At 61.5% G+C, this 57671-nt stretch carries 48 protein-coding genes; 12 read left to right on the forward strand and 36 right to left on the reverse strand.

The genetic code is table 11. The features are described 5' to 3' along the window. Positions 1-79 precede the first annotated feature (79 nt). The 5 genes from AD663_RS17985 to AD663_RS18005 form a co-directional block, all read right to left on the reverse strand. Positions 80-1240, reverse strand: a complete 1161-nt coding sequence (locus AD663_RS17985) for a putative zinc-binding metallopeptidase (RefSeq protein ID WP_053214274.1) — start codon at positions 1238-1240, stop codon at positions 80-82. Positions 1241-1363: 123 nt separating this feature from the next. After that, entirely contained in the window at positions 1364-3721 is a 2358-nt protein-coding gene (gene ligA / locus AD663_RS17990; RefSeq protein WP_003183519.1) for an NAD-dependent DNA ligase LigA, read from the reverse strand. Between the two features lie 132 nt (positions 3722-3853). Beyond that, the gene (gene zipA / locus AD663_RS17995; RefSeq protein WP_053214275.1) at positions 3854-4699 is read right to left on the reverse strand and encodes a cell division protein ZipA; all 846 of its coding nucleotides are present in this window, start codon (positions 4697-4699) and stop codon (positions 3854-3856) included. 258 nt (positions 4700-4957) lie between these two features. Next, positions 4958-8446 carry a chromosome segregation protein SMC gene (smc, locus tag AD663_RS18000; protein ID WP_003183522.1) on the reverse strand — a complete coding sequence of 1163 codons (3489 nt, stop codon included), beginning with the start codon at positions 8444-8446 and terminating at the stop codon, positions 4958-4960. 2 nt (positions 8447-8448) lie between these two features. Next, positions 8449-9108: a GntR family transcriptional regulator gene (locus AD663_RS18005; protein ID WP_003183524.1), complete on the reverse strand. Its 660-nt coding sequence runs from the start codon at positions 9106-9108 to the stop codon at positions 8449-8451. 392 nt (positions 9109-9500) lie between these two features. Here AD663_RS18005 and xdhA point away from each other — a divergent pair, with 392 nt between their 5' ends. From xdhA to guaD, 4 genes are all read left to right on the forward strand, one after another. Beyond that, positions 9501-10955 carry a xanthine dehydrogenase small subunit gene (xdhA, locus tag AD663_RS18010; protein ID WP_003183525.1) on the forward strand — a complete coding sequence of 485 codons (1455 nt, stop codon included), beginning with the start codon at positions 9501-9503 and terminating at the stop codon, positions 10953-10955. Then, positions 10948-13347, forward strand: a complete 2400-nt coding sequence (xdhB, locus tag AD663_RS18015; protein WP_003183526.1) for a xanthine dehydrogenase molybdopterin binding subunit — start codon at positions 10948-10950, stop codon at positions 13345-13347. Before xdhA ends, xdhB begins: the two co-directional genes overlap by 8 nt. A gap of 114 nt (positions 13348-13461) precedes the next feature. After that, the gene (gene xdhC, locus AD663_RS18020; RefSeq protein WP_003183528.1) at positions 13462-14304 is read left to right on the forward strand and encodes a xanthine dehydrogenase accessory protein XdhC; all 843 of its coding nucleotides are present in this window, start codon (positions 13462-13464) and stop codon (positions 14302-14304) included. A gap of 19 nt (positions 14305-14323) precedes the next feature. After that, positions 14324-15628, forward strand: a complete 1305-nt coding sequence (guaD, locus tag AD663_RS18025; protein WP_003183529.1) for a guanine deaminase — start codon at positions 14324-14326, stop codon at positions 15626-15628. Positions 15629-15766: 138 nt separating this feature from the next. Here the strand turns inward: guaD and AD663_RS18030 are convergent, their stop codons facing one another. Then, positions 15767-16531, reverse strand: coding sequence for a GntR family transcriptional regulator (locus AD663_RS18030; protein WP_003183531.1), 765 nt, complete (start codon positions 16529-16531; stop codon positions 15767-15769). Positions 16532-16772: 241 nt separating this feature from the next. Here AD663_RS18030 and AD663_RS18035 point away from each other — a divergent pair, with 241 nt between their 5' ends. Next, positions 16773-17963, forward strand: a complete 1191-nt coding sequence (locus tag AD663_RS18035) for a benzoate/H(+) symporter BenE family transporter (protein ID WP_003183533.1) — start codon at positions 16773-16775, stop codon at positions 17961-17963. A gap of 162 nt (positions 17964-18125) precedes the next feature. Here AD663_RS18035 and AD663_RS18040 read toward each other — a convergent pair whose 3' ends face one another. Further along, positions 18126-18470, reverse strand: a complete 345-nt coding sequence (locus AD663_RS18040) for a YggL family protein (protein ID WP_003183535.1) — start codon at positions 18468-18470, stop codon at positions 18126-18128. 232 nt (positions 18471-18702) lie between these two features. Between AD663_RS18040 and dacB the strand changes: the two genes are divergently transcribed. Continuing rightward, positions 18703-20169 carry a D-alanyl-D-alanine carboxypeptidase/D-alanyl-D-alanine-endopeptidase gene (gene dacB, locus AD663_RS18045; protein ID WP_003183536.1) on the forward strand — a complete coding sequence of 489 codons (1467 nt, stop codon included), beginning with the start codon at positions 18703-18705 and terminating at the stop codon, positions 20167-20169. A 131-nt stretch (positions 20170-20300) separates the two neighbouring features. Here the strand turns inward: dacB and AD663_RS18050 are convergent, their stop codons facing one another. Both AD663_RS18050 and rlmKL read right to left on the reverse strand, forming a co-directional pair. Further along, the gene (locus AD663_RS18050; protein WP_003183538.1) at positions 20301-22685 is read right to left on the reverse strand and encodes a GGDEF domain-containing protein; all 2385 of its coding nucleotides are present in this window, start codon (positions 22683-22685) and stop codon (positions 20301-20303) included. A 144-nt stretch (positions 22686-22829) separates the two neighbouring features. Beyond that, entirely contained in the window at positions 22830-25100 is a 2271-nt protein-coding gene (gene rlmKL, locus AD663_RS18055) for a bifunctional 23S rRNA (guanine(2069)-N(7))-methyltransferase RlmK/23S rRNA (guanine(2445)-N(2))-methyltransferase RlmL (protein WP_053214276.1), read from the reverse strand. Positions 25101-25632: 532 nt separating this feature from the next. Between rlmKL and rmf the strand changes: the two genes are divergently transcribed. Further along, the gene (gene rmf / locus AD663_RS28515) at positions 25633-25848 is read left to right on the forward strand and encodes a ribosome modulation factor (protein WP_003223300.1); all 216 of its coding nucleotides are present in this window, start codon (positions 25633-25635) and stop codon (positions 25846-25848) included. A 313-nt stretch (positions 25849-26161) separates the two neighbouring features. On the opposite strand, the gene AD663_RS18060 is transcribed toward rmf, so the two are convergent. Further along, the gene (locus AD663_RS18060; protein ID WP_053214277.1) at positions 26162-27181 is read right to left on the reverse strand and encodes a quinone-dependent dihydroorotate dehydrogenase; all 1020 of its coding nucleotides are present in this window, start codon (positions 27179-27181) and stop codon (positions 26162-26164) included. 222 nt (positions 27182-27403) lie between these two features. Between AD663_RS18060 and AD663_RS18065 the strand changes: the two genes are divergently transcribed. Beyond that, positions 27404-28888, forward strand: coding sequence for a hypothetical protein (locus AD663_RS18065; protein ID WP_256217227.1), 1485 nt, complete (start codon positions 27404-27406; stop codon positions 28886-28888). Between the two features lie 198 nt (positions 28889-29086). Here the strand turns inward: AD663_RS18065 and AD663_RS18070 are convergent, their stop codons facing one another. The 26 genes from AD663_RS18070 to AD663_RS18190 all read right to left on the reverse strand — a co-directional run bounded on the left by AD663_RS18070 (position 29087) and on the right by AD663_RS18190 (position 52217). Then, entirely contained in the window at positions 29087-29524 is a 438-nt protein-coding gene (locus tag AD663_RS18070; RefSeq protein WP_003183546.1) for a hypothetical protein, read from the reverse strand. Then, complete coding sequence (locus tag AD663_RS18075) at positions 29514-30224, reverse strand: hypothetical protein (RefSeq protein WP_003183548.1); 711 nt, start codon at positions 30222-30224, stop codon at positions 29514-29516. The genes AD663_RS18070 and AD663_RS18075 overlap by 11 nt, the downstream gene beginning before the upstream one ends. Then, complete coding sequence (locus tag AD663_RS18080) at positions 30196-30762, reverse strand: secretion system protein (RefSeq protein WP_033046163.1); 567 nt, start codon at positions 30760-30762, stop codon at positions 30196-30198. Before AD663_RS18080 ends, AD663_RS18075 begins: the two co-directional genes overlap by 29 nt. Beyond that, positions 30749-31471, reverse strand: a complete 723-nt coding sequence (locus AD663_RS18085; protein ID WP_003183552.1) for an EscJ/YscJ/HrcJ family type III secretion inner membrane ring protein — start codon at positions 31469-31471, stop codon at positions 30749-30751. The genes AD663_RS18080 and AD663_RS18085 overlap by 14 nt, the downstream gene beginning before the upstream one ends. Beyond that, the gene (gene sctI, locus AD663_RS18090; RefSeq protein WP_003183554.1) at positions 31468-31776 is read right to left on the reverse strand and encodes a type III secretion system inner rod subunit SctI; all 309 of its coding nucleotides are present in this window, start codon (positions 31774-31776) and stop codon (positions 31468-31470) included. The genes AD663_RS18085 and sctI overlap by 4 nt, the downstream gene beginning before the upstream one ends. A 59-nt stretch (positions 31777-31835) precedes the next feature. Beyond that, positions 31836-32081 carry a type III secretion system needle filament subunit SctF gene (gene sctF, locus AD663_RS18095; RefSeq protein ID WP_003183556.1) on the reverse strand — a complete coding sequence of 82 codons (246 nt, stop codon included), beginning with the start codon at positions 32079-32081 and terminating at the stop codon, positions 31836-31838. 21 nt (positions 32082-32102) lie between these two features. Then, the gene (locus tag AD663_RS18100) at positions 32103-33275 is read right to left on the reverse strand and encodes a PrgH/EprH family type III secretion apparatus protein (protein WP_053214279.1); all 1173 of its coding nucleotides are present in this window, start codon (positions 33273-33275) and stop codon (positions 32103-32105) included. A gap of 118 nt (positions 33276-33393) precedes the next feature. Then, on the reverse strand, positions 33394-33867 hold the full coding sequence (locus AD663_RS18105) for a transglycosylase SLT domain-containing protein (RefSeq protein ID WP_003183560.1): 474 nt from the start codon (positions 33865-33867) through the stop codon (positions 33394-33396). Further along, positions 33864-35123 (reverse strand): winged helix-turn-helix domain-containing protein, encoded by a 1260-nt coding sequence (locus tag AD663_RS18110; RefSeq protein ID WP_003183562.1) that lies wholly within the window; start codon positions 35121-35123, stop codon positions 33864-33866. The genes AD663_RS18105 and AD663_RS18110 overlap by 4 nt, the downstream gene beginning before the upstream one ends. A gap of 252 nt (positions 35124-35375) precedes the next feature. Continuing rightward, complete coding sequence (locus AD663_RS28520) at positions 35376-35633, reverse strand: acyl carrier protein (RefSeq protein ID WP_083455170.1); 258 nt, start codon at positions 35631-35633, stop codon at positions 35376-35378. 22 nt (positions 35634-35655) lie between these two features. Next, positions 35656-36759 (reverse strand): IpaD/SipD/SspD family type III secretion system needle tip protein, encoded by a 1104-nt coding sequence (locus tag AD663_RS18115; protein ID WP_053214280.1) that lies wholly within the window; start codon positions 36757-36759, stop codon positions 35656-35658. 13 nt (positions 36760-36772) lie between these two features. Then, positions 36773-37669, reverse strand: coding sequence for an IpaC/SipC family type III secretion system effector (locus AD663_RS18120; protein WP_371261203.1), 897 nt, complete (start codon positions 37667-37669; stop codon positions 36773-36775). 213 nt (positions 37670-37882) lie between these two features. Further along, positions 37883-39649: a type III secretion system translocon subunit SctE gene (gene sctE / locus AD663_RS18125; protein ID WP_053214282.1), complete on the reverse strand. Its 1767-nt coding sequence runs from the start codon at positions 39647-39649 to the stop codon at positions 37883-37885. 2 nt (positions 39650-39651) lie between these two features. Next, on the reverse strand, positions 39652-40134 hold the full coding sequence (gene sicA / locus AD663_RS18130) for a type III secretion system translocator chaperone SicA (protein ID WP_003183573.1): 483 nt from the start codon (positions 40132-40134) through the stop codon (positions 39652-39654). Between the two features lie 260 nt (positions 40135-40394). Next, a complete protein-coding gene (locus AD663_RS18135; protein WP_053214283.1) occupies positions 40395-41429 on the reverse strand; it encodes an EscU/YscU/HrcU family type III secretion system export apparatus switch protein in 1035 nt (344 codons plus the stop codon). Then, positions 41404-42207 (reverse strand): type III secretion system export apparatus subunit SctT, encoded by an 804-nt coding sequence (gene sctT / locus AD663_RS18140; RefSeq protein ID WP_003183577.1) that lies wholly within the window; start codon positions 42205-42207, stop codon positions 41404-41406. The genes AD663_RS18135 and sctT overlap by 26 nt, the downstream gene beginning before the upstream one ends. Before the next feature lie 4 nt (positions 42208-42211). After that, the gene (locus AD663_RS18145; RefSeq protein WP_003183579.1) at positions 42212-42466 is read right to left on the reverse strand and encodes an EscS/YscS/HrcS family type III secretion system export apparatus protein; all 255 of its coding nucleotides are present in this window, start codon (positions 42464-42466) and stop codon (positions 42212-42214) included. 8 nt (positions 42467-42474) lie between these two features. Beyond that, positions 42475-43128 carry an EscR/YscR/HrcR family type III secretion system export apparatus protein gene (locus AD663_RS18150; protein WP_003183580.1) on the reverse strand — a complete coding sequence of 218 codons (654 nt, stop codon included), beginning with the start codon at positions 43126-43128 and terminating at the stop codon, positions 42475-42477. Continuing rightward, complete coding sequence (locus tag AD663_RS18155) at positions 43121-44044, reverse strand: FliM/FliN family flagellar motor switch protein (protein WP_003183582.1); 924 nt, start codon at positions 44042-44044, stop codon at positions 43121-43123. The genes AD663_RS18150 and AD663_RS18155 overlap by 8 nt, the downstream gene beginning before the upstream one ends. After that, a complete protein-coding gene (locus tag AD663_RS18160) occupies positions 44041-44928 on the reverse strand; it encodes a hypothetical protein (RefSeq protein WP_053214284.1) in 888 nt (295 codons plus the stop codon). The genes AD663_RS18155 and AD663_RS18160 overlap by 4 nt, the downstream gene beginning before the upstream one ends. Further along, positions 44925-45380: a type III secretion protein gene (locus tag AD663_RS18165; RefSeq protein ID WP_053214285.1), complete on the reverse strand. Its 456-nt coding sequence runs from the start codon at positions 45378-45380 to the stop codon at positions 44925-44927. Before AD663_RS18165 ends, AD663_RS18160 begins: the two co-directional genes overlap by 4 nt. Continuing rightward, positions 45364-46650: a type III secretion system ATPase SctN gene (gene sctN / locus AD663_RS18170; RefSeq protein ID WP_053214286.1), complete on the reverse strand. Its 1287-nt coding sequence runs from the start codon at positions 46648-46650 to the stop codon at positions 45364-45366. Before sctN ends, AD663_RS18165 begins: the two co-directional genes overlap by 17 nt. Positions 46651-46688: 38 nt before the next feature. Further along, a complete protein-coding gene (locus AD663_RS18175) occupies positions 46689-48740 on the reverse strand; it encodes an EscV/YscV/HrcV family type III secretion system export apparatus protein (protein ID WP_305728865.1) in 2052 nt (683 codons plus the stop codon). A 2-nt stretch (positions 48741-48742) separates the two neighbouring features. Beyond that, entirely contained in the window at positions 48743-49849 is a 1107-nt protein-coding gene (gene sctW, locus AD663_RS18180) for a type III secretion system gatekeeper subunit SctW (protein WP_053214288.1), read from the reverse strand. Continuing rightward, positions 49846-51498, reverse strand: a complete 1653-nt coding sequence (gene sctC / locus AD663_RS18185) for a type III secretion system outer membrane ring subunit SctC (protein ID WP_003183592.1) — start codon at positions 51496-51498, stop codon at positions 49846-49848. Before sctC ends, sctW begins: the two co-directional genes overlap by 4 nt. Continuing rightward, positions 51495-52217, reverse strand: coding sequence for a helix-turn-helix domain-containing protein (locus tag AD663_RS18190; RefSeq protein ID WP_003183594.1), 723 nt, complete (start codon positions 52215-52217; stop codon positions 51495-51497). The genes sctC and AD663_RS18190 overlap by 4 nt, the downstream gene beginning before the upstream one ends. A 263-nt stretch (positions 52218-52480) precedes the next feature. Between AD663_RS18190 and AD663_RS18195 the strand changes: the two genes are divergently transcribed. The 4 genes from AD663_RS18195 (at position 52481) to AD663_RS18210 (ending at position 57514) form a co-directional block, all read left to right on the forward strand. Further along, positions 52481-53692, forward strand: a complete 1212-nt coding sequence (locus tag AD663_RS18195; protein ID WP_003183596.1) for a CmpA/NrtA family ABC transporter substrate-binding protein — start codon at positions 52481-52483, stop codon at positions 53690-53692. Between the two features lie 14 nt (positions 53693-53706). Then, positions 53707-54282 carry an ANTAR domain-containing response regulator gene (locus tag AD663_RS18200; protein ID WP_003183597.1) on the forward strand — a complete coding sequence of 192 codons (576 nt, stop codon included), beginning with the start codon at positions 53707-53709 and terminating at the stop codon, positions 54280-54282. A 340-nt stretch (positions 54283-54622) separates the two neighbouring features. After that, complete coding sequence (locus AD663_RS18205) at positions 54623-55834, forward strand: NarK/NasA family nitrate transporter (RefSeq protein ID WP_003183599.1); 1212 nt, start codon at positions 54623-54625, stop codon at positions 55832-55834. 9 nt (positions 55835-55843) lie between these two features. Then, complete coding sequence (locus tag AD663_RS18210) at positions 55844-57514, forward strand: bifunctional protein-serine/threonine kinase/phosphatase (protein ID WP_053214289.1); 1671 nt, start codon at positions 55844-55846, stop codon at positions 57512-57514. Positions 57515-57671: the final 157 nt, after the last annotated feature.

Here is a 57671-nt window from a genome sequence, read left to right on the forward strand (position 1 = left end):
GGCATCACTTTAACTTCGTCCAGCCTCTTATCGAGCGTCGACTCTTTATCTGGCGAGCAAAACTTCCTGCTTGAGCAAACTACAACAGCACCCCATCCGCCCGACCACCCTCCTCCTGGATCACCAGATGGATGAAGTGCAGCTTGGTAATCACCGCGGCCGGTACGACGAATGGGTAGAAATCCGGTTGACCCATGCTGCGAGACAGTTCGTTGAGCATGCCGGCCAATTCGATCCAGGCGTTAACGAACGAGAGGAAGGCCGCACCGCCAGCGTGCCCGGAATCGTATAGGGTTTCGGGCGGGAACGGCTGGTAGTCGAAGTCCATTTCGCGGGCGCTCATGCCGAATCCCAGCGCGGTGTCCACTGCGTCCATCATGTGCAGGTAATGCGCCCAGGTTTCCGCCCAATCTTCCCAGGGATGCATAGTGGCGTAGGCGCTGACGTAACGGGTTTGCCAGTCCAGCGGCGCGCCTTGCTGGTAGTGGCGCTCCAAGGCTTCGGCATAGCTGGCGCGCTCGTCACCAAACAGCTCGCGAAAGGCCTCGAGCCAGTGGCTGTTGGCAATCAACCGATCCCAATAATAGTGACCCACTTCATGACGAAAATGCCCAAGCAACGTGCGATATGGCTCGCGCATCTGCTGGCGCACGTGCTCGCGATGAGCATCATCCGCCTCCTTGATATCGAGGGTGATCAGGCCGCTGGCATGGCCGGTCGTCGGCGGCGTGCCGTCAGGGTCAACGCCAATGAAATCGAAGGCCAGGCCGGTGTTTTCATCGACGGTTTTCGGAATGACCGGCAAACCGAGAGTGATCAGTTGCGCCACCATCCGGCGCTTGGCGGTTTCCACCTTGCGCCAACGCTCAGGGTTCTCCGGGATCGACAGGTCTGGAATGGTCCGATTCAGGCTACAGGCGATACACAAGGTGTCGCGCCCGTTGTCCGGCAGCAGCCAGTTGCATGACGCCGCCGTGTCGAGATTGGCGCAGCGGCGAAACAGCCCGGCTTGCGGGTCGGCGTCCAGGGTCCACGTGTCGGATCGTTCGCCGGGTTGCAAGGACGACAGGCGACTCTGCTCAGGCTGATAGCCCAACGCCGCCAGGCAGGCCAGGCATTGGCTATTGCGGAAAAACAGCGACTGGCCGCAGCGACACGGCCATATCTTGCTGTTGCGTGAGCGGTCGCCCATGAAAGGCGCGGCGATGCGTGAGCTCAGTTGTTCGAAGAAGCGGTACATGGCGGTCTCTCCCTGGAGCCTGCAAGACTAGATCATCGCCACGTCCTGATCGTTCCGCGTCGCGTCAGACGGTTTTTACGACGGCTGCGCCGCCGAGCGGGAGCAAGCTCCCTCGCCACACGACTAAACCGTGATCCCGTGCTGACCCAGGAAACCGACAAACGCTTCCTCATCCAGCACCTTCACCCCCAACTCATTCGCCTTGGCCAACTTCGAGCCCGCGCCTGGCCCAGCCACCACGCAGTGGGTTTTCGCCGACACCGAGCCGGCCACCTTGGCCCCCAGGCTTTCCAGCTTGTCCTTGGCGATGTCGCGGCTCATCAGTTCCAGCGAGCCGGTCAACACCCAGGTATGCCCCGCCTCAGGCAGGCCTTCGACCACTTTTTTCTCGCTCTGCCAGTGCATGCCAAAGTCGCGCAGCTGTTGTTCCGCCGCCTCGGCCTGCTGGCGATTGGCGTCGATGGCGAAGAACTCGCGCACGGCGTTGGCCTGTTTTTCCGGCAATGCCTGGCGCATGTCCAGCCAATCGGCATTCATCACCGCTTCGAGGGAGCCGAACTTGTCCGCCAGTTTCTGCGCCCCACCCGGCCCGACCGACGGGATATGCAGCTTGTCGAGAAAGCCACCCAGCGTGGTGCTGGCAGAAAACTCGGCACCCAACTCGCCTTGGTCCTGGATATCCATGCCATGGCGCAACAGATCCTTGATCACCAGGCGGTTATGCGAATCTTCGAAGAAGCTGTGGATCTCGTGGGCCACTTCCAGGCCAACGTCCGGCAAGTATGTGAGCACCTGGGGCAAGGCCGCCTGCACGCGCTCCAGCGAGCCGAGGGAACGGGCAAGCACCTTGGCGGTCTCCTCGCCCACGTCAGGAATCCCGAGGGCATAGATGAAGCGCGCCAGGCTCGGCTTTTTGCTGTCGTCGATGGCTGCCAGCAGATTCTTGCTCGACAACTCGGCGAACCCTTCCAGGTCGACCACCTGTTCGAAAGTCAGGGCATACAAATCGGCGGGCGAGCCCACCAGGCCTTCATCCACCAATTGCTCGACGCTTTTCTCGCCCAGGCCCTCGATGTCCATCGCCCGGCGCGACACGAAATGAATGATCGCCTGCTTGAGCTGGGCCCCGCAGGCCAAGCGGCCGACGCAGCGGTACACCGCGCCTTCGCTGATGGTTTCGCGGCCCTTGCTGCGCTTGATCAACTGCGTGCGCTCGACGTGGGAGCCGCAGACCGGACATTGCTTGGGAACCTCCACCGGGCGGGCATCGTCCGGGCGGCGCTCGGTGATGACTTGCACCACTTGCGGGATCACATCACCGGCACGCCGGATAATCACGGTATCGCCGATCATCAAGCCAAGCCGCGCCACCTCGTCCATGTTGTGCAACGTCGCGTTGGCCACCGTCACACCGGCGACTTTCACCGGCTTGAGGCGCGCGACCGGCGTCACCGCACCAGTGCGTCCGACCTGGAACTCGACGTCCAGCAACTCGGTGAGCTCCTCGGTGGCCGGGAATTTGTGGGCAATGGCCCAGCGCGGCTCCCGGGCGCGAAAACCGAGTTCGCGCTGGGAGGCGATGCTGTTGACCTTGAACACCACACCGTCGATTTCATAAGGCAACGCGTTGCGCCGCTCGCCGATGTCACGATAGTAGTCCAGGCACTCGTCAATGCCGTGGGCCAGCTTCAGTTCACGGCTGATGGGCATGCCCCAAGCCTTGAGCTGCTTGAGATTGCCAATGTGCGTGTCGGCAATATCCGAGGTCACCTGGCCGATGCCATAGCAGCAGAATTCCAGGGGACGGTTGGCGGTGATGCGCGAGTCCAGCTGGCGCAGGCTGCCCGCCGCGGCGTTGCGCGGGTTGGCGAAGGTCTTGCCCCCCGCCTCCAGCTGCGTGGCGTTGAGGCGCTCGAAGCCGGCCTTGGACATGTACACCTCGCCGCGCACTTCCAACAGCGGCGGCCAGCCGTTGCCCTGCAACTTGAGGGGAATGTTGCGCACGGTGCGCACGTTGACGCTGATGTCTTCGCCGGTAGTGCCGTCACCACGGGTGGCTCCGCGCACCAGCATGCCGTCCTGATACAACAGGCTGACCGCCAAGCCATCGAGCTTGGGTTCGCAACTGTATTCCACCGCCGCACCGCCGCCCAATAGATCCCCCATGGGCAGGTCGAGGCCTTCGGTTACCCGGCGGTCGAATTCGCGCATGGTCGTTTCGTCGAAGGCGTTGCCCAGGCTGAGCATTGGGATTTCGTGACGCACCTGGCTGAACGCCGACAAGGCCACGCTGCCGACCCGCTGAGTCGGCGAATCACTGGTCACCAGATCCGGGTGCTGCTCTTCCAACGCCTTGAGTTCATGGAACAGGCGGTCGTATTCGGCGTCCGGAATGCTTGGCTCGTCGAGGACGTGGTAGCGGTAGTTGTGCTCATCCAACTCGGTGCGTAGCTGTTGGATACGGGTTTCGACGGCGTTCATGGGTGTTCTCTCATAAAGCAAAAGAGCAGCCTAGGCTGCTCGATTTTCTTGATTCATGGGGTGCTTTGCACCCCGGCGGGAGCAAGCTCCCTCGCCACATAAAGCTCTCTGGCCGCGAGAGCCGTGCATCGATCAGCGCTTCTGGGTCAGCGCCCGGCGCTCGAATTCGACGATGCGCTGGCGGTAATGCTCGATAGTCTGGGCAGTCAGCACGCTGCGCTGGTCGTCCTTCAGTTCGCCGTTGAGCTCCTGGGACAGCTTGCGCGCCGCGGCCACCATCACATCAAAAGCCTGCTTGGGATGACGCGGGCCTGGCAGGCCGAGGAAGAAGCTCACCGCCGGCGTGCTGAAATGATCGATGTCGTCCAGGTCGAACACACCAGGCTTCACGGCATTGGCCATGGAAAACAGCACCTCGCCATTGCCGGCCATGCTTTCGTGACGGTGGAAAATGTCCATTTCGCCGAAACGCAGGCCGCTTTCCAGGATGTTCTGCAGCAATGCCGGGCCCTTGAAGCCGGCCGGGTCGCGACAGATCACACTGATCACCAGGACTTCTTCGGCCTGGGCCTGGTCCTTGTCGGCGCTTGGAGCTTTGCTCTCGTCCGGGAAATCATTGTCACGGCTGCTGAAGCTTGGGCCGCCGTCCAGGTCCAGGTTGAGATTGAGGTCACCCTGGGACGGTTCGCTGTTGCGCTTGCCGCGCTTGGAACCCGATTCCCGTGGCTCGCGTGCCGGCGCGCTCATCGACGGCAGGTCGTGCTCGTCCAGCTGTGGTTCCTTGTGGGTGTCCAGCACCCGAGGTGGGCCCAGCAGTTCGGCGTTGCCATCGTCATCCGGCAGGTTCGACAGACTGCGATCAAGGCGAAACTTCAGCTTCCCCTTGCCGCCGCGCATGCGCCGCCAGCCGTCGAAAAGAATACCGGCAATGACAATGATGCCGATGACGATCAGCCACTCGCGCAGACCGATTTCCATGTAATCCCGTGCCTCTATAAAAATGCTGAAAAATAAGGGGCTTAGCTAATTGCAAACCGCTTTAAAACGTGGCGCCAACTCTATGTTCTGAATGGCGTTTTGCCCACGCATACGAAAAATTGACATTAAACTAGCACGACCAAAGATAACTTTACACCGTCTGTCGCATGGGCTTGTGTCCAATCTGTGATTTGAACAACAGGCCCAAGGGTAAAAAAGACCTACAACGTTACAGGTAGATGCCCTACAGCCCGGGTTTCAAGCATCCACCATTGCCATGGCCTCCTCCACATCCACCGCCACCAGCCGCGAACAGCCTGGCTCGTGCATGGTCACGCCCATCAATTGATCAGCCATCTCCATGGCGATCTTGTTGTGGGTGATGTAGATGAACTGCACCGTTTCGGACATTTCCTTCACCAGCCGTGCGTAACGGCCTACGTTGGCGTCGTCCAGTGGTGCATCGACTTCGTCGAGCATGCAGAACGGCGCCGGGTTCAATTTGAAAATGGCGAAAACCAAAGCCAGCGCGGTCAGCGCTTTTTCGCCACCGGAGAGCAAATGGATGGTGCTGTTCTTCTTGCCAGGAGGACGCGCCATGATTGTCACCCCTGTATCGAGTAAATCTTCGCCCGTCAGTTCCAAGTAGGCGCTGCCGCCACCGAAAACTTTTGGGAAAAGCGCCTGCAAACCACCGTTGATCTGATCAAAGGTATCCTTGAAGCGGTTACGGGTTTCCTTGTCGATCTTGCGAATAACGTTTTCCAGGGTATCCAGCGCCTCCACCAGATCATCGTTCTGGGCGTCCAGGTAGCGCTTGCGCTCGGACTGCTGCTGGTATTCGTCGATGGCCGCCAGGTTGATTGCCCCCAGGCGCTGGATGCGTTGGGCGATACGTTCCAGCTCTTCCTCGGCGTCCTTCTCGTTCGCCCCGGCAACGAGGGTGGCGAGGACGCCGTTCAGGTCGTAGCCGTCCTCCAGCAACTGGTCCTGCAACGCCTTGCGGCGCACGGTCAGGGCTTGCCACTCCATGCGCTGCTGTTCCATCTGGCCGCGGATCAATTGGGACTGTTGCTCGGCCTGGCTGCGGCGCTTCTCGGCGTCGCGCAGTTCGCGGTCGGCGTCCTCCAGGGCAATCTGTGCGGTCTTGAGTTCTTCATCGACACTCATGCGCTTGTCGAGCAGCTCTTCGAGCTTGAGGCGCAGCTCCTCCAGCGGTGCTTCGCCTTCCTCCAGATTGAGGCTCAACTGCTCGCGTTTTTCGGTCAGGCGTTCGGACTGCATTTCCAGTCGTTCCAATGCCTGACGCGTGGAATCGTACTGGGCCCGCAGCGAGCCCAGGCGCACCGCCAACTGATGGGCATGGTCCTTATGCTGGCGGGCTTCCTGGCGCACTCGGTCCAGGCGCTCGCGCAGGCTGTCGCGCTGGGCCAGCAACAGCTCGCGCTGCTCGGTGTCCAGCGCCATGGCATCGAGCGCGTCCTGCAATTGCAGGCGCGCCTCGCCAATCTGTTCATGCTCAAGCGCACGCTGCTCGCCAAGCTCGGCGATTTCTTCTTCGAGGCGGGTGCGACGCAGGGCCAGTTGTTCGACCTTGGCCTTGCCGGCCGACAACTGCGCCTTGAGCTCGCCTTGCTGGCGCGCTTCGTCCTGCAACAGCCGCCGCAGGTGTTCACGGCCGTTCTCTTGTTGACGCTGTTGCGCCCGCAGGTTTTGCAATTCGGTTTCCAAGGCTTCGACGCTGGCTTCACGTTCTTCGCGCTCGGCGCCCAGGCGCTGGATTTCCTGGCCCCGGGCGAGCATGCCGCTCTCGGCTTCGCTGGCCCGGCGCACCCGCAGGAAATGCCGGCCCACCCAGTAGCCGTCACGGCTGATCAGGCTTTCGCCCGCAGCCAATTGCCCGCGCAGGGCCAAGGCTTGCTCAAGACTCTCCACCGGCTTGACCTGTCCCAGCCAGGGCGACAGGTCGACTTGGGCCTCGACCTTGTCCAGCAGGCTGCTGGGCATGCGCACGCCATCGCCAGCCGGGCTGAGCAAGCGCAGGTCACCCTGGGTAAAACTTGAAAGATCGAAGCCGCCGAAATCATCAACCAGCACCGCTTGCAGATCCGCACCCAGTACGGTTTCCACCGCCAGCTCCCAGCCCGGATCGACTTTCAGCCCTTCGGCCAAGCGTGGGCGTTCGGCCAGGTGCTGGTCCCGCAGCCATTCGGCGGTGCCGGTGCCCGGGTCCAGCGCGGCCTGTTGCAAGGCTTCCAGCGAGGCCAGGCGACCGTTGAGCCGCTGCAGTTCACCTTGGGCCTGCTGCTGATTCTGCAGGGCCAGTTGCAAAGCCTGGCGCAGTTGCTCGAGCCGTTCGACCTGGGCGTCTTCGCTGGCCTGCAAGTCTTCGAGGGTGGCTTCGCTGGCCGCCAACTGCTCGCTCAGCTCGAGAATCGCCGCGTCTTCCGGGTCCGCCGCGAGCAAGGCGCGCTCTTCGGACAGGCGACGCTGGCGATCGGCCAAGCGCTCCATACTGGTTTCCAACTGCTGGATGCGCGACTGCTGCACCTCGGCCTGGCGCCGTGGCTCGGCCGAGGTCAGGTTGAAACTGTCCCACTGCTCTTGCCAGCCGTGCATGGTCAGCTCGGCTTCTTCCAGGGCAGCGGCCGCCTCCTCGGCGGCGGCGCTGGTGATTTCCTGCTCCGGCGTAAGCCTGTCCAGCTCTTCGCCGAGGGTCAGCAGCAATGTGCGGTCGTGGCCCAGGTGGGATTCGGTTTCCAGGCGCGCCCGTTCGGCTTCCTTCAAGTCGTCCTGCAACTGCCGCAGCCGCTGCTGGCCGTGTTGGATACTCTGTTCGACCCGGGCGATGTCGCCACCCACCGAATAGAAGCGCCCCTGCACCAGATTGAAGCGCTCGGACAGGTCGTGGTGGCCGTCGCGCAGGCGCTCGATGGCCGCATCGGCGTTGCGTTGCTCGGCCACCAGGGCCTCGAAACTGACCTCCTGGTTGCCAATGATCGCCTCGCGCTGGCCGACCTGCTCATCCAACGCCTGCCAGCGCAGGGCCGAAAGCTGGGCCTTGAGCTGGCGCTCCTCGCCTTTGTATTCCTGGTATTTCTTGGCGGCCTCGGCCTGACGGTGCAAGCGTTCGAGCTGACGCTCGAGCTCTTCACGCAGGTCGGTCAGGCGAGCGAGGTTTTCATGGGTGCGACGGATACGGTTTTCGGTTTCGCGGCGCCGCTCCTTGTACTTTGAAATGCCGGCGGCTTCTTCGATGAAGTTGCGCAGGTCCTCGGGCTTGGCCTCGATCAGCTTGGAGATCATGCCCTGCTCGATGATCGAATAGCTGCGCGGCCCCAGGCCAGTGCCGAGGAAAATATCGGTGATGTCGCGGCGTCGGCATTTGGTGCCGTTGAGGAAGTAACTGTTCTGGCTGTCGCGGGTCACTTTGCGGCGGATGGAAATTTCCGCATAGGCCGCGTATTCGCCGATCAGGGTGCCGTCGGAGTTATCGAACACCAGCTCGATGCTGGCTTGGCTGACCGGCTTGCGACTGGTGGAGCCGTTGAAGATGACGTCGGTCATCGACTCGCCGCGCAGATTTTTTGCCGAGCTCTCGCCCATCACCCAGCGCACGGCGTCGATGATGTTCGACTTGCCGCAACCGTTGGGCCCGACCACCGCCGCCATGTTACTGGGGAAGTTCACCGTGGTCGGGTCGACGAAAGATTTGAACCCCGCCAGTTTGATGCACTTGAGCCGCACGGTCAGGCCTTCGTCAGGGCAGAGACCACCAGGTCGCAACTGCGCTGGGCATAGGCCGTCAGCACAATGCGAATCTGCGGCAGATCACGGGCCAGCACGGCGACGAGCAGGCGCTGGAACAGGTCGAGGAATTCGCTCATCTCGGCCTTGCGCTGTTCCAGGGCGAGGAAATAGGCACGGCTCATGGCAGGTTGCAGGTTCTCGACGGTTTCCTGCAAGTACGGGTTGTTGGCGAACGGATACGCGGCGCGCATCACGCTGAAGCTTTCGTCGACGAACGTACGGATGTCCTGGCGTTCATAGGCGTCCTTGAGGCGCTGCTGGATTGCCATGAACGGCGCCATGTCGGCCTGCTCCTGCCAGCCATGGGCCACGGCGTTGCCCAACAGGATGTACAACTCGCTCATCAGCGTGCAGAGGCTGCGCACGTTATGTTCAGTGAGCTCGGTGACGTGCGCGCCACGACGCGGCAGGATCGCGATCAGGTGGCGCCGCTCCAGGATCAGCAAGGCCTCACGGACCGAGCCGCGGCTGACATTGAGCGCCAGCGTGACCTTCTGCTCCTGGATGCGCTCTCCCGGCTTCATTTCGCCACGAATGATGCGTTCAGCGAGGTGGTGGGCGATTTGCTCAGCGAGGCTGTCCGGGGCCTTGAACGTCATGGTTGTCCTTCAAACTCTTCGATCTGCATAAGCGGCGCAGTGTAGCGCACTCGATACGTCATGGCGCAGGGCCTGCACGGGGTTTTTGGCACGATATAAGCAATTTTTTCAGTGCTCCGCCCATGTGGGAGCGGGCTTGCTCGCGAAGAGGCCAGTTCGTCCGCAAGAAATCTTCCGACAGAAATGCCGCCTTCGCGGGCAAGCCCGCTCCCACAGGGATTTGCGCTTAACTGATGGATAGGACATCGCTAAAGAACCAATACCTTGAATCCGTTGTTCATCGACCAAACGAACTTTCCTGACCCTCAAGTCAGAAAATCATTGACCGAAAAGTCAGAACTGATAAATTCAGTCCACGTCGATAAAACAATAATGAGTCTGCGAGGCCTTCCGTGATCCAGTTTTTACTCAACCAGGAACTCCGTAGCGAGCATGCCCTGGACCCGAACCTGACCGTGCTCAACTATTTGCGCGAACACGTCGGTAAATCCGGTACCAAAGAAGGCTGCGCCAGCGGCGACTGTGGCGCGTGCACCGTGGTGGTGGGCGAACTGCATACGGACGAAGCCGGTGCAGAGCGTATGCGCTATCGCAGCCTCAATTCGTGCCTGACGTTTGTCTCGGCCTTGCACGGCAAGCAATTGATCAGCGTCGAAGACCTCAAGCACCAGGGCCAATTGCACAGCGTCCAGCAGGCGATGGTCGATTGTCATGGTTCGCAATGCGGCTTTTGCACGCCAGGTTTCGTCATGTCGCTGTTCGCCCTGCAAAAGAACAGCGAGCAACCCGACACTCACAAGGCCCACGAGGCCTTGGCCGGCAACCTCTGCCGCTGCACCGGCTACCGGCCGATCCTGGCCGCCGCCGACCAGGCCTGCTGCGGCAAGCAGCCGGACCAGTTCGACGCCCGGGAAGCCGAGACCATTGCCCGCCTCAAAGCCATCGCCCCGACCGAAACCGGCGAACTCAACAGCGGCGACAAACGCTGCCTGGTACCGCTGACCGTCGCCGACCTGGCCGACCTCTACGATGCTTACCCCCAGGCGCGCCTGTTGGCCGGTGGCACCGACCTGGCCCTGGAAGTCACTCAGTTCCACCGCACCCTGCCGGTGATGATCTACGTGGGCAACGTCGCCGAACTCAAGCGCATCGAGCGCTTCGACGACCGCCTGGAGATTGGCGCCGCCACCGCCCTTTCCGACTGCTACGAAGCCTTGAAGGCTGAATATCCGGACTTTGGCGAGCTGCTGCAGCGCTTCGCCTCGCTGCAGATTCGCAACCAGGGCACACTGGGCGGCAACATCGGCAATGCCTCGCCGATCGGCGACTCGCCGCCCCTGCTGATCGCCCTCGGCGCGCAGATCGTGCTGTGCAAGGGCCAGACCCGCCGCACCCTGGCGCTGGAAGACTATTTCATTGATTACCGGGTCACCGCCCGCCAGGAAAGCGAATTCATCGAAACGATCATCGTGCCCCGGGCCTGCGCCGAGCAATCGTTCCGCGCCTACAAGGTTTCCAAGCGCCTGGACGACGACATCTCTGCCGTGTGCGCGGCATTCAACCTACGGATCGACAACGGCATCGTCCATGACGCCCGCGTGGCCTTCGGCGGCATGGCGGCGACGCCCAAACGCGCCAAGCATTGCGAAGCCATCCTGATCGGTGCGCCGTGGAACGAGAGCACTGTCGAGCGCGCCTGCGCAGCCCTGGCCGAGGACTTCACGCCGCTCTCGGATTTCCGCGCCAGCAAGGAATACCGTCTGCTCAGCGCCCGCAACCTGTTGCGCAAATACTTCATCGAACTGCAAACACCGCACATCGAGACTCGGGTGACCGCTTATGTCTAACCATCACGCCGTAGAGAAGACTCAAGCCGAACTCGCCGAGCTGTTCGCCCGCGACCTGACCACTGGCGTAGGCCGCAGTGTCAAGCATGACAGCGCCGCCAAGCATGTGTCCGGCGAAGCCCAATACATCGACGACCGCCTCGAATTTCCCAACCAACTGCACGTTTACGCCCGGCTGTCGGACCGCGCCCATGCCCGCATCATCCGCATCGATACCGCGCCCTGCTATGCCTTCGAGGGCGTGCGCATCGCCATCACCCATGCAGACATCCCGGGGCTCAAGGACATAGGCCCACTGTTGCCCGGCGATCCGTTGCTGGCCATCGATGACGTGCAGTTCGTCGGCCAACCCGTGCTGGCCGTGGCCGCGAAAGACTTGGAAACCGCGCGCCAGGCCGCGATGGCGGCCATCGTCGAATACGAAGACCTGGAACCGGTGCTGGATGTAGTCGAAGCCCTGCGCAAGCGGCATTTCGTGCTCGACAGCCACACCCACCAGCGCGGTGATTCAGCCACGGCGCTGGCGAGCGCCGAGCATCGTATCCAGGGCTCACTGCACATCGGTGGCCAGGAACACTTTTATCTGGAAACCCAGATTTCCTCGGTGATGCCCACCGAGGACGGCGGCATGATCGTCTACTGCTCGACCCAGAACCCCACCGAAGTACAGAAATTGGTGGCCGAAGTGCTGGGCGTGTCGATGAACAAGGTCGTGGTAGACATGCGCCGCATGGGCGGCGGTTTTGGCGGCAAGGAAACCCAGGCCGCCAGCCCGGCGTGCCTGTGCGCAGTCATCGCCTACCTCACCGGCCAACCCACCAAGATGCGCCTGCCGCGAGTCGAAGACATGCTGATGACCGGCAAGCGCCACCCCTTCTACATCGAATACGACGTGGGCTTCGACGGCAGCGGACGCCTGCACGGCATCGCACTGGAACTGGCCGGCAACTGCGGCTGCTCGCCGGACCTGTCGGCGTCGATTGTCGACCGGGCGATGTTCCATGCCGATAACGCCTATTACCTGGGCGATGCGACCATCAACGGCCATCGCTGCAAGACCAACACCGCCTCGAACACTGCCTACCGGGGCTTCGGCGGGCCGCAAGGCATGGTCGCCATCGAAGAGGTGATGGATGCCATCGCCCGGCACCTGGGGCTCGATCCGCTGGCGGTGCGCAAGGCCAATTACTACGGCAAGACCGAGCGCAACGTCACCCACTACTATCAGACCGTCGAGCACAACATGCTCGAGGAAATGACCGCCGAGCTTGAGCACAGCAGCCAGTACGCCGAACGCCGCGAAGCGATCCGTCGCTACAACGCCAATAGCCCGATCCTGAAAAAAGGCCTGGCGCTGACCCCGGTGAAATTCGGTATTTCGTTCACGGCCAGTTTCCTCAACCAGGCCGGCGCGCTGATCCACGTCTACACCGACGGCAGCATCCACTTGAACCATGGCGGCACCGAAATGGGCCAGGGTTTGAATACCAAGGTTGCCCAAGTGGTGGCCGAGGTTTTCCAGGTAGAGATGGATCGCGTGCAGATCACTGCGACCAATACCGACAAGGTGCCGAACACCTCGCCCACCGCCGCCTCCAGCGGCGCCGACCTGAACGGCAAGGCGGCGCAGAACGCTGCCGAAATCATCAAGCAGCGCTTGGTGGAGTTCGCCGCGCGGCAATACAAGGTCAGCGAAGAAGACGTAGCTTTCCACAACGGTCACGTGCGAGTGCGCGACCACATCCTGACCTTCGAAGGGTTGATCCAGCAGGCGTACTTCGCCCAGGTCTCGCTGTCGAGCACCGGCTTCTACAAGACACCGAAAATCTACTACGACCGCAGCCAGGCCCGTGGCCGGCCGTTCTACTACTACGCCTATGGCGCGGCGTGCGCCGAGGTGATCGTCGACACCCTCACCGGCGAGTACAAGATGCTGCGCACCGATATCCTCCACGACGTCGGCGCGTCACTGAACCCGGCCATCGACATCGGCCAGGTGGAGGGCGGTTTCATCCAGGGCATGGGCTGGCTGACCATGGAAGAGCTGGTGTGGAACGACAAGGGCAAGCTGATGACCAACGGCCCGGCCAGCTACAAGATCCCGGCGGTGGCCGACATGCCGCTGGACCTGCGGGTCAAGCTGGTGGAAAACCGCAAGAACCCCGAAGACACGGTGTTCCATTCCAAAGCCGTGGGCGAACCGCCGTTCATGCTCGGCATCGCCGCGTGGTGCGCCATCAAGGACGCCGTGGCGAGCCTGGGGGATTACCGGCATCAACCGAACATCGATGCGCCGGCGACGCCGGAGCGGGTGCTGTGGGGGTGTGAGCAGATGCGGCAGTTGAAGGCCGCGAAGCCTGTGGAAGCCGAGGTCGAGTTGGCTCCGCTCTAAGACCGAGGCGTGGCCTTCGCGAGCAAGCCCGCTCCCACAGGAGACCGCGATCCACTGTGGGAGCGAGCCTGCTCGCGAAAGCGGCCGAACAGAAAAAGAGAGGTCGAGGTAATTATGTACAACTGGATCAGCGCCCTCGCCGACCTGCAAGACCGCGGCGAACCCTGCGTGCTGGTGACGATCATCGAAGAACTCGGCTCAACACCGCGCAACGCCGGCTCGAAAATGGTCATCAGTACCCGCCAGATCTTCGACACCATCGGTGGCGGGCACCTGGAATACAAGGCCATGGAGATCGCCCGGCAGATGCTCGCCAGCGGCCAGCAAACCACCCATCTGGAACGCTTCAGCCTGGGCGCCAGCCTTGGCCAGTGTTGCGGCGGCGTCACCGTATTGCTGTTCGAGCCCATGGGCCAGGTGCAGGCGCAGATCGCTGTGTTCGGCGCCGGCCATGTTGGTCGCGCCCTGGTGCCGTTGCTGGCGAGCCTGCCCTGCAAGGTGCGCTGGATCGACTCGCGGGAAGCTGAGTTTCCCGAGCACCTGCCCCACGGCGTGCGCAAAATCGTCAGCGAGGAGCCGCTGGATGAGGTCGACGAACTGCCCGCCGGCAGCTACTGCATCGTCATGACCCACAACCATCAGCTCGACCTGGAATTGAGCGCCGCGATTCTCAAGCGCAACGACTTCGCCTACTTCGGCCTGATCGGCTCGAAGACCAAACGGGTGAAGTTCGAGCATCGCCTGCGCGACCGCGGTTTCAACAGCAGCACTCTGCAGCGCATGCGTTGCCCGATGGGCATCGGCGAAGTCAAAGGCAAGTTGCCTGTGGAAATCGCCATCTCCATCGCCGGCGAAATCATCGCCACCTATAACGCCGATTTTGGCCAGCACACCACGCGCGCCGAACCGATTGCCAAGCTGCTGCCGGCCTCGCGTCGCAGCCAGGCGAACCGTTGAACAATCGTTGAGAATCCCCATGCCCCTGACACGCAAAGCCTACCGCGCCGCCCTGCTCCACAGCCTCGCCGACCCTGCCGAAGTCGGCATCGAGGCGTCCTACGAATATTTCGAAGACGGCTTGCTGGTGGTGGAAAACGGCCAGATCAGCGCCATCGGCCACGCCCGCGATTTGCTGCCGACCCTGCCAGCGGAGATCGAAATCAGCCACTACCCGGACGCGCTGATCACCCCCGGCTTCATCGACACGCACATTCATCTGCCACAGACTGGCATGGTCGGTGCGTATGGCGAGCAACTGCTCGACTGGCTCAACACTTACACCTTTCCTTGCGAAAGCCAGTTCGCCGACAAGGCCCATGCCGATGCCGTGGCCGATATTTTCGTCAAGGAACTGCTGCGCAATGGCACCACCACCGCGCTGGTTTTCGGCAGTGTGCACCCGCAGTCGGTGAACTCGTTTTTCGAAGTGGCCCAGCAATTGGATCTGCGGATGATCGCCGGCAAGGTGATGATGGACCGCAACGCCCCGGACTATCTGGTGGACACCGCCGAGTCGAGCTACACCGAAAGCAAGGCGCTGATCGAACGCTGGCACGGCAAGGGTCGTCTGCATTACGCCGTCACCCCGCGCTTCGCCCCCACCAGCACGCCGGAACAACTGGCCCTGGCCGGTCAGTTGCTGAGGGAATATCCCGACCTGTATATGCAAACCCACATCAGTGAAAACCTGCAGGAAGTGCAGTGGGTCAAGGAATTGTTCCCTGAGCGCAAAGGCTATCTGGACGTCTACGACCACTATCAGCTGCTCGGCGAGCGCTCAGTCTTCGCCCACGGTGTGCATTTGTGCGACGACGAATGCGCACGCCTGGCCGAGACCGGTTCGGCCATCGCGTTTTGCCCGACCTCGAACTTCTTCCTCGGCAGCGGCCTGTTCAATTTGCCGATGGCCGAAAAGCACAAAGTCAACGTTGGGCTGGGTACGGACGTGGGGGGCGGCACCAGTTTTTCGCTGCTGCAAACCCTGAACGAAGCCTACAAGGTCATGCAGCTACAGGGCGCACGGCTGAGCCCGTTCAAGTCGCTGTACCTGGCCACCCTTGGCGGTGCCCGGGCATTGCGCCTGGAAGACAGGATCGGGACTCTGCAAGCGGGCACCGATGCGGACTTCCTGGTGCTGGACTACAACGCCACACCGCTCTTGAGCTATCGCCTGAAGCAGGCACGGGACATTGCCGAGCGGCTGTTTGTGTTGATGACGCTGGGGGATGACCGGACGGTGGCGCAGACTTATGCGGCGGGTCGGCTGGTGCATCAGCGATAGAGTTTTTTCGCCTATCAGACCGCTTTCGCGAGCAAGCCCGCTCCCACATTTGATCGGCATATGTCATGACAACACGGTCGAATGTGGGAGCGGGCTTGCTCGCGAAGGGCGCGACTCGGTGCCGCTGACTTCACTCAATCAGAGCTTGGCCGTCGAACGCCCTGGCTTCTTGCTCTGCAGCAGGTGCGAGAACACCGCATGCAAATCGTCCGACGCGCTTTCTTCGTCGAGGTTGAGCTTGCTGTCGATGTGGTCCATGTGATGCATCATCAGGTCCACCGCCAGCGTGGCGTCGCGGGCTTCGATGGCATCGATCAGTTGGGTGTGTTCGTCGTAGGAACAGTGGGAACGATTGCCGCTTTCGTACTGGGCGATGATCAGCGACGTCTGGGACACGAGGCTGCGCTGGAAGCTGATCAGTGGCGCGTTCTTCGCCGCTTCGGCCAGCTTGAGGTGGAACTCGCCCGACAGGCGGATGCCGGCGCCGCGGTCACCGCGGGAGAAACTGTCGCGCTCGTCGCTGACCATCTGCCGCAGTTCGGCCAACTGCTCGGCGGTGGCGTGCTGTACCGCAAGCTCGGTAATCGCACGTTCTACCAGGCGCCGGGCCATGAACACCTGGCGCGCCTCTTCGACGCTCGGGCTGGCCACCACGGCGCCGCGATTGGGTCGTAGCAACACCACCCCTTCATGGGCCAGGCGTGACAGCGCCCGACGAATGATCGTGCGGCTGACTCCGAAAATCTCCCCCAGTGCCTCTTCGCTCAACTTTGTACCGGGCGCCAGGCGTTGTTCGAGGATGGCCTCGAAGATATGCGCGTAGACAATATCGTCCTGGGTTCCGCTGCGGCCGGCTTTACCAGCACGCGGTTGTTTCTTGAGGGGCTGCAACTGTTCGTTCATGGGCACTCGAGTCGGAAAAACTGCGGCGAATTGACCGTGACTGTAATACGGCACAGCGGGTCGCTGGCAAGTATCGCGTAAAAAACACGGCGATTGTACACAACCTCTGATGGCAACACGACTGTACGGCTGTTTGCGGGCATGGCTGTATTGCAATTGGCTACTGGGTTGAGTTTAGGCTTAAACCCAAATCCGTGGCTCCCGGAGCCCGGCTAATTTACAACAAGGACCACCGCCCACCATGACCGACGTCACGACCGCGCCACTTCGTCCTCTGGCCGACACATCGCCCTCAGCTATCGTGGCCGGATTCATCGCGATGATGACCGGCTACACCAGCTCCCTGGTGCTGATGTTCCAGGCCGGGCAGGCAGCGGGGCTGACCAGTGGGCAGATCTCTTCATGGATCTGGGCGATTTCCATTGGCATGGCGATCTGCTCCATCGGCCTGTCGCTGCGCTACCGCACCCCGATTACCATCGCTTGGTCCACCCCCGGCGCGGCACTGCTGATCACCAGCCTGGGCGGCGTGAGCTATGGCGAGGCCATCGGTGCCTATATCACCTGCGCGATACTGGTGACCATCTGCGGCCTCACCGGCAGCTTCGAACGGTTGGTCAAGCGCATCCCCGCGTCGCTGGCGGCAGCCTTGCTGGCGGGCATCCTGTTCAAGATCGGCAGCGAGATTTTCGTCGCCACCCAACACCGCACCGGCCTGGTGCTGGGGATGTTCTTTACCTATTTGATCGTCAAGCGCCTGTCGCCACGCTATGCCGTGCTGGCGGCGCTGTTGATCGGCACGGGGCTGTCCGGCCTGTTGGGGCTGCTGGATTTCAGTAGCTTTGCCCTGGAAGTGGCGACGCCGGTGTGGACCACACCGCACTTTTCCCTGGCGGCCACCATCAGCATCGGCATTCCGCTGTTCGTGGTGGCAATGACGTCGCAGAACATGCCCGGCATCGCCGTGCTGCGGGCCGACGGCTATACCGTGCCGGCCTCGCCATTGATCACCACCACCGGCATCGCCTCGCTGCTGCTGGCACCGTTCGGTTCCCACGGCATCAACCTGGCGGCCATCAGCGCGGCCATCTGCACCGGGCCGCACGCCCACGAGGACCGCAACAAGCGCTACACGGCAGCGGTCTGGTGCGGGATTTTCTATGGCATTGCCGGGGTGTTCGGCGCAACGCTGGCGGCACTGTTCGCGGCCTTGCCCAAGGAACTGGTGTTATCAATCGCCGCGCTGGCGCTGTTCGGGTCGATCATCAATGGCTTGACCATCGCCATGAGCCAGGCCAAGGAGCGGGAGGCGGCACTGATCACCTTCATGGTCACGGCATCGGGAATGACGCTGTTTTCCATCGGTTCGGCGTTCTGGGGGATTGTCGCGGGGGTGTTGACGTTGCTCATCCTGAACTGGCGCAACGCCTGATAGCTTAAAAGCTTCGCGAGCAAGCCCGCTCCCACAGAAGTGATGTGAACGACACATATCCACTGTGGGAGCGGGCTTGCTCGCGAAGGCGGCCTGGCAAGCAACGCATAAATGGCAGGCACAAAAAAACCGGCGCCCGGAAGGGCTGCCGGTTTCGGAACATCAGGCGACCGGATTGATCGGCTTCTCCGGGTACCAGACGTCCATCAGCGGGCTGACTTCAGCGCTGGTCAGCTCAGGACGCGCCTTGAGCCAGGCTTCAACGGCAGCACGCTGCTCTTCGGTCACACAGCCACGCTTCTGCAGGCAAACCAGACCGTAGTCGTCGCCGCCGACGTAGCCCAGGCCATTGGCTTCCATGGCTTCTTTGAGAAAAGCGTCGAGGAAAGCGTCAATAGCCTCATCGGCCAGATCTTCTTTGAAATCCAGGTTGAGTTCGAAACCCAGCTCTTGAAATTCATCCACGCACAATTTTTTGCGCAGACGCTGGGAACGGTTAGTCGCCATTGGAACAATCCTCATAAGTAATAACGGCCGGCACTTTACCAGTTTGGTGCACCGATTGCCCGACTGATCGGGCATCTTGGCCTACCGTCGGTAAAAAATAGCGCCTGGAAGGCTCAGGCGCGGCACAAGCCGTTGCAGCTTGGGGCATAATGCCGACACTTTCATGACCACTGAGGGCGTTCATTTCCATGCCCTCGTCTTTTTCCCCCTCGCCCGTAGGGTTTTATTTCAAATGATCAAATCTTTGCGTCCACTGCTTCTGGCCAGCTTTCTTCTTCCCCTGGCCCTTCCCGTTTCTACCAGCGCCGCCACTCTCAACACCGCCCTCTCGCCCAACGTGCAAAAGGCCCTCAAGGCCAGCAAGCTGCAAGACGATGCCCTGTCCCTGGTGATGGTGCCCCTCACCGGCCCCGGCACACCGACAGTGTTCAACGCCGACGTCTCGGTAAACCCGGCGTCTACCATGAAACTGGTCACCACCTATGCGGCCCTGGAAATGCTCGGCCCCAACCACCAGTGGAAAACCGAGTTCTACACCGACGGCACCCTCAGCGGCGGCATTCTCAACGGCAACCTGTACCTCAAGGGCGGCGGCGATCCCAAGCTGAACATGGAAAAGCTCTGGCTATTGATGCGTGACCTGCGCGCCAACGGTGTGCAGCAGATCACCGGCGACCTGGTGCTGGACCGAGGGTTCTTCATCCAACCGCAACTGCCCGAATTCAACGATGACGGCAACGACGAAAACAAGCCGTTTCTGGTCAAGCCCGATTCGCTGCTGGTCAACCTCAAGGCCCTGCGCTTCGTCGCCCGCAATGACGGCGGTCGAGTACTGGTGTCGGTGGAGCCGCCCATTGCCAGCATTCGCATCGAGAACCAGGTCAAGGCTGTCAACTCCAAGCAATGCACCGGCGGCGTGCGCTACAACCCGGTGCCCCAGGCTGACGGCAGCGTGACCGTGACGGTGGGCGGGCAGTTGGGTGACGGTTGCAGTTCCCAGACCTACCTGTCGCTGCTGGACCATCCCACCTACACCGCCGGTGCCGTGCGGGCGATCTGGAAGGAATTGGGCGGCAGCATCCAGGGCAAGGACCGCCTGGCCTCGACGCCGAGCAGCGCCAAGGTGCTGGCCCGGGCGTTCTCGCCGGATTTGGCGGAGATCATCCGCGACATCAACAAATACAGTAACAACACCATGGCCCAGCAATTATTCCTGAGCCTCGGCGCGCAGTTCCGCAACGAAGCCGACGGTGACGACGCCAAGGCCGCACAGCGGGTGGTGCGCCAGTGGCTGGCCAAGAAAGGCATCACCGCGCCGCACCTGGTGATGGAGAACGGTTCCGGCCTGTCCCGCGCCGAACGAGTCAGCGCCCGGGAAATGGCAGCGATGCTGCAAGCCGCCTGGCACAGCCCGTATTCGGCGGAGTTCATCAGTTCGATGCCGATCGCCGGCACCGACGGCACCATGCGCAAACGCCTCAAGACCACCGCCATGGCCGGCGAAGCCCACATCAAGACCGGTACCCTGAACACCGTCCGGGCCATCGCCGGCTTCAGCCGTGACGTCAACGGCAACACTTGGGTAGTGGTGGCGATCCTCAACGATCCGAAGCCATGGGGCGCGTCGTCGGTGCTGGACCAGGTGCTGCTGGACCTGTACCGCCAGCCGAAACTGCCGCAAACGGCTTCGGTGCTCTAAGCCCGCCAGGAACCGATGTGGGAGCGGGCTTGCCCCCGAAAGCGGATTGTCAGGTTAATCAATGCCCCTGACACACCGCCTTCGCGAACAAGCCCGCTCCCACAATTGACCGCGCGCATCCAGCAAAACAACTAGCTCAACTGCGCCTCAACCCGATCCCGCCCGGACTGCTTGGCCGCATACACCCCCGAGTCAGCCCTCAGCAGCAGCGCATCGGCGCCTTCTCCGAGGCGCCAAGTGGCGATACCGAAGCTGGCGGTGACGACGCCCACGTCATCAATGGGCGCAGCTCGCAAGCTTTCCCAAAGCTCCAGCGCCAGGGAATAGGCACTGTCACTGTCCGTGTCCGGGCATAGCACCACGAACTCTTCCCCCCCCAGCCGGCAGAACACGTCGGTGCGTCGCAACCGTTGCGATACACGCTGGCAGACGGCTTGCAGCACCCGGTCGCCCACCGCATGGCCGTGCCGGTCATTGATGCGCTTGAAGTTGTCGATGTCGAGCATGATGACCGCCAGGCCACCGGAGCCGCGTTCGACCCGGGCCATTTCCGACGTCAGGCGATCCTGGAAATATCGCCGGTTGCGAATGCCGGTCAGGGCGTCGGTGACCGACAAGGCCCGCAGCTCTTCTTCCACGCGCTTGAGGTCGGAGATATCCGAGACGTAGCCATGCCACAGCACTCCGCCTCCGGGCAGTTCCTCGGGCGTGGCCTCGCCGCGCACCCATCGCAAGCCGCGCGAGGGAAGCTGTACCCGATACTCTTCACGCCACGGACTTAAAGTCGCGGCCGATGCCCGAATCGAGGCGCGGACCCGCGTGCTGTCCAGCGGATGAATCCGGGAAAAGATCGCCTCGGCGTTCTGCACCAGCACATTGGGTTCCAGCTCGTAGATATCGCGAATGCCGTCGCTGGCGTAGATCACACTGAAACGGCCATTGAAATCCATCTTGAACTGATAGATCCCGCCAGGAACATGAGCGCTGAGCTTTTTCAACAACAGGTCGCGGGCCGCCAGTGCTTCGTGGACACGCTTGCGTTCGGTGATGTCGATGCAGATCGCCAGGTGCCCGACCCACAGGCCCTGATCGTCGAGCATCGGCGTCGCCAGCATGTTGACCGTGAGGTGACTGCCATCGCGGCGCACCAGGGTCCACTCTCGCGCCTGTTGCCCGCCTTGTTCGCCGCCCTCGAGCAGCATCGCGTGGCAGGTGGGAATCGGTTTGCCGAAACGAGCGCCGAGTTGCGCGGCGCGGGCCTGGAGCTCACGGGGAAGGTGGAGGCTTTCGAGGGTCATGCTCTGCAACACTTCACAGCTCTGATAGCCAAGCATTTGCTCGGCACCGGCGTTGAAGGTGGTGATGACGCCACGCAGGTCCGTGGCGATGATCGCCACCTGGGTCGCCGCATCCAGCACACCGCGCAGTTGGCCGTGAGTACCCCGCAGTTCCTGCTCTCGGGCACGCAGTTCATGGGTGCGTTGTTCTACCAGCTTCAAGGCCCGCTGCCGCTGGCTGACCAACACGTAGAGCAAGGCGCTGAGCAGCAGGCTGAGCAGACTCCCCAGCACCATCAGGCTCGTCACTGAAGAGTGATTGGTCGACAGGAACGCGCGACTGGGTCGCAAATCTACCCGGTAGTCGCGATCGGCCAGGCGCAACAGGCGGCTCGCCGAAAGATCGCTGTGGTCCGGTGGGTTGTTAGACTCGTATAGCGCTTCTTGCCGGTCGTCTGTCGACAGGTCCAGGATACGCATCGAGAGGTTGTCATGCCCCGCAGTCGGCAGGCCATCACCCGCCAACTGGTGCATGCTGATGGCTGCCACGACGTACCCGAACGGTTCGCTCGCCGCTTCCCGGGTGACCGGCGCCACCAGCAGAACCCCGCGGGCCAGCACCGGGTCGGCGCCCAGCAGGTCCAGGGGTTGGGACACGACCAGTCCGCCACGCTGATGAGCCCGTTCAAGGGTTGCGCGGCGCACGGGATCGCTAAGCAGATCCAGGCCCTGTGGCCCCCCGTAGGAAGCCTGGCTCTGGACATAGAGCACCGGCACGTATTCGTCCCGTTCGGCGACTTGGCGCAAACCGCCCTTGCCGTCCGCCTCGAGGATGGTAAAGCGGGGGGCGCCTTCGGCCCGCGCCTGCTGCTCGAACGACTGCCGTTCGTTTCCAGGCACTCGGGGCGCCCAGGCAAGTGCCCGGGTGCGCCTCAACAGAGCGTCGGCGTAACCACGGAACTCGCTGCTGGATACCCCTTCCGAATTGGCAAAGAAACGCCTCAGGCCATCGAGGCGCTGTTCCTGCTCCTGGAAACGCTCCTCAATGCGACTGAAACGCTCCTCGGCTTGTAGCTCGAAGCGCTGGCGCAATTGCTGATTGAACAGATTCATCGTCGCCCACGACAACAGACCGGTCAGGAACAGGCCGGCGAGCAAGACCAGCGAAGCCACCAGCCAGGCCGATACATCTTCGCTGATAAAGCCCAGGATCCTGGGACGCACCTGATGCAATGCCATAAACGCAACTCAGAAAGGGGCCAGGCATAGGATCAGCCCCGGCCGCTGGCTAAGTTATAGCTATTAGCCATCAGTTTGACCAGCCCTAAAATGAGCTGGAAGCCTTGAATTACAAGGCCTGCATGGATCCAATCAGAAAATTCATCAGCGCGCCATGATCTTCCATGCGCGATGGATTTTACCGTTGCGGGCGAAATCCGGATCAATGGTCTTGGCGGTGATCTCTTCCACCGCGTAGCGCTCGCCCAGGTTGTCCTCGAGCTGGAACTTGCGGAAGTTGTTCGAGAAGTACAACACACCGCCGGGCGCCAGGCGCGCCATGGCCAGGTCCAGCAACTGGACGTGGTCACGCTGCACATCGAACACCCCTTCCATGCGCTTGGAGTTGGAGAAGGTCGGCGGGTCGATGAAGATCAGGTCGTACTCGTCACGACTGGCTTCGAGCCAAGCCATCACATCGCCCTGCTCCAGGCGGTTCTTGTCCGAAAAACCATTGAGCGACAGGTTGCGCCGTGCCCAGTCCAGGTAGGTCTTCGACAAGTCGACGCTGGTGGTATTGCGCGCGCCCCCCTTGGCGGCGTGGACGCTGGCAGTCGCGGTGTAGCAGAACAGGTTGAGGAAGCGCCTGCCGGCCGCCTCTTTCTGGATCCGCAGGCGCATCGGCCGATGGTCGAGAAACAGTCCGGTGTCCAGGTAGTCGGTGAGGTTGACCAACAGCTTCACGCCGCCTTCGTTGACCTCGGTGAACTTGCCCTGGGCGCTCTGGCGCTCGTACTGCTTGGTGCCGCTCTGACGCTCGCGGCGCTTGATGACCACGCGGCTCTTGTCGACGTTAAGCGCCTGGGGAATCGCCGCCAGGGCATCGAACAGGCGGGCCGAGGCCTTTTCCGGGTCGATGGACTTGGGTGCGACATATTCCTGGACGTGTACCCAGTCGTGGTAAAGGTCGATGGCCATGGAGTATTCCGGCATGTCGGCATCGTAGACCCGGTAGCAGTCCACACCTTCGCGCTTGGCCCACTTGCTCAATAACTTGAGGTTTTTTTGCAGGCGATTGGCGAACATCTGCCCGCCTTCGCTCAACCGCGCCTGCTCCACGACAGGGGCCGGCGCCGGGGCCGGTTTGATCGGGTTGCCATTCTTGTTGTACTGGCGCTCTTGCGGGACCTCAGGTGCCTGGTCATAGGCAGCTTGCTCGCGCTCGGCCTGACGTTGTTCCGGGGTGCGACGCTCGCCAGTCACGAACTGATCCGGCAGCACCTTGATCAGCAACAGCTTGCACGGCAACGCACCGTTCCAAAATGAGTATTGCTTGTGGCTGCGAATGCCCATGCGCTTGCCCAGGTCCGGCGCGCCGGTGAACACCGCCGCTTCCCAGTTCAGGCACGCCTGGCGCAGACGCTCGCCGAGGTTCTGGTAGAGGTAAAGCAGGCTCGCTTCGTCGCCCAGGCGCTCGCCGTATGGTGGGTTGCAGATCACCAGGCCCTTCTGGTTCTGGTCCGGACGCGGCTCGAACGTGGCGACTTCGCCTTGATAGATCTTGATCCACTCGCTCAGGCCTGCACGTTCGACGTTGTTGCGGCCCGGCTGGATCAGCCGTGGGTCGGCCTCGTAGCCGCGAATCCACAGCGGTGGCTTGGCCAGCCCGGCGTCAGCGCGGGCGGTGGCCTCTTCATGGAGCTTCTTCCACAACGCCGGCACGTGGCCGAGCCAAGCGGTAAAGCCCCATTGCTGGCGACGCAGGTTCGGCGCCATGTCGGCGGCGATCATCCCGGCTTCCACCAGGAACGTGCCCACGCCGCACATCGGGTCAGCCAGTGCCCCGCCTTCGGCGGCAATACGCGGCCAACCGGCGCGGATCAGGATCGCGGCGGCAAGGTTTTCCTTCAGCGGCGCAGCACCTTGCTGCAAGCGGTAGCCGCGCTGGTGCAGGCTGTGGCCGGAAAGATCCAGGGAGAGGATCGCCTCACCACGGTCCAGGCGCAGGTGGATGCGCAGGTCCGGGTTGAGCTTGTCGATGGATGGCCGCTCGCCCGATGGGGTGCGCAACTTGTCGACGATGGCGTCCTTGACCTTCAAGGCGCCGAAATGAGTGTTGTCGATGCCCGAACCGTGTCCGCTGAACTCCACCGCCAAGGTGCCATCGGCCAGCATGTGGTCTTGCCAGTCGACGTCCAGTACGCCGTGGTACAGGTCTTCGGCGTCCTTCATCGGGAAGCGCTTGAGCACCAGCAATACGCGGTTGGCCAGGCGCGACCACAGGCACAGGCGATAAGCCGTTTCCATATCGGCCATGCCGCGTACCGCCGAGGTGTGCTCGCGCGCCTCTTCAAGGCCAAGCCCGACGGCTTCCTCGATGAGCAGGCCTTCGAGGCCCTTGGGGCAAGTGAGGAAGAGTTCGAAACGATCGGACATTGGGGTTCCAGAGCCTTTGGCTAAGTGGACCGGGCAACGCATTGCCGGGCCGGGTTCAATCAGGTGCTTTTCTCAAGAGCACCCGTATGGCACGAGGATGTGCCGCTTCCGCCCTCGCTGCTCAGGTTAAAAGAGCTTAGATGCGAGGGCAGATAAAAAATTCTGTGCAACAAATTATGAAAACTCGTCCCTTTCGTCGAATAGTACCCGAGTGCAACGGGGGGACATTCTCATCCGGGCACGGACGGCGCCCTTCAGCGCAGGGCCGATCATACAGGGGTCTGGCTCATTAGCGGGCATCGAACATCATGTTACTTATGGCGCTAACATCTTTATTGTTACGTGCTTATGACAAAACGATCATTCCATCCCTGTGACGCTTTGGTTAGAACTCAACACAGGTTGACGTCGCAACGGCGTCAACACCTCGGCTCGTCACGCCGGCAACGAGCCACCAACGGCAGAATGATTCTGCCCCGGCCTCGATAGAGGTCGACGCTAAGCAACAGTCAACAAGTGAGGGCAACACCCTATGAGAAGACTTAAGCGTGATCCGTTGGAAAGAGCTTTTTTACGCGGTTACCAATATGGCGTTGGTGGTAAATCCCGTGAGCTTTGCCCCTTTACTCTACCGTCGGTACGTCAAGCCTGGATCAATGGCTGGCGAGAAGGACGCGGCGACAACTGGGACGGTATGACCGGCACTGCGGGTATCCACAGACTCAACGAACTTCACGCCGTCGGCTGACACAGGGCTTAACACTCAAGAACTCGACAATTTGATATCCACATCGATTTAACCACGCGCGTCCCACCCGGACGGCGGGCTACGGCCCAGGGGGCTCCTTCGAGGAGCCCTTTTTAATGCCTGGGCTTTATATCATTGCCTGAGCTGCGAACACCTTTGTGGCGAGGGAGCTTGCTCCCGCTGGGCTGCGCAGCAGACCCAAAAAGCCATTGCACGGTGAGCCAGGCAAATGGCATCAGCCGGTTTCAGGACTGCTGCGCAGTCCAGCGGGAGCAAGCTCCCTCGCCACACAAGAGTTCCACCCAGCCTTAAGTCAACGCAACGCCGCGATAGCATCCACCGACTCACGGATCAGCGCCGGCCCTTTATAGATAAAGCCCGAATAGATCTGCACCAGACTCGCCCCGGCGGTGATTTTCTCGGCGGCATGCCGGCCTTCAGTAATCCCGCCCGCCGCGATGATCGGCAAGCGTCCCGCCAGTTCGGCTGCCAGCACCTTCACGGTGTGGGTGCTCTTGTCCCGCACCGGCGCGCCAGACAACCCACCCGCCTCGTCACCGTGCTCCAGCCCTTCGACCCCTTCGCGACCCAGGGTGGTGTTGGTGGCGATCACCGCGTCCATGCCCGTCTCGATCAGGGCCTGGGCGACCTGGGTGGTTTCTTCGTCGGTCATGTCCGGGGCGATCTTGATCGCCAGCGGCACGTGCCGGCCATGAATCAACGCCAGCTCGGCACGACGCCGGGCCAGGTCGGCCAGCAATTGCTTGAGGGAGTCGCCGAATTGCAGGCTGCGCAGCCCCGGGGTGTTCGGCGAGCTGACGTTCACGGTCACATAGCTGGCGTGGGCGTAGACCTTGTCCAGGCAGATCAGGTAATCGTCGACGGCGCGCTCCACCGGCGTGTCGAAGTTCTTGCCGATGTTGATGCCCAATATGCCCCGGTACTTCGCCGCTGCCACACGGGTCAGCAAGTGGTCGACGCCCAGGTTATTGAAGCCCATGCGGTTGATGATCGCCTCGGCTTGCGGCAGGCGGAAAAGCCGTGGCTTGGGATTGCCTGGCTGTGGGCGCGGCGTGACGGTGCCGATTTCCACGAACCCGAAACCCAGCTGGGCGAACCCGTCGATGGCTGCGCCATTTTTGTCCAGGCCTGCCGCCAGCCCCACCGGGTTAGGAAACTCCAGCCCCATGACCGTCACCGGCAATTTCGCCGGGGCCTTGCACAACAAGCCGTTAAGCCCCAGACGCCCACCCGCGCCGATCAGGTCCAGGGACAGATCGTGGGAGGTTTCCGGGGAAAGTTTGAACAACAGCTCACGGGCCAGGGTGTACATGGGTGGGTTTGACTCTCTGGGCGATAAAAAAGTGTCGGGATTATACCGGGCAGGAGGGCGACCGGCGAGAACCCTGGCTATCCGAAGGTTCATCTTTGCCTCAAGGCCCCTGGGCCATCACCTCGGAGCGTTATTTGATAGTTGGTACCGCAAAAAGCCTTCAAAAGATTCCTGCTGCTGCCATTGCAGCCCTACCAGACCTCCGCCACGCAGGATCAGGAAATGCTTATTCCCCCAGGTTCACCTGTCGCTCAAACCATTCTCAATGGATCCTTTCGTACTGATAAACCGGACACTGTCATCAATGTCGGTGAGGCCCCACCGCACATTGGCATAGACATGGACATACTCAATGAGCACATCCCTGCTGAGCAGCAAACTCAACTTCCACCAAGCACGGCCAACGTACTGGAAGAACTCGCCATCGAAATCGATGGGCTTATCGACGAAATAAATACTGCCGATGGTGGCAACGACATTCTTAAGTTCGTTAACAACATTACATCGCAGATACGCAACACCGAGCCGCTCGTCGATACCATTTTGGGCATACCCCATCTAGACATGTTAGAAGGCTCAAGTCATTCGCAACCGTCCGACACGTTCATGCAACGCGCCCAAACCAACATTAATCACCTTGGTGAACTGTTAGGCAAACTGACCCGCAACGAATTCGAAGGCGATCTTGGACGCTGGGCCAGCAACCTGACCATTTCCGGCCTACGCACCGGCCTGGTCACCGCCACCCTTACGGTGTTCAGGCAAATGATCGGATTCGCCCTGGAAAAAACCCTCCAATCCACTGCCACCACAGCGCTGACACGCAGCGTTATCGGCGCAGTCGTCCAGAGCATTGGCCCGTTGCTGAACGTCCTCGGAGCGATCAGGGACGAGTGCAATGATACGGCAACCAAAGAAACACGCATGGCACGCTCTGTCACATTAATCCTATCGCTCATAGCCATCACAGCCGCTGTCTCCGTGCCCACCGCGCTACCTGCATTGGCCTCCTTCGGCTCGCAAATGGCGTTCTATACGTTTGCCCAGGATTTGGTGAGCCTGTTTTGTCCCACCGGTGACAATGCCAAAGCCAGCCCCAGCGGTACAGCGGTCGCAGGCCTGCTGAACGGCATGCTCCAATTCCTGTCCTTCACGGGAATGAACTACACCGCGCCACACTCCGGTCCTGGGTATGTCATGGCGCAAGGTAGCCAGCCATTGCCGCCAGAGTCAGAAGGCTTGGCCTCTCAACTTGCGAATTGGTGCGAAAAACATAAAACCAACCCAAACCTGCCGCCTGAGGCCCAGGCCGAACAGATTCTCGACTCCCTGACTCTGGAACTGGGCCACGACATAACGCGAGGTGGGCTCAATGCCACGGCCGACATCCTTGGCCAAGTGTTCATGGGCGAAGCGGGGCACGCCTTACAAAAAAATCCTTCGGAAAAGGGGTTTCGAATCAACCCCATCTCTTTGCGAATACCCACCGCTGAACAAGCGGCCAATCAACTCCTGTCCACCAATGCGATACGCACCTCCGTAGGCCAGATCATCATGGGCGTCGTCATATCGGCCTCCCGCTACTTTTCAACCCTGCCGATTCCCAAAGAAGTGGTGGACCATATCGCCAACCTGTTGGTCGCTGCCGTGGTGATCGCTGCGCGTACCGGTACGGGCTATGTCAACGCGCGCAGCACGCCTGCATAGTTTTTTGCAAAGGGCGTGTTCCTTGCCTGACGCCGGTCGGTCAGGCGAGGCGAACCGTGGCGAGGGAGCTTGCTCCCGCTGGGCTGCGCAGCAGACCCAAGACGGGGGCCGCTTCGCGCCCCAGCGGGAGCAAGCTCCCTCGCCACGGGTTATCGTTTTGTCTTTATTTCTTCATGGACCTTAAGGGTATGGTCCCCTTCACCACTCACTCTTCTCCCAAGCGTCATCGCCCATGGGCTGAAACACATCCCGCATCACACTCTTGACGAAAACATCCATCGCAAACGCCAAGCCATTCGCGCCGCTGACTTCCTTGTAAAGCGGCGATTTCTCCAGGCCCTCTTCCTTCAAGCGAAACAGGACCTTCAGCGTGATCGCCATCAGCGCGCTGGCGGTGGGGTACGCAGCGGTTTCGCCATCCGCCCCGCGCAATGTACGAAGAAATGCATGAATGGCCTTCTCGCCCTGCCCTTCCATAGCCAGCAGTAATTGATACAAATGCTCGAACGCCGGGTCCGGGCGTTTGCTGGCGGACGTTTGCTCGCCGGCAGCCAACAGTCGCGATTCCAGCGTCTCGACTGACAGATTGGCGTCACGGTCCAGGGCGCTGGGACCGCTTATGGTTTCAATCTTCATGGTTAACCTCGGTTGCCGTGGAATTGATGGGACGCTCGACGAAGCTTGAGCACAAGTCCGTCAGGGCCTGTAACGCCACCTGGTCCAGGGAGCGAACCGACTCCGGCAGAGCCGCGATGCTCGCCAGCAACCTTGGCGCCAGACGTTCCCGGATCGTTTCAACATCGAATTCCAACAGTTGATCCGCCAATCGCAAGACGTAGCGCTCCTGCGAGTGATATTCCAAGACCAGCTCGCCGGCCCATTGCTGGCTCAAGCGTTCGCGTAATTCACGCCCCCGCAGACGGCAATGCAACGGCAACAGCACGTGCAACACCGCGCCGCAATTGTCCGCTTGCCCGGCCAACCAACGCTCCAGCATTTCATCCAGCCATTGGGGCTGACTCAAGGCTTGGGCAAGCAGCTCATGAGCGGCCCGAGCCAGCTCGTTGCGCAATTGCAGCCCCAGGGTCTGCGATTTCAGCAAACCATCGCCCAGGTGCCCGGCCATACGCAGGACGCCCTCGGCATAGCCCTGTTGAAACGCTCGGGCATGCACCGCTTCGGCATCGCGCTGGGCCTGTTCGACACACTCCCGCGCCCGGCGCCGGGCCTCACGCTGCAAGCGTTGGCGACTACGCGCCGCAGCGATGTCTTCGCGAGCCACATGCACATGCTCGCCAACCGAAAGGTCAGTCAAGGACCGGATGGAGTCGAGCATGCTGCACCGCCATGAAAAAAAGAGTGGGATCGGGTTTCGCGACCGGCCATTGCCGATGCAGGCGCACGACAGGCTCGGTAAATTGCAGGGCCAGGCGTTCGAGCAACGGAGGCGGAACGTGCCCATGCCAACTCCATAGCGCGTTGAGACCTGCCGCTTCGACCTGCGCTAAAGAAACAGGCGAGGGATCGATCGGCAGGCCACCCCGAACAGCCACGCTGCAATTGGCGAACCGGCGAACCGACACGGGCAGACGCAGTAGCGCCGCGCCTCGTGCCAACTCGGGCATCAAGCGGCAGGCGCCCATCAGCAAGGCGATATAGGGCAGTTGTCGCCAACCGCGCACCCACTTTACAGCCACGCTGCTCAGTGGCATCAACGGCAATGGCTCTTCTAGCCTCAATCCTTGGAGCACTATCTGGTTAAGAACACGTTGCGCCTCGGCCCCCTCGAATCCCGCCGGAACGACCAGCCGCTGGGGATGCAGATACACCAGTGGCTCCGCCAGGATTTGCTGCAAGCATTCAAAGTCCGACATCACGCCGCCCCGTGCTTGACTGGCGATAGGCCCAGGCACCGCCACCGGCCAAAAGCAATCCAATCACCACCGCTAACAACCACGGCCAGGGCGAAGCTCCCCGAGTTGCGTCCCTCAGCGGCGCGACGTGCTGGATCGGGGAGCGCTTGGACAGGACCACCGAAACATTCTCGTACTCCACCGCCGCAAAACTGTTCTTGAGGAAACGCTTGATGTCGGTGATCAACAACTGCGCTTCGACATCGCGCTCATGCAACACCACGGCCGAGAGATGAACCGGTGGCGACTTGCGCCCGCCTTCGCCGGCATCCAGGTCATAACTCACATGCACCCGGGCGGAAACCACACCTTCAAGCACCGCCAGCGACTGTTCGATGCGCTGCTCCAGTGCCGAATACAAGCGGGCTTTTTCAGCGCGGGGCGAGGCCACCAGGGAGTCGGAGGGAAACATCTCGGCGACTTGCAGGCGTGGCCGTGAAGGTAACGAATAGAGATTGAGCAAATCGACGGCGGCAGAAAAATCCAACTGATCGATTTTCACCGCATAACCGGCCTTGCCAACATCGACTTTCACCGCCGCGATGTTGTTGCGTTGCAGCACTGAAAGCACTTCGTTGGCCTGCTGCTGATCCAGCCCCTCCAACAGATTCGGCTGGCGACACCCCGCCAGCACCAGGCACAACAAAAGCCACAACACGCCCGGTTTCATGACGCGCGCAACAAGGTTTCTGCCGTGCCCACCGCCTTGCGTACCAGCACGTTGAGCAAATTGATGTCGACGTTGTATTGGCCGGTCAGCTCTTGCAACTGAGCCAATACTTCGGGGTCGCTGATGTCCGGACGCTGCAACAATTGATTGATCGCTGCGACGCCTTGCCGGCTGTCTACGGCGGAGCCGGCGAACGCTTCGATCAAGCGCGATTCAAGTGAAACGACCGCGCCTTCCTGCGGGCCGCGCAGATCAACGAAGGTCGAGCCGTGAACAAGCGAAGGGGAAACACTGGGAATGGACATACGATGCACTCATGAAATGGCCATCGTCACGCCCGATGGCCAGTCGAAAAAGGCCAGCGTCAGCGAGCCGCCTGGATGATTGCCATGTCGATATCCTTGAAACCCTTGATGGTATTGGTCTGGGCGTTGCGAAAGACCGTGTACGACGAAAACGCAGTCTGGTAGGCCGCGAGCTTTGAAGGGTCGGATGCATCGAGCTTGAGGTCCTCCAGCGCCTGGTCCAAGGCGTCCTTGAGGCCCTGGGCGCCACGCTCGAACGCTGCGGCTTGCTCGCCGAGAAAGTCGTCGGGAAATTCGGGAAACATGATTGGGATTCCAGGCATACGTCACCTACTTTGTTGGTTGGAAAAAAGCCAGGACGAAGCACTCGTCTTGACGTAGCCCTGTGGGCCGGTTTGGAACGACAGGCTCTTGAGCGAGTCATCCTTGAGCTCGACAGCGAAGTGCACGTAGCGCTCCCCCCACTGCCGGTAAAAATCCTCGACATATTGGCGAGCAGCGGACAACTCGGAATCCTGCAGATCGCCCTCTACCGCGAACGTGACGCTGTCCAAGTGCTCGACCCGATTGAACGCCAATGCAAGTCGCTGCAAACCTCCCTGCGCAAGGTCGGCGAGCAATTTGTCATCCTGCATTTGCACCACCACATCACGGGCATAAGGCGCCGCTGCGAGCAGCCTATCGATCAGCCTGGCCTGTTTTTCCGGGGTAAGCAGGTTGCGTTGCGCGCTGAGCACCAGGCGCGGCATGGACGGGTCCTTGAGGTCGAGAAAATGCCAGGCCAGTTGCGGATCGTGATCGGCCAACACCTGCTCCAGCCGACGGCGCTCCTGATTCACCATTATCACCTTGCCGTTCGGGGCGTTGTGGCGCGTCAGCACCTGCCGGCTCCAACCGGCATCACGTTCGGAAGACACAAACACGTAGACCGATTGATCGCGCCCCGACAGCACCTGGACCTGCGCACTGGCGCCAGTAATGAGCGCGCGGATATCGGTTTCGGGCGTCGCCCCCGGCATCGACCAGAGCCCCACCCCAGTGATCAACACAATCAATGCCAGAGCGCCGGCCCCCCATCGCATCCCATGAGCGCCCCTTCCCACGAAAGCATCGGACCGAACGCCGGGTGAATGACCGAGGCACTCGGCAGCCCAGGGTTGACCTTCAGGACGCAAGGCAATGAGCAAGCCACCAACTTGCACCCTGGTCTGGAACGCACAATGGCGTACTTCCACCGAATCGCCGAGCAACCGCAACGGCAAGCCGTCCGTCGTGGCCTGGTCGGCCAGCACCTCGAAATTGCGCCCACCTTCCTCCAGCGGAACGAAGATGGCCTCTACCGGAACACTGGCAGAACGTGCGCCGTCTCCGAGCAAATCCACGGGCCCTACCACGAACAAGGTAGTGCTTTTGCCCACCGGAAACTCGCAGCCCTGCAGCGCACCGTTGAGGATCCGCACAATGCTGGGTTTTAGAAGGGTGGCCGTCGGGTCTGTCACCGTCCGGGCTCCGAGGCAGTCGAATGAGCGGACAGGTTAGAAAGGCCAGCCGCAGGGTTCCTGATCGAATTCTGCCGATTGCTTGCGGCAAGGATCAGAATCCCGCAGCCAGCCCTGTTCATGGCGCTGCCATTCGCGCCTGGGTGAACGCTTGGTAGCGTTTCCAGACCTTGCGCGCATAGCGAAGCCGCGCAGCCTGACGGTGAGGGGAATGGCCGGCGTTGTAGGCGCCGACCGCCGTCCAGTTGTAGCCGTAGCGGGCGATGAATTCAGCGAGCACCTGCGCACCGACCTCCACCGACAGGCAAGGCTCATCCAATAGGCGCTGCTCGGTAATGCCCTGGGCACTCAATCGGGGCAGGTGGATGCTGTTGATCTGCATCAGTCCGATGTCGCGGGTGCCGTTGCGGTTGTGGTTGATTGCGTCTGGCCGCTGCCCGGATTCGACATCGGCAATCGCTTGCAGCAGCTCGGGTTCGATGGCGTGCAACTGCCCCGCCCTGCTCCAGCACCAAGCGTGGGCCTGGGCCATGCCAAGCCCCAGGCCCAGACACATCGGCACGCATAACCACTTGCTCCTGCGCCGCCTCATGCCAGGCGCCGCTCGCTGATCCACGTCAGCTGCTCGTGAATGCGCACTCGCAAGATCTGCGCCCGCACACAACCCGGGTCATGCTGAAGACATTGGTCGATCATCTGCGCCGCCTGCTCGTTGCGCCGCCAGAACCAGTGATGCCAGGCATGAAAATACAGCACGTCAGCCTGATCGGCCGACAACAGGCAGCGCCGGAACAACACCTGGGCCGCTTCCTCGCAGCCACGCAAACTGGTGAGCAACGCCAGGCGCGTCAACGCCGGGATGCTGCCAGGGTCCAGCGCCAGGGCATTGGAAACGGCCGAATGCGCCTCTTCGATGGCACGCCCCTGATCACCCAGCCCCATCATCGCCTGCCCCAGCCACACATCCGCCAGACCGCACCAGGGCGGCGCGTAGCCGGCATCGAGTTTCAAACACTGGCGGAACAGCACAGCAGCATCGCGCAGACTTTGCGCCGTGTGTTGTTGCAAGCTGCACAGCCCGTTGAGATACGCCACCGCCACCGGGTACGAACTGCAACGATCACCGACTGGACGCAACCCGGCGACACGCTGGGCCACCAGGCACGTCAATGCACCAAGGGCCTCGCCAGGATCATGGGCGTCCAGCGTCTGCCCATGGACCAGCGCCTGGTCGTTGCCACGAATCAACTCAACCGACCAGTGTCGCTGCCCACCCGAACCGATGAACCGCCCGCTCAAGCAATAATCCGCCGACAACCGGCCGGCCAACGAACGCACATCCTCCGATGCCCCACAGGCCGCGATCACCCCCGAGGGCATCACATGCAACGCCTCGCCGAACGCCGTGCTCAACTGGCGGATCATCACATCCTGCAGTTCCAGCGCCGCCAACTCGTCCAAATGACGAAAAGGCAAAACCGCCAGCGAAGGCGCCACTGCCCAGGCCGAGTGCGGCACGTCGAGCTCGACCACCGAACCGGTGAATCGATAGCCCTGGCCGTAGACCGTCGCAATGTAGTCCTTGTTTTCCTTGAGCAACTTACGCAAAGCGTAGATGCAGCGCGTCAGCGACTCCTCCGCCGCATCCATCCGGGGCCAGACATGGTCCAGCAAATAATCCTTACTGACGACCGTACCTGCGGACGTCAACAACAGGCGCAGCACGTGCAGCTCTTTGGGTGGAACATGAACTCCTTGTCCATCTCGCATCAGCGTTCCATCGCTTTGCAATAGCCAGTGGTCAAAAACGAATGACTTCACCAGCGGTTGATCAGTTGCACTGTCCATACTTTTTATACTTCTCTATAGAAAGTTACTGAAGCGCGATTAAGCCTGCGCTAGAGCAGGCTCCAGATGACGAGCCGCCTGACTATAGGAAGTTGTGTGGCGCGATTCCGTAGGGCTGACAATCTTATTGATGTAGGAAACCGCGACATAAAACGTAGGCCCTTCGCTTCGAAGGTTTGGCAAAGCAGAGTGGGACATTTTCATACAAGGAGGCGTCACCGCCGCAAATTGCTCACGGCAGCGACGTTTTTTTCAAGCACCTCTCGCAGCCGCAACTGAATGAATGATATCGGACACAGAGTTCCAAACCTCGACCTGATAGGGAGGAAGATCAACATTAAACGCTTCATCGAGCATTATAATAATTTCCACCACATCCACGGAATCGACATTCAGATCCTCCACTAACCGCGAACATCTGCCTATCTTTCCTTGGCTCGTCGGAAAATAGCCAGACAGCAGCGCTATCACTTTTGATTCGATGCATGTTTGAGCAACTGACGCATTCATTTATCACCGCATCGTCGTCTAGTTAAAAACTCAACATCGCCCTCAACATATCCGCAAACTGATTCAAATGCGCCGACAGTGTCTTATTGAAGTTGTCATGGTACGAATTGGCATTTGAATATTTCTGCGTCAGCGACTGCAGCATGTTTTTCAGGCGTTCTTCCTGGGCGTTGAAGCCGGTTTGCCATTGGTTGTACTTGGCGGTATCCCACGTCACCGTGCCGCTTTCCAACAGCAGGCTTCTTAGCATGGTCGTCAACGGGCTGAGGTCGATGACGACACACCAGCCGCCATTCGGAGGGGGATTCTGTTTCAGGCAACTGGCAGGCAAGCCCAGGGCCTTGAGCCATTTCTCTGCTTCTTCCTTGCTCGCTGCGCCGTCGCCAGGCTTCGGGAAAAGCACGGACGCGGAGTTCGGATGACTGTATTTTTTGATCAGGTTGTCCAATGCGGTGCGCAACGCATCGACATTCACCTTGACGTCTTTACCGTCGTTCGTCCCCTCGATCCAGTCCTTCATCTTCGCGGTGATTTCAGCGTTGAAATCGGCAAAGAAGTCGGTATAGGCCTTGATGATGTGTTCGTAACCGGCGAGGTAGCCGTTCTTGATCAGGTCGATCAGTTCCAGCAGTTTTTCGAAGAAGTCATTGGAGGAGTTAATCCCGGCATCCAGGGCCTCCGCTATTTCGAAGGGTTTGTCCTGGTCCAAGGCTTGCTTGAGGCTGCGCAGTATTTCGCCTTGTTCGTCGTTGAGCTGACGTAGCCGACTGTCGTCCAGAAGCGTGGACTTCATGTTGTGGCTCATCACCGCACAACACTGACGGGCGCGCTGGGCCCACATGTGTGAGCGATCGCGCTTGGCGTGGATCTGCTCGAGAAGCTCCGGGATAAACTGTTGCGCCACGGACTCGGTGGTCAAGCCTTCCAGCGACTTGGCGCTGAAGGGGCCCCTGAGCAGATTGGCGAGGCTGCGATTCAGTGCGCTCATGGAACGGTCAAGCAGTTGGGTCAGGGAACTGACCGTCTGTATCTCAACGGGTATTTCCACAGCCAACGGCGTATCGACCATGGCGTCAATGTTCGGCAGCAAGACGACTGGCGCCTGTATGGATCTCATGATTTCCATATTCCTCTCCTCCTCAGGCCGTCACGGCGCGAATAACGTCACTGCGCGATTGAAAAAGCTGCATGACCATGTCCATCAGCTTTTGCAACAACGCGGCATCGGCCGAGTCTTTCTGTGCCACTTCATCGGCCAGGCTTTTCTGGCTGTTCTGCGCACTTTGTTGCAGCGTTTCCTTCTCCCGCGCGGTGTACTCGGTCAGGCGCACCATGCTCGCCACCACCTGGCTCAGGTTCGTCGACATGGCGCTGAGGGCGCGACCGATCTCCAGTTTCTTTTCGACACCTCGGCTGCCCATCTGGCTTAACCAGTCGGAGGTCTGGCCTACCTTTTGCGCCTTGAGAATTTCGCCGTCGAACCACGCCCGCTCATCGGCGGTCAGCGTTGCGCCCTTGGGCTGGAAGTCGACTGGTCTGGTGCGGCCGAAATCGTCAAAAGTGCTGATCTTGTAGGTGGCTTCCGGGTTCCAGTCGGCCCGGTTGCGATCCTTTGTGAGGTCGCGTTCGAAAGTGCCCGCGTCCATGGCGTTACGTTTATGCAAATTGATATCCGCATGCTTCAACGTCTGGCCATGGAGGGTCTTGAGCAGGGCGAAGCCGGAGATCGCGCCGGACACCACGGCCCCGGTGATGGCGCTGTTCAAGGCCGCCTGGCCTGACTCGACAATGGCCGCGCCTTGGGCCTTGGCCGCCTCGGAGGCCATGACGCTGAAATGTCCACGCAGTTGAGCGTTGGCGACCCGCGCGATGTTCAGTGCGATGATCGCCGCCACCAGTACATTCGCGTGTTTCTCCCAGGCGCCTGGGTCGAAGATCAGGTCGTTGCGCACTTCATCGCTGACCATCGTCGAGGCGGCCATGAAGTCTTGCCAGTCCGACTCGGTGGGTTCGTAGGCGTTGATTGCACTCTCCAATTCCGCCGCCGAAGGTGCTGTGCTGCCGGGGTTCTGCAGGATCTGTTTTGCAGTGATCGTGTCGAAATTCGGTGAATCCAGGAGGGACCTATTTTGAAGAAGTTGTGGAGACCCGGTTGGACTGGTTGGCACGCCCATCTCTGCACCAGAGGCGAGGGGATGCCTGATCGAAGTATCAATAGCTTTCATCGTAGGTACCTGTTATCCGTGATTTCAAACGTTCCGAACCATGTTCAGGCTGGTGTTTAAGCTCTGTAGCTGGCCGGAGAGCATCCGTTCGATCTCCTGGGTTCGCTCCCGCATCGCCTGGCCGTAGTCCTCGACCACCTGGGTCAGGTATTTGCTGATTTCCTCGCTGATCGCCATGCGCACTCGCATGTCCGCCAGGTGCACCGCCGCCTGGGCCTGATGCCGACCGCTTTCGATTTGCATCACGCCCTGGGCCGCGACATTGGCGAACTCGGTGACGGCCTGGGCGATCTCCAGGTTGGCGGCGTAACGGGCCAGCGATACCGCATCGGCACCGTTGGTCACCAAACTGCGTAATTGAGTGAGCATTTGAGTCATCGATTTGCCCACTGAGGTTGCCATCTGCTTCATGGCTTGCATGGCGGCGGGCGCGGCCTGGGCGACCACCGATCCCAGTTTTGAGGCGACGGCGCTGACCATCGGCCCGATCACCTGCGCCCCGACGATGGCCATAAGGGCAATAGCCGCCAGCGTCGAGATAACGCCCTGGATCATGCCGGCGATTTGCGCGATGTCCTTGGCTGTTTCCTCATCGACACCCAGGTCTATCAGCAACTGAGTGTAAATCTCGGTGAAAAACTTGATCGCCTCTTGCATGACGACAGTTAACGGCTTCATGGCCTCGGCCATGAAAGACTTGCCGGTTTTTTCCTCGACCACCGCATCGGCAATCATGACCGCCGCGCCTATCAATCCCACCACGATCAGCACCGGGTTGGCGGTCAGGACACCTGCGACGATAGTTGCGGCGGTCAATATCGCCCCGATGATCTTGCCGATGCAGCCCATAGTCTTCTGCAACGCCTCGGCCTTGCGCACTTCCTCCAGGTATTTATCCGACTCACGCTTCATGTGTTCCTGAAGCTTGGCCTGCAACTCCTGGAACAGCTCCTGGCTCAGTTCCTCCTTGTTCTGCGCCGCCTCACCAAGCAACTCGATGATTTTCAACCGGTTGAGCAACGCCAAAGCACTGCTGCTGAGGGCCTTTTCGTCGGTTTCCTTGTGGTCGGGGCCGACGCCGGATACCACCACTTTCATGACCACCCCGCTCAGGGTTTTGGCAAAGGTATTGGCGATCTCGATCAGCTTCAGGTGCGCAGCGGTCGCTGCGTTAAACGTGTGAGTGTGGCTCGCCAGTTCGCCCTTGAGCTGGTCGCGATGGGCCAGCTCCTCGGCGTATTCGGGTGATTCAGGGTCCAGCTGCGCCAGGCGCGCCTCGCTGTCTGCCAGTAGCCCTTGGAAATGCAGAACCCGTTCGTGCAACCGCTCGAGGTGCTCCTGGCTGCTGCCGACATCGCCCTCGGCATCGGCCATGGCCTGGACAGCGGCGGCATATTCGGCCGAGAGGTTTTCAAGCCCCTGCTGGCGGGCACCGGCCATGCTCTGCAGCATCGCCAGGCGGTTTTTCAGTTTGTTGACATCGACCTCGCCGATCAGCTCGGCAATCATCGCCATCAAGAGCGTGAACAAGTCGCCATTGGTTTCCTGTTTGTTGCCATCGGCCCGAAGCGCTGGCGCGTGCAACACGGGCCGGCCAGTGCTCACGGTAGACGGGCCAGCGTGACCGTCATATCTCACTGACATCAGGTCCGCCAGGGCTTTGCGACCGGCCTCCTGATAGTCAGTGGTCCTGGCGGCCTTGCTGGCAGCCGCGCCGTATTTTTCAAAGGCTTCGGTGCGGCTCATCGCGCCCGGGAATGAGGGGCTAAAGGTGTTTCTGATTTCCGTCATGTTCAGTCCTCCGAACAGTGCAATTCCATGTGGGCCAGAGTGTCGAGATACACCTTGGCCTGCTCACGCAGATCGTCTTCCGTGGCTTGCTCGATCACGTATTCGAAACACAGCCGGGCCTTGCCAACCTTGCCCAGGGCCAGGTGGCACTGGCCGGTGTACAGCATTGGCCGGTAGTCGTTTTTGCCTTGGGCGAAAGCGATGGCATACAGGTCGATCGCCTTTTGGTGGTTTTGCTTGAGCTGGTGCACCGCAGCCAGTCCCATCCAGTAATGGCTGTTGTAGAAGTCGTAGATGCACAGGAAGTGGAAAAACTTCTCGGCATCGTCCAGCCGCCCCTGTTCGTAGAACTGGAAGGCGAAGGCATAGAGACCGTCCATGTGCTCGTCAGTGATGCCTTGCACGTCTTTCAACGCCGCGCCACCGAGCACTGCATCCACGACGTCCAGGGCCACCTGTTCGTCTTGTTTTGTATTGCGACTCATCGGCCACACTCCTGAAATAACGTCAGCGCTGCTGACCGGTGCATTGAGCCAAAGATGCCGGCGGGCACGCTGCCAAATTGCGCTCATCGATGCTCTTGTGGCGAGGGAGCTTGCTCCCGCTGGGCGGCGCAGCAGCCCCCCAAAGGCCACCGCAATCAAACTGATACACCGCGTCGTCGGGTTTCAGGGCCGCTTCGCGACCCAGCGGGAGCAAGCTCCCTCGCCACGGGGATAGTGAGTCGTTTCGATATGCGCAGGCCTCAGGCCTGCTCGACCTGCTCCAGCCAGATCAACAGGCGCAGCACTTCCTCGACTTCCTGCACTTGGAGGAAGCTGTAGCGCTGGTGGGTCTTGAAGATCCGTCGGGCCAAGGCGATGTCGTTGATAACGGGTATACCGACCTCCTTGGCATAGGCCCGGACTGCCAGGGCGCGTTGGTTGGTTTCCATCAGGGAGATGAACGGCAGCAAGGTGATTTCCGGACGGAAATACACTCCGATGGCAATGTGGGTCGGGTTGGCGATGATCATGCGCGAGCTGCGCACGTCGGATTTGACCTGCTCCGACAGCAACTCCATGTGCAGGTCACGGCGGCGGCCCTTGATTTGCGGGTTGCCGTCCTGCTCCTTGTGTTCGCGCTTGACCGAATCCTTGTCCATCATCTGGTCTTTCATGAACAACCAGTATTCGCTGAGTGCATCGAGCACGACGATCAACAGGACGCAGGCCAGGAAGGCCAACACCAATACCAGCAACAGACGCCCCCAGATCGCAAACAGATCCGGTGCTTGGGCAAACAGCTGGGCAAACAGCAATTGCCGCTGGGTGGTCCAGACGATCCACAGCGCCATGGCGAAGCTGCCCAGGTATAACAGCGCCTTGAACGTGTCCTTGACCGTGCGCAGGCTGAACAATTTTTTGAAACCGTTGATTGGGTTCAGCGCGCCGAGATTCAGTTTCAGCGCTTCGCTGGCCAAGGCAAAGCCGCTTTGCAGCAGCGCCGGCAGTGCACTGGTCAGCACGCAGACCAGCAACAACGGCAGCAACGCCTTGAGACCGACCAGCACCAGCATCGCCGAGTAGGCTTGCAGCTCGGTGTCAAAATCACTGGCAATGATGCGCCGGTAGACCTCCATGATCTCGAACAACGAGCTGTTGAACACCATGTAGCTGATGCCGCACAGGGTCAGGCAGGTGATGACCAGGTCCTTGGCCTTGAATGTCTGGCCTTTGCGCGCCGCATCCCTGAGGCGTTTGGCGGTGGGTTTTTCAGTCTTCGAGGCGCTGGATGACATCGTCGCCCTCCTCGCCATCCAAGTACGCCGCCAGCGCGTCGGAGGTCATGCCCATGCGCAGGATTTCATCCGGCAGGTGTACGCCGAAATACAGCATCAACACCACCAGCGCCACCAGGCTCTTGACCGTCAGCGACACGGAAAACGCGTTCATCTGTGGCGCATATCGCGAGAGCAAACCGAGTAACGCTTCGCTGATCAACAACATCGCCACCACCGGCGCGCTAATGACCACGGTCTTGCTCACCAGCCCATCCAACAAACCATGAATAGCCGGCAGGTGCATCTCGCACGCATTCGCCGGGGCGCAAATGCGGTAGCTCTGGGCGACGGTTTCGAGCATCAGCAACAGGCCCCCACCTTCCAGGTAAACCGCCGCTGCGAACAACTGGAGAAAATTCGCCAACTCCGATGTGTCGACACCGTTCGCCGGATCCACCGTGCTGCTGAGCATGGCCCCGCGCTGGTTGTCGATCAGGTTGCCCATGGCATGCAACACCCAGAACGGCCAGCACAGCAGCACACCCAGCAGCACGCCGATACTCGCCTCCCGCAGCATCAAGCCGAGGAACGCCAGGCTGTCGAGGGCGGGCGTCGGTACGCCGACGTAGGCCCAGAACCCCAGCGCCACCAGGACAATCACCGCTTGGCGCGCGACACCGGTCAGCACGCCGCTGTTGAGAAACGGCAACATGAAGAAAATCGGCGCCAGGCGCGCCACGCCCAACAGCGCGGCAGCGAACCCGGCGTACAACTCGAAGAACAGCGTCACCGCCATCGGCTCAACTCAACGCCAGGCGGATGACTTCGCGGCTGAAGTCGAGCAGGGTTTCGCCGTACCAACCCGAGAGCAGAAACAGGCACGCGGCGACCGCCATCAGCTTGAAGCCAAACGGCAGGGTCTGTTCCTGCAACTGAGTCACGGTCTGGATCAAGCCGACCACCAGGCCGACCACCGTGGCGACGATGATTGGCCAGGCCACCATCAGCAGAATCAGGTACAGGGTCTTGTTGCCGGCGTAGACCAGATCGTTCATGGATGCGCCTACGCCAGCAAGGTCAGGTATTGCTTGACCAGCCCGGTGGACAGCAGTGCCCAGCCGTCCAGGGCGACAAACAGCACCAGTTTGATCGGCACGGAAATGATCACCGGACTCATCATCATCATGCCCAGCGCCAGCAGGATGCTGGAGATCACCAGGTCGACGATGACGAAGGGCAGGTACAGGTAGAAGCCGATCTTGAAGGCACTCTTGATTTCACTCAGCGCATAAGCCGGCAGCAGCGAAAACAGCGAGGGCGCAAGCGCTTCATCGGCAGGCCAGTCGGTTTCACTTCGGGCTGCCTGAGCCCGCTCGAAAAACAGCGCCAGCTCCGGATCGGTGTACTTGCGCAGGTAGTCCTTGTAGCTGCCCAGGCCGTTCTCGGCGAAATTCACCACCGACTCGATGTCGGTAAAGGCCACCGCCTCGGTCTTGTAGTAGTCGTGCCCCTGCTTCATGACCGGCGTCATGACGAAAATGGCCAGCATCAGGGCAATCGCATTGAGCGCCATGTTCGACGGCACTTGTTGCAGGCCCAAGGCGTTGCGCACGATGACAAAGACGATGGAAAACTTGATGTAGCAAGTACCCGCCGCCACCAGGAACGGCAGCAGCGAAGCGAACGCCAGCAGCGCGATCAGCGAGACGTCATTCATCGTCGCCGTCTCGATAGACCTTCAGCAATTGCACACCCAACTGTCCGTCCAACTGCACCAACTCGCCACAGGCCACACGCTTGCCGTTGGCGCGCACTTCGATGTGCTGGGCCGCGTTATCTGCCAGCGGGATCAGTTGCCCGGCGATGATCTGCGTCAGCCCGGCCAGGTCGATGTCATGGGTGGCGAGCAGGAACTCCAGACACACCGGGAGCGCCCCCAGGTCGATCTCCACGGCGGGCTCTGACGTATTCTCTGGACTGGCCTCGGTCACGGTCGGTTGCATGTGTAGACCCTCTTCGGTAAAGGTGAAAACGCCGAGGCATCGGCCCGCTGACAAGCAGCGTTGAGTGCGCTGGGTGATGCACAGGACGTCGCCTTCGTTCAGCCGTCTCCGACTGGCAAGGCTCAGGTGACTGACGCCAAGGATCAGCTCCAGGCGCAACGGCAATGTCTTCAGCCATGAATCGGCTGACACTGGGCCACGCACGGCATTCCTTGGCGGCAACTGGGTCAACCACACACGCCCCCGCGTTGTGTCGAGCCACGGCACTTCGCCTGTCGGCAATCGCGCCGGGGCCACGTATTCGATGTTCGTCAGACCGCTGTAATGCAACTCTTCCATGTCCAGTGACAAGGGTCGTGGCACCGCCCGGAACAACGCGACAATGCTCGGTAACGGGCACTCCAGCACCAGCAACGATTGCAAGGTCGGGAGCGAATGATGCAACCAGTCACGGGCCGCGATCAGCCCCTGCCAGGGACCGTTGTCGCCTTGTGCGCAAAAGCTCAGATGGTCCGAACGTTCCGGCACCCTGGCCAACCCCACCTCATGACCGGCATGTCGCCAGCGTTGAATCGCCTGGGCGCGGGCATGGGCCAAAGGGTCGACCCGACGTAACTGCAAAGCGCTCATGCCGGATGCTCAGCCGGATCGTCCTGATCCTCGTCCGGCCCCTGCTGCGAACCCTGGCGCGGCTGCTCGCCGCCACTGTCGGCGAGCAGCCAGCCAGGCTCCCGGGCCAGCGCGAAAGGCTCCTTGAGTTGCTCGAACACCAGGGCATTGCTGGGGCTGAGCGTCAGGTGTCGGCTGGGCTCATCAGGCACTCGGCTGATGGTGACTTGTCCGCTGGCCATCCCCCGATTGAAGGGTACTTGCAGGAACTCCCGATCCGGTCCCGGCAGCGTCTCGACCATGACATCGAGCATTGGCGGCAGCGTCGGTGAAGGGATGGACGGGCTGACAATTGCCGGTGCATGGCGCGTGCCTGGGGGACTCAACGGCGCCTGGGGCAGCGGTTCAGCGACGAGGACCACCGACCGCTCACTGAACACGGTGAACGTCTCCCGTGGCGGCGCCTCGATCGATACCGAATAGGCCGACCCCGCTGATTGGTCGCTAACCGCCACAACAGGCTCCAGGCGTTGAGGCAGCGGATGTTTTGTCAGCGGGCTGAGCAGCGGGCCGGCGTGTGGAAAAATTATCGCGTTCCGGGCAGTCGGTGGTGGTGCGCCAACGGCTTCAACGTCCACTGCTCCCCGGGCAACCGACCGCTCCCCATCGCCTTCTATCTCCGCCGCGCCCTGAACAACGCTCATCGAGCGCCAGGCCAGCGCACGGTCATGGTTCATCGGGGCGCGATAAGGCCGAACCAACAAAGCCATCAGGTCCAGCACGCCCTGCGGCAGCTCATCCTCTTGCACCGGGACGAGCGGGTCCAGCAGCTCGTCCAGCGGGTCTTCGTCGACGCAATCCAGGATCAGGACCGGCAGAGAGGAAACCACAGAAATCTCTTTCATCGACGCACCCCGATCATGTCTTCCAACTCCCGCTCTTCCCGGCGTACCGCCTCGAGTCGTCGCTCTAGCAACAGCTGCCGGAAGGAACGCTGGTACTTGTCGTTTTTGCGCAGCAACCCACGCAGTTGTTCACGCAGCTCCTGCAACTGCTGTTCGACCTGCCGACACTGCTGGTCCACGCGGTCACGCTCGACACGCAGCAGATCGATCCGCCGACGGATGACCGCCTGGGTTCGCAACAGCGCCAACAACTGCCCGTGATCCAGCACGCAGTCATTGGCGCGATGGCTGGCCAACAGGTCTTGCAGCGCGGCTTCCTGCGCCTCGAAGCCGTCGCGCTCCGTCAGCAGCGGCTGCAATTGGCGCTGGACGCGCAGCAGCGCCTGTTCACCGCGTTGCCGCCGGAACTCGCTGAAGGCCAATAAGCGTCGCTGATCAGGCAAGGATTTCATGCAGGCTCCGTAAGGTTTCGTCCGGCTCGCAACACTCGCCCGTCGGCTGGCGCAACCATTGGCCGAGGGCTTCGCGCCGTTGCATCGCGTGGTCATTGGCCGCGTCCGCGCCCGGGCTGTACTCGCCCATGTCGAGAAAAACCTGCAACTGTTCAAGGCGCGCCAGGATTTCCCGGGTGGATGCGGCCAGTTGCTGGATCTGAGGCGCAGTAACTTGCGTCGCCACCCGGCTGACGCTGCGCAAGACATCGATAGCCGGGTAGTGCCCCTTGGCTGCCAGGGCACGGCTGAGGTAGACATGGCCATCGAGGATGGAACGAATTTCTTCGGCGATCGGATCGGGCTCGTCGTCGCTTTCCAACAGCACCGTGTACCAGGCGGTGATGCTGCCGGTCGCCGTCACCCCAGGTCGTTCCAGCAAGCGTGGCAAGGCATCGAACACCGAGGCCGGATAACCACGCCGCGCCGGTGCTTCGCCGGCCGCCAGCGCCAGGTCGCGACGGGCGCGGGCGTAGCGGGTCAGGGAATCCAGCAACAACACCACGCGTCGCCCCTGGTCGCGAAAGTACTCGGCGATAGTGGTGGCTTGCAGCGCCGAGTTGCAGCGATCCACCGAGGAAAAATCCGACGTGGCATACACCACCACGCACCGGGCGCACTTGGGCGATTGCCGCAGGTGCTCGATGAATTCGGTCACCTCCCGCCCACGCTCGCCAATCAAGCCGATCACGAAGACCTCCGCATCGGTGTGCTCGATCAGCATGTTGATCAAGGTGGTCTTGCCGGAGCCGGCGGCGGCGAAAATGCCGATGCGCTGGCCTACGCCGCAGGTCAGCAGCCCGTCGATGACACGAATGCCGGTGCGCAAGGGCTCGGCCACCGGACGCCGCTGCTGGTAGGACGGCGGGTCGGCATCCACCGGACAATCCCGTTGCGCCACCGCCGTCGATGGCGCCAGGCGCTCGACGATCGTGCCCTGGGGATCGACCACACTGCCGAGCAAGGCGTCGCTGCAAGTCAGTTGCAAGGTCGAGCCGGTGGGCACGATCATCGACGCCCGGGACAAGCCTTTGCCGTCGCCCAGCAGGCTGAGCACCACCGCACCGGGCTTGAAGCCGATCACCTGCGCCCTCGCCGCGACCTCGGGCGAGCGCCAATGTCGACGCACCTCACAGACCTCGCCGATCACCACTTCGTCCAGCGCCGCTTCGATCAGCGGACCGCTCAAACGCAAGGGATGGGCCGCGTGTCTTTCCAGGCGCAGGCGCATCGACGCGGGCTCTCCAACAGCCATTTGCAGGGTTCCCCTCACAGCGTTTTGATGACATTGACGGAAACGGTCTCGGAGATTTCGCCGAACGACATGACGTCCAGCTCCCGGAAGCGCCCCTCGATGAGTTTCTTGATGTAGCGCCGCACATCCACCGAACACAGCAACACCATGTCTTTCTGGGCGATGTGCACGCTGTCCAGGCCGACGCTGAGGCGGTCCATCAACTCTTCCGATTCGGCCGGCTCCAGATTGAGGAAACTGCCGCCGGAGGTTTGCCGGATGCCGCGGCGTACCACGTCTTCGAACTCCGGCGACAACAGCAGCACGCGCAAATCGTTGCCCTGGGCAAACTTGTTGCTGATGTAGCGGGCCATGGCGCCGCGCACGTGTTCGACCAGCGCCAGTACGTCCTTTTCCCGGGAAGCCCAATGGGCAAGGGACTCGAGAATCAGCTTCATGTTGCGTACGGAAATGCGCTCGCCAATCAGGCGCTGCAGCACTTCAGCAATCTTTTGCACGGTGACGTGGCGATAGACTTCCTTGAGCAGGTCGGGGTAGCGGGTTTCCATTTCATCGAGCAGCTGCTTGGTTTCCTGCACGCCGAAGAACTCCTGGATATTGCGCGCCAGCAGCGTGACCAGGCAGCGATAACATTCTTCGTCGGCCGCCCGCAGGTGATAGCCCAACTGCTGCACCCGCTCGCGGTCGGCCGCGCTGACCCAGACCCCGCCGAGGCGGTTGCTGTCGCTGCCACGCACCAGGGCGAAGCCCAGGGGATCCAGCTCGGGTGAATAGTCCAGCAAGCGCCAGTGCTCGAAATGGATATCGAACTGCTCGGCCCGCACTTCGTTGATCAGCACCGCCACCTGATGCGCTGGCAACGCCTCGCTGACCCGCAGTCGCGGTTCGGGAATGCGCAAGCCGTAATCGATGAAAAACTGGCTGCGAAACCGCGCCGCCCAACGATTCTTCTCCAGCGCTTCGAGTTGCGCCTTGGGCACCAGCAGCATCAGCGCGATGGTTTCCGTCGCGACAGTGTCGACGTCATCGAGCAGTCCCGATTCGCTCGGCAGCGCGCCTTGCTCGGTGGCGTCGCTGCGGCTTTGGTCCGGGGCTGCCTGGCGCGAGGATCGACGGTGGCGCACGAACACAACCAACCCCAGGACACTGGCGATGGATAAAAATGTCAGCAGCGGGAAACCCGGCAACAGGCCCACGCCCACCGCCAGCAATGCGGTCACGCCGAGAACGAACGGGTTGCCAAGCATCTGGGCGAGCATGTTGCGCCCCAGGTTGCTGTCATCGCCGTTGACGCGAGTCACGATGAAACCCGCGCCGATGGCGATCAGCAACGCGGGTATCTGCGCCACCAGGCCATCGCCGATGGTCAGCAAGGTGTAGGTCGACAACGCCGTGGACATGTCCATGCTCAGTTGCCCGACGCCGATGGCCATGCCGCCGATGAAATTGACGAAAATAATGATGATGCCGGCGATGGCATCGCCCTTGATGAACTTCATCGCCCCGTCGAACGAACCGTACAACTGGCTTTCACGCTCCAGCACGCTGCGTTTTTCCCGGGCCTGGGCCGCATCGATGGCGCCGGCCTTGAGGTCACCGTCGATGCTCATCTGCTTGCCCGGCATGCCGTCCAGGGAGAAACGCGCCGCGACTTCGGCCACGCGTTCCGAGCCTTTGGTGATCACGATGAACTGGACGATGGTGACGATGGAAAAAATCACGAAGCCCACCACCAGGCTTTCGCCGATCACAAAATCACCGAACGAGGCGATGATTTCCCCGGCATCGGCTTGGCTGAGAATCAGCCGGCTGGTGCTGATCGACAGCGCCAGGCGAAACAACGTCGTCAACAACAGCAACGCCGGAAACGTCGAATAGCTGAGGATGCGCTCGATGTAGAACGAGCCCATGAACACCAGCAGCGAAATGACGATGTTCAGGCCGATGAGAAAATCCACCAGCACCGTCGGCAAAGGGATGATCAGCATGGCGATGATCATCACCATCAAGGTCAGGATCAGCAGCTCCGGGCGAGCGCCGATGTTGCGCAAAAACACATTGAGCAGGCTCATGGGCAACTGCCCGAGCGCCGCTGATCGATGCATTCGTGGGCATAGGCCAGGTCCGCCAGGCGCGTGAACTGGGCTGCCAGGCGCTGTGGCGCATCTTCATCGGCAAACAGTGGCAGCGGCAATTGCAGGCTGAGCCGGCGCACGGTCTGCAACACCGTTGAACGTTCACGATGAGCACTGAGCAGCAGCCCCTCTCCCAACGCGGCGAGCAGCAACTGGTCGAGTTCATCGGGATAGGTCAACACGCCGAAGAAAAACACCAGCCAGTCGGCTTCATGGGGGTTGTGTCGGCAGACGATGGCATCGCCGAGCAGCGCGCCGATGAACCGGTTATCGGCCGAGCGCAGACGCTTGAGGTCGTTCACGCGGGTGAGCAATTGACCGAACTCGGCGCGCGAGCAACTAGGGTCCTGGGCATTGATGTCGGTAAGCAACGCCGCTTCGATGAAGGCCAGCACCGCTTGGCGTTGCGACGGGCCGTACAGGGCGATCCAATCCTGATAGCAACTGAGCGAACCTTCATCGGACTCGAGGAAATCCCGGTAGGTCTCGCGCAACAGGCCGGCGCGCACCGCCATGCCCTGGCCGAACATCCTGGCCTTGAGCGCCGCGTTGATGCCGGCGTTCATGCGCTTGGGAGACGCTTGGGCTACCACCGTTTGCAACAGCGTCTCGAGACGCTGGCGGGTGCGCGTCTCCAGGTTCCGGCGGCGCAACAACGCTCGCAGCACCAGGGCCAGATCGCTGTCATCGGGAAACAGGCTTCGTGCCATTTGCAGCAACCAGGCCACGGGCTTGTCCGCCAGCCGCGCCAGGTTCAGCACCTGGTGGGCCTTGGGCACGGTATCGTCCTCGAGCACGCGTTCGAAGGTATCGGTCAGCGCATCGGACTTGAGCTCGAACAACCGCCGGCCGCGGAACTGAGTCAGGGCCGCCGACAACTCATCGCTGATCTGCACGAGGCGCTGAGCCACTGCCGCCGTCGCGCTGTCGTCGGGCGCAGCCTCGGCATCGATTGGCGGTTGGGGATGTTCGGCGGCCTTATCGGCATTCAGTCGCGCCTGGGCGGCTCGGCCACCGATGGAAACCGGCGGCAGAATCATTTCTCCGACATCCGGAAGTACATTCGGCGCACGCGCTCATGCTGTTGCGGGGTCAGCAATTGCCCAGCCGGCTCGTCCGTGGCCGGTTCAAAGGCGTCGCGAATTTCCTTGGGCTGGATCAGGAATACCCGCACCGTGTTGGCCGAACGATGCTGGCGATAGCTGAACAAGCGACCAATCCACGGGATCGAACCCAACACCGGCACCCGCCCGATCTGCTCGCCATGGTCGTCGCGGGTGAAACCGCCCACCAGCAGGCTTTTGCCCTGGGGCACCCGCGCCACGGTATTGATGCGGGTACGCCCCACCGTCGGCAGCGCGCCCTGACGCTCGCCCTGGCCGGGACTCTCGATTTCGTTGCCATCTTCTATGTTGAGCGACATCTCGATCTCGTCCGCCTGGGCGAAACGGGGCAGTACGCTCACCAGCGTGCCGTAGGTCACGTGCTGCAAATCGACGCTGCGCTCACCCACCAGCGGGGCATAGAAGGTGCGGTTGTTGTCGAAGATCGCCGGCACGTTTTCCTGCGTCAGGATCACTGGCCGCGAAACGACGTTGGCGCGGTGGGTGCGTTCCAGCGCCATGACTTGGGTCACGAATGAAACGCCATCCAGCGTGGTCGCCGAACCGGCATTGAGCGATGCGCTGAAGGCGCTCCCGGACTTCACCGCGCCTTGCCAGTTGATGCCCAACTGGTTGAGCTCGTCCTTATGCAGGTCGATGATCCACAGCGACAATTCGACGTGCCGTTTCGGCGTGTCCAGCGCACTCACCAGGTTCTCGATAAAGTGCACCTGCTCCGGCAGACCCTTGACCAGCAGGCTGTTGGTGTCCGGATAGGCCACCACCCGAATGTTGCCGGCGGCCACTTCCCGGGCAATCACTCGGGGCGCCGTCGGGTCCTGGTCCGAAGGCGATCTCGCCAGGCCCTCCAGGGGGAATACTGGCATCGCTCCAGCCGATCGCGGCGCGGAGCCTTGGGCCACTTCCGGCTCGACGCCCTGCTTTTCACCGCGCAGCAACGCTTCGATGACCGTTGCCAACCCTGGGATGGTCACCTTGTCGTCGCGCAGCTCGTAGTTGCGATCGCTGACAAAGGTATTTCGCACATGGATCACGCCGATCTGCTGTTTGCCCAACAGCAACTCCGAGCGCTGGTTGTCCATCAACCCGGCGGCTTGTACCACCAGGTCGACATACATCGGCGGGCCCGATACATGGAACGTCCGCAGGCCGTCGTGGCGCAGCGGGTAGCGGGCATCGTGCAGTCCCGAGCGCCCGAGGAATGCCTGAAGCTTGTCCACGGTCAGGGTTTGCAGCGACATCATCGAGCTTTTGATTTCCGAAGCGTCATAGAGATAAATCGCCTGGCCATCGCTGTACCAGATCAACCCCATTTGCCCGGCGAGGCGCTCGAACGTTCGTTGCGGCGTGCGCAGGTCGAACGTACCGCCGATGCGCTTGTTGGCGGCAACCTTGCTGACAATGACTGGCATGCCCAATGGTCCGGACAATTCGCTGAAAAACGTCCGCGCGCTTTGTTCCCGGGCCTCGAAGGTGTAGACATCGGCCTGCACCGCGAGGGGCGCCAGCAGCACGAGGCCTGAGCAGAGGAATAAAAGGCCGAGGGACGTCAAGCGCAGGCTCATCGGCTCACTTGGCCTGGCAAGTAAGTAATGTCCGCCAGGCTGCTGGGCGCAAAGCCCACTAGTTCGCGAACCTCCTTGGAAAAATGCGACGACGAGGCAAAACCGAACTCCAGCGCCACATCGGTCAACGAGCCGTCGTGCAGGCTCATGTTCAACAGCGCCTGGGCTGTGCGCCAGCCACGCAGTGCCGGCTTGGCCGCAGTGCCCAGGGCCTGCCGGCAAAGCCTGCGGAAGTGCGACACCGAGACCCCGTAGCGTTGCGCCAGGGTATTGAGCTTTTCGCTGCGCGTGCCTTGCTCCAGCAGAAACCGCACGAGCCCGTAACTTTCGTGATGACGCAACGTGTCGGCAAAAGCACGGTAGGCCAGCGCACCGCCCATCGCTTGCTCGATGTACCAGCGTTCGAGCCGTTGCCGGGAGCGGACGATGTCATTCGCCACGGGCAACAGCGCCCACGCTGCCACGTCACCCTTCTGCCGCGCCTCATCGAAGGCATCGCTCATGTCGAAAAAAGCCTGCAACGTCATCAGTGGCGCTTCGCAGACGGGCAGCACATGCAACTCGCCGCCCCGCCATTGCAGCGAATCACCCAGCACGACCAGCCCTTCCCAACCGACCGGCAGGCAGTGACTGAGGCCAAAGGGTGCTGCATTCAGTTGGACCGGGCTTTGGGCTACGCGCAGGTGAAGCACGCGTTCGCGCAGATCGGGCCATGCCATGGAGCGAAATGATTTGTCCTGCACACCGGTCTCCTTGGCTGCGTGGCGTTGGAAGGCCGACAGGATGAAAGACCCCGCGCCGGGAATCTTGATGAAAAGCTGATGGCGCACGCTGGCATATGCCTTGCACCGTTTTTGTTCATCGGTGCCCAGGCCAATGGCGGAATGAGTGCCACACTGTTTGAAGGACAACGGCGTCGTCATCCGGCCTGCCCTGGCAGCCGTCCGGGTACGGCGCTTTTTTATGTGGAAGGTGATGCGCGATGAATGAAGTTCCAGCCAACCCCCTGGCTTGGGTCAACGGCAGCGATGCCCCGGAAAAGAGCGCGGTCAACCTCGGTTTCATGGCCTTGAGCGACTGCGCCCCGGTGGTGGTAGCGGCCACCCAGGGCTTCGCCCAACCCTATGGCCTGACGTTGAATCTCAAGCGCCAGGCATCCTGGGCCAACCTGCGGGACAAGCTGGTCAGCGGCGAAATCGATGCCGCCCATAGCCTGTACGGCCTGGTCTACGCCGTACACCTAGGCATCGGCGGCGTCGCACCGACCGACATGGCCGTGTTGATGGGGCTGAACCAGAACGGCCAAAGCATCAATCTGTCCCATGGCTTGCAGGCCCAGGGCGTGACCAGTCCTGAAGCACTGGAACAGCACGTGCACCAAACTCGCCCGAAACTCACCTTCGCCCAGACGTTCCCCACCGGCACCCACGCCATGTGGCTTTACTACTGGCTCGCCGCCCAGGGCATCCATCCGTTGTCGGACGTCGACAGCGTGGTGGTGCCGCCACCGCAAATGGTCGCGCACCTGCAAGCCGGGCGGATCGATGGGTTTTGTGTCGGCGAGCCCTGGTGCGCCAGCGCGGTGAAGCAGAACCTCGGTTTTACCTTGGCAACCACCCAGACCATTTGGCCTGACCACCCGGAAAAAGTCCTTGGCTGCACCCGTGCGTTCGTCGAGCAGTACCCCAATACCGCCCGTGCCCTGGTGATGGCGATCCTCGAAGCGAGCCGCTTCATCGAACAAAGCACTGAAAACCGTCGCAGCACCGCGCAACTGTTGAGTGCCCCCGAATACCTCGACGCACCGCTCGATTGCATCGAGCCCCGCCTGTTAGGGATTTATGCCGACGGCTTGGGCAACAGCTGGCAGGATCCCCACGCCATGCGCTTCCATGGCAAAGGCGAGGTGAACTTGCCGTACCTGTCGGACGGCATGTGGTTCATGACCCAGTTCCGCCGCTGGGGCCTGCTGCGCGAAGACCCCGATTACCTGGCCGTGGCCCAGGAGGTCCAGCAACTCAAGCTGTACCGCGAAGCCGCTGGAGCACTGGGCATCGCGTCCCCGCGCCAAGATATGCGCAGCAGCCAACTGATCGACGGCAGCACCTGGGACGGCTCGGATCCGGCCGGTTACGCCCGTGGCTTCAAACTGCACGCCTTGAGCGATGCGGCTCCCCTTCTCGCCAGCCGCTGACAGGAGCCTTGAACATGCTGCGTATCCTGCTGATCAACGACACTGCGAAGAAAGTCGGTCGCCTCAAGGCGGCCCTGACGGAGGCCGGATTCGAAGTCATCGACGAATCCGGCTTGACCATCGACCTGCCGGCGCGCGTCGAAACAGTGCGTCCGGACGTGATCCTGATCGATACCGAGTCACCCGGACGCGATGTCATGGAACAAGTGGTGCTGGTCAGTCGTGACCAGCCACGACCGATCGTCATGTTTACCGACGAGCACGACCCGGATGTGATGCGCCAGGCGATCAAGTCCGGCGTCAGCGCCTACATCGTCGAAGGCATCCATGCAGCGCGCCTGCAACCGATCCTCGACGTGGCCATGGCCCGCTTCGAAAGCGACCAGGCCTTGCGCGCCCAGCTCCTGGCCCGCGACCAGCAACTGGCCGAGCGCAAGCGCATCGAACTGGCCAAGGGCATGCTGATGAAGATGAAGGACTGCAACGAAGAACAGGCCTATACCCTGATGCGCCGCCAGGCCATGAGCCGCCAGCAGAAGCTGATCCAGGTGGCGGAGCAGATCATTGCCATGAACGAATTGCTGGGCTGAAAGCCTTGTAGCGCCTGGGCCGGCGCCTTCGCGAGCAAGCTCGCTCCCACAGGTCCTGCGGCCACCGGAATCCAAATGTGGGAGCGAGCTTGCTCGCGATAGGCTTCTGCCAATGCCTGCTGTTGGCACAGTTCTCGCTTAAGCCATCCCACAGGTAACCAACGGCGGTTGCCCCACCTACGACAAAGACGTCGCATACCCTCCTCGCCCCTCTGGCGAGCCGGGTTGCGGCGTTTTTTTTGCTTTGGCCCCAACGTCCGGGGTCGGTGGGGTCGCCATGACGGCGCACCACCTCGAAGCACTGACTCATTACCCGAGACTTTTACAGCTGAGGTGCGCGATGAATTCAAGCTTCTGGAAATCCGGCCATACCCCGACACTGTTCGCGGCCTTTCTCTATTTCGACCTGAGTTTCATGGTCTGGTACCTGCTCGGCCCGCTGGCGGTACAGATCTCCGCCGACCTGCACCTGACCACTCAACAACGTGGGCTGATGGTGGCGACGCCGATCCTGGCCGGCGCCATCCTGCGCCTGTTCATGGGCCTGCTGGCCGACCGGATTTCGCCAAAGACTGCCGGCATGGTTGGCCAAGTGATCGTGATCGGCGCGCTGTTCTGCGCCTGGAAACTGGGCATTCACAGCTATGAGCAGGCCCTGCTGCTGGGGCTGTTCCTGGGCATGGCCGGCGCCTCATTTGCCGTCGCCTTGCCGTTGGCCTCCCAATGGTATCCACCTCAACATCAAGGCAAGGCCATGGGCATTGCCGGTGCAGGCAACTCGGGCACCGTGTTCGCGGCGCTGATCGCACCGGTCATCGCCATGTCTTTTGGCTGGACCAACGTGTTCGGCTTTGCATTGATTCCACTGGTGCTGACCCTCGTTCTGTTCGCCTGGCTGGCCAAGAACGCCCCCGAGCGGCCAAAAGCCAAATCCATGGCCGATTACCTCAAGGCACTGGGTGATCGCGACAGCTGGTGGTTCATGTTCTTCTATAGCGTGACCTTTGGCGGTTTCATCGGCCTGGCCAGCGCCCTGCCCGGCTACTTCAACGACCAATATGGCCTGAGCCCGGTGACTGCCGGCTACTACACCGCCGCTTGCGTCTTCGGTGGCAGCCTGATGCGACCACTGGGCGGCGCCCTGGCGGACCGTTTCGGCGGCATCCGCACGTTGCTGGGCATGTACACCGTGGCAGCCATCTGCATCGCCGCAGTCGGCTTCAACCTGCCAAGTTCCTACGCGGCCCTGGCCCTGTTCGTGTGCACCATGCTCGGCCTCGGAGCGGGCAACGGCGCGGTGTTCCAGCTGGTACCGCAACGTTTCCGCCGCGAAATCGGCGTGATGACCGGGCTGATCGGCATGGCCGGCGGCATCGGCGGCTTCGCCCTCGCGGCGGGCATGGGTGCGATCAAGCAAAGCACCGGTAGTTATCAACTGGCGCTGTGGTTGTTCGCCAGCCTGGGTGTCCTGGCCTGGTTCGGCCTGCACGGCGTCAAGCGTCGCTGGAGGACCACTTGGGGTTCGGCCGCCGTCACCGCGGCTCGGGTATAACCAGCCCCCATGAGCCTGCAACTGAGTTTCGCCGAAGCCAGTGCCATCGGCCCGCGGGAGGAAAACCAGGACGCCCTGCGCCTGGTCACCCCGGCCCCGGCCCTGGCCGCCAGCAAGGGTTACCTGTTCGCCATCGCCGACGGCGTGAGCCAGTGCGCCGATGGCGGATTGGCTGCCCGTTCGACCTTGCAGGCCTTGGCCCTGGACTATTACTCCACACCACAGACTTGGGGCGTGGCCCAGGCCCTGGACCGCTTGCTGCTGGCGCAGAATCGCTGGCTGCAAGCCAACGGTGGCGGACAACCGCTGCTCACCACGGTCAGCGCCCTGGTCCTGCGGGGCCGACGCTTCACCCTGGCCCACGTGGGCGATTGCCGGGTCTATCGCTGGCGCGACAATCACCTGCAACGGGTCAGCGAAGACCACGTCTGGGAACAACAGGGCATGCAGCATGTGCTCAAGCGTGCCCTGGGCCTGGACCAACACCTGATCCTTGATTTCCTTGACGGCGAGTTGCGCACCGACGAAACCTTCGTCCTGCTCAGCGACGGCGTCTGGGCGGTACTGGGGGACACCGCCATTGCCGGCATCCTTCGCGACCAGCCGGACCTGGACCATGCCGCCCAGACCCTGGTCAACGCCGCGCACCTGGCCGGCAGCCAGGACAATGCCAGCGCGCTGTTGGTGCGGGTCGACGCCGTGGGCGAAGCCAGCATCGGCGATGCGCTGATCCAGTTGCAGCAGTGGCCCCTTCCGCCAGCACTGAAACTGGGGCAAATGTTCGAAGGTTGGCAGATCGAAAGCCTGCTCGGTCAGAGCCAGCAGTCATTGCTCTACCGAGTGCACGACAGCCAGGGCCAACCCTGGTTGCTGAAAACCCTGCCGACGCAACTGCGGGACGACAGCCGCGCCGGGCAAGCACTGCTCTCCGAAGAATGGTTTCTCAAACGGGTGGCCGGACGGCAGTTTCCCGAGGTCCATGGCGTTCCCCAGCGGCAGCACTTGTATTACGTGATGCGCGAATACCCGGGCATGACCCTGGCCGAACTGTTCGATCAGGGCGGGCCACTGCCGCTGGCTCAATGGCTGGACCTGGCGCAGCGGCTGGTGCGGGCGGTGGGCCTGTTGCACCGAAGGCAGATCTACCACCGCGACATCAAGCCGGAAAACCTGCACCTGGGCGATGACGGCGAACTGCGTTTGCTGGACTTCGGGTTGGCGTACTGCCCAGGCTTGTCCGAAGACCAGGCCAGCACGCTACCGGGCACGCCCAGTTACATTGCCCCGGAAGCCTTCGGCGGCGACGCGCCGACAGCACGACAGGATTTGTATGCCGTCGGCGTGACCTTGTATTTCCTGCTGACCGGGCATTACCCCTATGGCGAGATCGAGGCGTTCCAGCGTCCGCGCTTTGGCGTGCCGGTCAGCGCCAACCGCTATCGACCGGACCTGGCCGAATGGCTCGGGCAAAGCCTGGAGCGAGCCGTTGCGGCCGCCCCCGACGAGCGTTTTGAAACGGCCGAGGAATGGCTGCTGGTGCTGGAACAGGGCGAACGCCGCAGCTTGAACGTAAGGCCCCGGCCACTGCTGGAGCGCGAGCCGCTGAAGGTCTGGCGGACCTTGGCGCTGGTGTCGTTGGTGATGAATGTCGTGCTGTTGTTTTTGGTGTTCCATTCGTAATGCCCTGTGGCGAGGGAGCTTGCTCCCGCTAGAGCGCGAAGCGGTCGCAGGTTATTGGGTCTGCTTCGCAGCCCAGCGGGAGCAAGCTCCCTCGCCACATAAAGCTCAACAGCGCTCCATTAGCGAGCAACACGCTTTGATTCGGTGCAATAAATCC

This window comes from Pseudomonas sp. Q12-87 (assembly GCF_001269755.1).
GTDB classification, from domain to species: domain Bacteria; phylum Pseudomonadota; class Gammaproteobacteria; order Pseudomonadales; family Pseudomonadaceae; genus Aquipseudomonas; species Aquipseudomonas fluorescens_S.

Bases quoted from the DNA above. Each gene is read 5' to 3' on its own strand.
- AD663_RS17985 (WP_053214274.1), bottom strand. From the start codon at position 1,240: ATGTACCGCTTCTTCGAACAACTGAGCTCACGCATCGCCGCGCCTTTC.
- ligA (WP_003183519.1), bottom strand. From the start codon at position 3,721: ATGAACGCCGTCGAAACCCGTATCCAACAGCTACGCACCGAGTTGGAT.
- zipA (WP_053214275.1), bottom strand. From the start codon at position 4,699: ATGGAAATCGGTCTGCGCGAGTGGCTGATCGTCATCGGCATCATTGTC.
- AD663_RS18005 (WP_003183524.1), bottom strand. From the start codon at position 9,108: ATGACGTTCAAGGCCCCGGACAGCCTCGCTGAGCAAATCGCCCACCAC.
- xdhB (WP_003183526.1), top strand. From the start codon at position 10,948: ATGTCTAACCATCACGCCGTAGAGAAGACTCAAGCCGAACTCGCCGAG.
- xdhC (WP_003183528.1), top strand. From the start codon at position 13,462: ATGTACAACTGGATCAGCGCCCTCGCCGACCTGCAAGACCGCGGCGAA.
- guaD (WP_003183529.1), top strand. From the start codon at position 14,324: ATGCCCCTGACACGCAAAGCCTACCGCGCCGCCCTGCTCCACAGCCTC.
- AD663_RS18030 (WP_003183531.1), bottom strand. From the start codon at position 16,531: ATGAACGAACAGTTGCAGCCCCTCAAGAAACAACCGCGTGCTGGTAAA.
- AD663_RS18035 (WP_003183533.1), top strand. From the start codon at position 16,773: ATGACCGACGTCACGACCGCGCCACTTCGTCCTCTGGCCGACACATCG.
- AD663_RS18040 (WP_003183535.1), bottom strand. From the start codon at position 18,470: ATGGCGACTAACCGTTCCCAGCGTCTGCGCAAAAAATTGTGCGTGGAT.
- dacB (WP_003183536.1), top strand. From the start codon at position 18,703: ATGATCAAATCTTTGCGTCCACTGCTTCTGGCCAGCTTTCTTCTTCCC.
- AD663_RS18050 (WP_003183538.1), bottom strand. From the start codon at position 22,685: ATGGCATTGCATCAGGTGCGTCCCAGGATCCTGGGCTTTATCAGCGAA.
- rlmKL (WP_053214276.1), bottom strand. From the start codon at position 25,100: ATGTCCGATCGTTTCGAACTCTTCCTCACTTGCCCCAAGGGCCTCGAA.
- rmf (WP_003223300.1), top strand. From the start codon at position 25,633: ATGAGAAGACTTAAGCGTGATCCGTTGGAAAGAGCTTTTTTACGCGGT.
- AD663_RS18060 (WP_053214277.1), bottom strand. From the start codon at position 27,181: ATGTACACCCTGGCCCGTGAGCTGTTGTTCAAACTTTCCCCGGAAACC.
- AD663_RS18065 (WP_256217227.1), top strand. From the start codon at position 27,404: ATGCTTATTCCCCCAGGTTCACCTGTCGCTCAAACCATTCTCAATGGA.
- AD663_RS18070 (WP_003183546.1), bottom strand. From the start codon at position 29,524: ATGAAGATTGAAACCATAAGCGGTCCCAGCGCCCTGGACCGTGACGCC.
- AD663_RS18075 (WP_003183548.1), bottom strand. From the start codon at position 30,224: ATGCTCGACTCCATCCGGTCCTTGACTGACCTTTCGGTTGGCGAGCAT.
- AD663_RS18080 (WP_033046163.1), bottom strand. From the start codon at position 30,762: ATGTCGGACTTTGAATGCTTGCAGCAAATCCTGGCGGAGCCACTGGTG.
- AD663_RS18085 (WP_003183552.1), bottom strand. From the start codon at position 31,471: ATGAAACCGGGCGTGTTGTGGCTTTTGTTGTGCCTGGTGCTGGCGGGG.
- sctI (WP_003183554.1), bottom strand. From the start codon at position 31,776: ATGTCCATTCCCAGTGTTTCCCCTTCGCTTGTTCACGGCTCGACCTTC.
- sctF (WP_003183556.1), bottom strand. From the start codon at position 32,081: ATGTTTCCCGAATTTCCCGACGACTTTCTCGGCGAGCAAGCCGCAGCG.
- AD663_RS18105 (WP_003183560.1), bottom strand. From the start codon at position 33,867: ATGAGGCGGCGCAGGAGCAAGTGGTTATGCGTGCCGATGTGTCTGGGC.
- AD663_RS18110 (WP_003183562.1), bottom strand. From the start codon at position 35,123: ATGGACAGTGCAACTGATCAACCGCTGGTGAAGTCATTCGTTTTTGAC.
- AD663_RS28520 (WP_083455170.1), bottom strand. From the start codon at position 35,633: ATGAATGCGTCAGTTGCTCAAACATGCATCGAATCAAAAGTGATAGCG.
- AD663_RS18115 (WP_053214280.1), bottom strand. From the start codon at position 36,759: ATGGAAATCATGAGATCCATACAGGCGCCAGTCGTCTTGCTGCCGAAC.
- sctE (WP_053214282.1), bottom strand. From the start codon at position 39,649: ATGACGGAAATCAGAAACACCTTTAGCCCCTCATTCCCGGGCGCGATG.
- sicA (WP_003183573.1), bottom strand. From the start codon at position 40,134: ATGAGTCGCAATACAAAACAAGACGAACAGGTGGCCCTGGACGTCGTG.
- AD663_RS18135 (WP_053214283.1), bottom strand. From the start codon at position 41,429: ATGTCATCCAGCGCCTCGAAGACTGAAAAACCCACCGCCAAACGCCTC.
- sctT (WP_003183577.1), bottom strand. From the start codon at position 42,207: ATGGCGGTGACGCTGTTCTTCGAGTTGTACGCCGGGTTCGCTGCCGCG.
- AD663_RS18145 (WP_003183579.1), bottom strand. From the start codon at position 42,466: ATGAACGATCTGGTCTACGCCGGCAACAAGACCCTGTACCTGATTCTG.
- AD663_RS18150 (WP_003183580.1), bottom strand. From the start codon at position 43,128: ATGAATGACGTCTCGCTGATCGCGCTGCTGGCGTTCGCTTCGCTGCTG.
- AD663_RS18155 (WP_003183582.1), bottom strand. From the start codon at position 44,044: ATGAGCGCTTTGCAGTTACGTCGGGTCGACCCTTTGGCCCATGCCCGC.
- AD663_RS18160 (WP_053214284.1), bottom strand. From the start codon at position 44,928: ATGAAAGAGATTTCTGTGGTTTCCTCTCTGCCGGTCCTGATCCTGGAT.
- AD663_RS18165 (WP_053214285.1), bottom strand. From the start codon at position 45,380: ATGAAATCCTTGCCTGATCAGCGACGCTTATTGGCCTTCAGCGAGTTC.
- sctN (WP_053214286.1), bottom strand. From the start codon at position 46,650: ATGCGCCTGCGCCTGGAAAGACACGCGGCCCATCCCTTGCGTTTGAGC.
- sctW (WP_053214288.1), bottom strand. From the start codon at position 49,849: ATGATTCTGCCGCCGGTTTCCATCGGTGGCCGAGCCGCCCAGGCGCGA.
- sctC (WP_003183592.1), bottom strand. From the start codon at position 51,498: ATGAGCCTGCGCTTGACGTCCCTCGGCCTTTTATTCCTCTGCTCAGGC.
- AD663_RS18190 (WP_003183594.1), bottom strand. From the start codon at position 52,217: ATGGCATGGCCCGATCTGCGCGAACGCGTGCTTCACCTGCGCGTAGCC.
- AD663_RS18195 (WP_003183596.1), top strand. From the start codon at position 52,481: ATGAATGAAGTTCCAGCCAACCCCCTGGCTTGGGTCAACGGCAGCGAT.
- AD663_RS18200 (WP_003183597.1), top strand. From the start codon at position 53,707: ATGCTGCGTATCCTGCTGATCAACGACACTGCGAAGAAAGTCGGTCGC.
- AD663_RS18205 (WP_003183599.1), top strand. From the start codon at position 54,623: ATGAATTCAAGCTTCTGGAAATCCGGCCATACCCCGACACTGTTCGCG.
- AD663_RS18210 (WP_053214289.1), top strand. From the start codon at position 55,844: ATGAGCCTGCAACTGAGTTTCGCCGAAGCCAGTGCCATCGGCCCGCGG.